The sequence below is a fragment of the Pseudomonas sp. MAG002Y genome, from assembly GCF_019400845.1.
Classification (GTDB): Bacteria; Pseudomonadota; Gammaproteobacteria; order Pseudomonadales; family Pseudomonadaceae; genus Chryseomonas; species Chryseomonas luteola.
Map to the genome: position 1 here is coordinate 1 of NZ_WOEJ01000027.1, position 43301 is coordinate 43301.

42 protein-coding genes and 2 tRNA genes are annotated in these 43301 nt (G+C 54.6%); 25 read left to right on the top strand and 19 right to left on the bottom strand.

Going from position 1 to position 43301, the window contains the following annotated elements:
• The 3 genes from GM154_RS24270 to GM154_RS24280 form a co-directional block, all read right to left on the bottom strand.
• Positions 1-76 (bottom strand) — tRNA-Glu (locus tag GM154_RS24270).
• A 43-nt stretch (positions 77-119) separates the two neighbouring features.
• A tRNA-Ala gene (locus GM154_RS24275) sits at positions 120-195 on the bottom strand.
• Positions 196-510: 315 nt separating this feature from the next.
• A complete protein-coding gene (locus tag GM154_RS24280) occupies positions 511-1632 on the bottom strand; it encodes a beta-ketoacyl-ACP synthase III (RefSeq protein ID WP_219653861.1) in 1122 nt (373 codons plus the stop codon).
• Positions 1633-1985: 353 nt separating this feature from the next.
• Between GM154_RS24280 and GM154_RS24285 the strand changes: the two genes are divergently transcribed.
• Complete coding sequence (locus GM154_RS24285) at positions 1986-3260, top strand: putative porin (RefSeq protein WP_219653864.1); 1275 nt, start codon at positions 1986-1988, stop codon at positions 3258-3260.
• A 61-nt stretch (positions 3261-3321) separates the two neighbouring features.
• Here the strand turns inward: GM154_RS24285 and GM154_RS24290 are convergent, their stop codons facing one another.
• The 3 genes from GM154_RS24290 to GM154_RS24300 all read right to left on the bottom strand — a co-directional run bounded on the left by GM154_RS24290 (position 3322) and on the right by GM154_RS24300 (position 5273).
• Positions 3322-3648, bottom strand: a complete 327-nt coding sequence (locus GM154_RS24290; protein WP_139208736.1) for a hypothetical protein — start codon at positions 3646-3648, stop codon at positions 3322-3324.
• A 120-nt stretch (positions 3649-3768) separates the two neighbouring features.
• Positions 3769-4761, bottom strand: coding sequence for a TRAP transporter substrate-binding protein (locus tag GM154_RS24295; protein ID WP_219653867.1), 993 nt, complete (start codon positions 4759-4761; stop codon positions 3769-3771).
• Positions 4762-5096: 335 nt separating this feature from the next.
• On the bottom strand, positions 5097-5273 hold the full coding sequence (locus GM154_RS24300; RefSeq protein WP_219653869.1) for a hypothetical protein: 177 nt from the start codon (positions 5271-5273) through the stop codon (positions 5097-5099).
• 140 nt (positions 5274-5413) lie between these two features.
• On the opposite strand from GM154_RS24300, the gene GM154_RS24305 reads away from it, so the two are divergent.
• Positions 5414-6193 carry a transporter substrate-binding domain-containing protein gene (locus tag GM154_RS24305; RefSeq protein WP_125888240.1) on the top strand — a complete coding sequence of 260 codons (780 nt, stop codon included), beginning with the start codon at positions 5414-5416 and terminating at the stop codon, positions 6191-6193.
• 202 nt (positions 6194-6395) lie between these two features.
• On the opposite strand, the gene GM154_RS25770 is transcribed toward GM154_RS24305, so the two are convergent.
• Complete coding sequence (locus tag GM154_RS25770; RefSeq protein ID WP_258020028.1) at positions 6396-6578, bottom strand: hypothetical protein; 183 nt, start codon at positions 6576-6578, stop codon at positions 6396-6398.
• A 173-nt stretch (positions 6579-6751) separates the two neighbouring features.
• Between GM154_RS25770 and GM154_RS24315 the strand changes: the two genes are divergently transcribed.
• Positions 6752-7582, top strand: a complete 831-nt coding sequence (locus tag GM154_RS24315) for an AraC family transcriptional regulator (RefSeq protein WP_074824444.1) — start codon at positions 6752-6754, stop codon at positions 7580-7582.
• 15 nt (positions 7583-7597) lie between these two features.
• Here the strand turns inward: GM154_RS24315 and GM154_RS24320 are convergent, their stop codons facing one another.
• The gene (locus GM154_RS24320) at positions 7598-8185 is read right to left on the bottom strand and encodes a LysE family translocator (RefSeq protein WP_074824448.1); all 588 of its coding nucleotides are present in this window, start codon (positions 8183-8185) and stop codon (positions 7598-7600) included.
• An 87-nt stretch (positions 8186-8272) separates the two neighbouring features.
• Positions 8273-9592 carry an NAD(P)/FAD-dependent oxidoreductase gene (locus GM154_RS24325; protein ID WP_074824451.1) on the bottom strand — a complete coding sequence of 440 codons (1320 nt, stop codon included), beginning with the start codon at positions 9590-9592 and terminating at the stop codon, positions 8273-8275.
• Positions 9593-9810: 218 nt separating this feature from the next.
• Here GM154_RS24325 and GM154_RS24330 point away from each other — a divergent pair, with 218 nt between their 5' ends.
• Positions 9811-10212: a DUF4878 domain-containing protein gene (locus tag GM154_RS24330; protein ID WP_074824454.1), complete on the top strand. Its 402-nt coding sequence runs from the start codon at positions 9811-9813 to the stop codon at positions 10210-10212.
• A gap of 50 nt (positions 10213-10262) precedes the next feature.
• Entirely contained in the window at positions 10263-10880 is a 618-nt protein-coding gene (locus tag GM154_RS24335; protein WP_258020029.1) for a YiiX/YebB-like N1pC/P60 family cysteine hydrolase, read from the top strand.
• A gap of 47 nt (positions 10881-10927) precedes the next feature.
• Here the strand turns inward: GM154_RS24335 and hrpA are convergent, their stop codons facing one another.
• Complete coding sequence (gene hrpA, locus GM154_RS24340) at positions 10928-14956, bottom strand: ATP-dependent RNA helicase HrpA (protein ID WP_219653883.1); 4029 nt, start codon at positions 14954-14956, stop codon at positions 10928-10930.
• Between the two features lie 159 nt (positions 14957-15115).
• Positions 15116-16801, bottom strand: a complete 1686-nt coding sequence (gene fadD1, locus GM154_RS24345; RefSeq protein WP_074824460.1) for a long-chain-fatty-acid--CoA ligase FadD1 — start codon at positions 16799-16801, stop codon at positions 15116-15118.
• Between the two features lie 325 nt (positions 16802-17126).
• On the opposite strand from fadD1, the gene GM154_RS24350 reads away from it, so the two are divergent.
• Positions 17127-17591, top strand: a complete 465-nt coding sequence (locus GM154_RS24350; protein WP_074824462.1) for a MaoC family dehydratase — start codon at positions 17127-17129, stop codon at positions 17589-17591.
• A 39-nt stretch (positions 17592-17630) separates the two neighbouring features.
• Here GM154_RS24350 and GM154_RS24355 read toward each other — a convergent pair whose 3' ends face one another.
• Positions 17631-18479, bottom strand: coding sequence for a glycine betaine ABC transporter substrate-binding protein (locus tag GM154_RS24355; RefSeq protein ID WP_074824465.1), 849 nt, complete (start codon positions 18477-18479; stop codon positions 17631-17633).
• A 185-nt stretch (positions 18480-18664) separates the two neighbouring features.
• Here GM154_RS24355 and GM154_RS24360 point away from each other — a divergent pair, with 185 nt between their 5' ends.
• The 4 genes from GM154_RS24360 to GM154_RS24375 all read left to right on the top strand — a co-directional run bounded on the left by GM154_RS24360 (position 18665) and on the right by GM154_RS24375 (position 22341).
• A complete protein-coding gene (locus tag GM154_RS24360; protein WP_010795121.1) occupies positions 18665-19153 on the top strand; it encodes a GNAT family N-acetyltransferase in 489 nt (162 codons plus the stop codon).
• Between the two features lie 88 nt (positions 19154-19241).
• A complete protein-coding gene (locus tag GM154_RS24365; protein WP_074824467.1) occupies positions 19242-20549 on the top strand; it encodes a serine/threonine protein kinase in 1308 nt (435 codons plus the stop codon).
• Positions 20542-21330, top strand: a complete 789-nt coding sequence (locus GM154_RS24370) for a VacJ family lipoprotein (protein ID WP_010795123.1) — start codon at positions 20542-20544, stop codon at positions 21328-21330. Before GM154_RS24365 ends, GM154_RS24370 begins: the two co-directional genes overlap by 8 nt.
• 159 nt (positions 21331-21489) lie before the next feature.
• Positions 21490-22341 carry a pirin family protein gene (locus tag GM154_RS24375; RefSeq protein WP_125888231.1) on the top strand — a complete coding sequence of 284 codons (852 nt, stop codon included), beginning with the start codon at positions 21490-21492 and terminating at the stop codon, positions 22339-22341.
• On the opposite strand, the gene GM154_RS24380 is transcribed toward GM154_RS24375, so the two are convergent.
• Together GM154_RS24380 and GM154_RS24385 are read right to left on the bottom strand one after the other, a co-directional pair.
• Positions 22335-23540, bottom strand: a complete 1206-nt coding sequence (locus tag GM154_RS24380) for a patatin-like phospholipase family protein (RefSeq protein WP_219653909.1) — start codon at positions 23538-23540, stop codon at positions 22335-22337. The two genes, GM154_RS24375 and GM154_RS24380, sit on opposite strands and share 7 nt — an antisense overlap.
• 40 nt (positions 23541-23580) lie before the next feature.
• The gene (locus GM154_RS24385) at positions 23581-24513 is read right to left on the bottom strand and encodes a lipid A biosynthesis lauroyl acyltransferase (protein WP_219653887.1); all 933 of its coding nucleotides are present in this window, start codon (positions 24511-24513) and stop codon (positions 23581-23583) included.
• Between the two features lie 123 nt (positions 24514-24636).
• On the opposite strand from GM154_RS24385, the gene minC reads away from it, so the two are divergent.
• The 7 genes from minC to lpcA all read left to right on the top strand — a co-directional run bounded on the left by minC (position 24637) and on the right by lpcA (position 29870).
• Entirely contained in the window at positions 24637-25398 is a 762-nt protein-coding gene (gene minC, locus GM154_RS24390; RefSeq protein ID WP_219653890.1) for a septum site-determining protein MinC, read from the top strand.
• 167 nt (positions 25399-25565) lie between these two features.
• Positions 25566-26381: a septum site-determining protein MinD gene (minD, locus tag GM154_RS24395; RefSeq protein ID WP_010795128.1), complete on the top strand. Its 816-nt coding sequence runs from the start codon at positions 25566-25568 to the stop codon at positions 26379-26381.
• Entirely contained in the window at positions 26378-26638 is a 261-nt protein-coding gene (gene minE / locus GM154_RS24400) for a cell division topological specificity factor MinE (protein ID WP_010795129.1), read from the top strand. Before minD ends, minE begins: the two co-directional genes overlap by 4 nt.
• A gap of 60 nt (positions 26639-26698) precedes the next feature.
• Positions 26699-27334, top strand: coding sequence for an RluA family pseudouridine synthase (locus GM154_RS24405; RefSeq protein WP_197871122.1), 636 nt, complete (start codon positions 26699-26701; stop codon positions 27332-27334).
• Between the two features lie 2 nt (positions 27335-27336).
• Positions 27337-27540 carry a hypothetical protein gene (locus GM154_RS25775; RefSeq protein ID WP_258020032.1) on the top strand — a complete coding sequence of 68 codons (204 nt, stop codon included), beginning with the start codon at positions 27337-27339 and terminating at the stop codon, positions 27538-27540.
• A gap of 437 nt (positions 27541-27977) precedes the next feature.
• Positions 27978-29264: a M18 family aminopeptidase gene (locus GM154_RS24415; protein ID WP_219653893.1), complete on the top strand. Its 1287-nt coding sequence runs from the start codon at positions 27978-27980 to the stop codon at positions 29262-29264.
• Between the two features lie 18 nt (positions 29265-29282).
• Positions 29283-29870, top strand: a complete 588-nt coding sequence (gene lpcA, locus GM154_RS24420) for a D-sedoheptulose 7-phosphate isomerase (RefSeq protein ID WP_010795132.1) — start codon at positions 29283-29285, stop codon at positions 29868-29870.
• A gap of 44 nt (positions 29871-29914) precedes the next feature.
• On the opposite strand, the gene GM154_RS24425 is transcribed toward lpcA, so the two are convergent.
• Positions 29915-30643, bottom strand: a complete 729-nt coding sequence (locus GM154_RS24425; RefSeq protein ID WP_037029642.1) for a UTRA domain-containing protein — start codon at positions 30641-30643, stop codon at positions 29915-29917.
• 239 nt (positions 30644-30882) lie between these two features.
• Between GM154_RS24425 and GM154_RS24430 the strand changes: the two genes are divergently transcribed.
• Genes GM154_RS24430 through GM154_RS24455 form a run of 6 tightly spaced genes read left to right on the top strand, consistent with a single transcriptional unit; the run spans position 30883 to position 35984 of the window.
• A complete protein-coding gene (locus tag GM154_RS24430) occupies positions 30883-31941 on the top strand; it encodes an ABC transporter substrate-binding protein (RefSeq protein ID WP_074824484.1) in 1059 nt (352 codons plus the stop codon).
• A 4-nt stretch (positions 31942-31945) separates the two neighbouring features.
• Positions 31946-32743, top strand: a complete 798-nt coding sequence (locus tag GM154_RS24435) for an alkaline phosphatase family protein (protein ID WP_219653896.1) — start codon at positions 31946-31948, stop codon at positions 32741-32743.
• Positions 32740-33570 (top strand): ABC transporter permease subunit, encoded by an 831-nt coding sequence (locus GM154_RS24440; protein WP_219653899.1) that lies wholly within the window; start codon positions 32740-32742, stop codon positions 33568-33570. Before GM154_RS24435 ends, GM154_RS24440 begins: the two co-directional genes overlap by 4 nt.
• Entirely contained in the window at positions 33557-34351 is a 795-nt protein-coding gene (locus GM154_RS24445) for an ABC transporter permease (RefSeq protein ID WP_197871112.1), read from the top strand. The genes GM154_RS24440 and GM154_RS24445 overlap by 14 nt, the downstream gene beginning before the upstream one ends.
• The gene (locus GM154_RS24450; RefSeq protein WP_197871110.1) at positions 34348-35337 is read left to right on the top strand and encodes an ABC transporter ATP-binding protein; all 990 of its coding nucleotides are present in this window, start codon (positions 34348-34350) and stop codon (positions 35335-35337) included. Before GM154_RS24445 ends, GM154_RS24450 begins: the two co-directional genes overlap by 4 nt.
• Positions 35334-35984 carry an HAD family phosphatase gene (locus GM154_RS24455; RefSeq protein ID WP_219653902.1) on the top strand — a complete coding sequence of 217 codons (651 nt, stop codon included), beginning with the start codon at positions 35334-35336 and terminating at the stop codon, positions 35982-35984. The genes GM154_RS24450 and GM154_RS24455 overlap by 4 nt, the downstream gene beginning before the upstream one ends.
• 41 nt (positions 35985-36025) lie before the next feature.
• Here GM154_RS24455 and GM154_RS24460 read toward each other — a convergent pair whose 3' ends face one another.
• Complete coding sequence (locus GM154_RS24460; RefSeq protein ID WP_019367160.1) at positions 36026-36988, bottom strand: NAD(P)H-quinone oxidoreductase; 963 nt, start codon at positions 36986-36988, stop codon at positions 36026-36028.
• A gap of 117 nt (positions 36989-37105) precedes the next feature.
• Here GM154_RS24460 and GM154_RS24465 point away from each other — a divergent pair, with 117 nt between their 5' ends.
• The gene (locus GM154_RS24465) at positions 37106-39196 is read left to right on the top strand and encodes a carboxy terminal-processing peptidase (protein WP_037029645.1); all 2091 of its coding nucleotides are present in this window, start codon (positions 37106-37108) and stop codon (positions 39194-39196) included.
• Between the two features lie 85 nt (positions 39197-39281).
• The gene (locus GM154_RS24470; RefSeq protein ID WP_219653903.1) at positions 39282-41033 is read left to right on the top strand and encodes a bifunctional diguanylate cyclase/phosphodiesterase; all 1752 of its coding nucleotides are present in this window, start codon (positions 39282-39284) and stop codon (positions 41031-41033) included.
• A 1-nt stretch (position 41034) separates the two neighbouring features.
• On the opposite strand, the gene GM154_RS24475 is transcribed toward GM154_RS24470, so the two are convergent.
• From GM154_RS24475 to GM154_RS24485, 3 genes are all read right to left on the bottom strand, one after another.
• On the bottom strand, positions 41035-41400 hold the full coding sequence (locus GM154_RS24475; RefSeq protein ID WP_019367163.1) for a hypothetical protein: 366 nt from the start codon (positions 41398-41400) through the stop codon (positions 41035-41037).
• 85 nt (positions 41401-41485) lie between these two features.
• Positions 41486-41947, bottom strand: a complete 462-nt coding sequence (locus tag GM154_RS24480) for a YkvA family protein (RefSeq protein ID WP_010795144.1) — start codon at positions 41945-41947, stop codon at positions 41486-41488.
• Between the two features lie 146 nt (positions 41948-42093).
• Complete coding sequence (locus GM154_RS24485; RefSeq protein WP_010795145.1) at positions 42094-42873, bottom strand: FKBP-type peptidyl-prolyl cis-trans isomerase; 780 nt, start codon at positions 42871-42873, stop codon at positions 42094-42096.
• Positions 42874-43301 lie beyond the last annotated feature (428 nt).

Consider the following 43301-nt stretch of genomic DNA (forward strand, 5'->3'; position numbering starts at 1 on the left):
TGGCGTCCCCTAGGGGACTCGAACCCCTGTTACCGCCGTGAAAGGGCGGTGTCCTAGGCCACTAGACGAAGGGGACGAAACCTTCGATTAAAACCAGCCATTGGCTGGTTCTGGGAATTTGGTGGAGCTAGACGGGATCGAACCGTCGACCTCTTGCATGCCATGCAAGCGCTCTCCCAGCTGAGCTATAGCCCCGTCGCTAAGACGGTGCGAATCTTAAGAGGCCCTGGTGTTTGTGTCAACGATATTTATGCATTCTTTTAAAATATTTTGCTGAATACACAAATACTTATGATCGAACCGGCTCTTTACGAAGCTCGCCCTGTCTATGCGTATATCCGTATAGATCGGACAGAAACGGCATTTCTTTAGCTCATAAAAAAGCCCCGACAAGCGGGGCAAAAAGAACTAATGAACTTGCGCTAGCCCGTCAGCAGCGCGCTGACAGTCAGGTGAGCTATTTACCTCAGCTGCATGACAGGCTGATGACGCCGCCTGCCGCGCTGATGCTCAGCGCTTGCTTAGCACCACGGAGCCAATGGAGTAACCAGCGCCGAAGGAGCTGAGTACTCCAAGGTCACCTGCCGTCAGGTCATCCTGATTCAGGTGAAGCGCAATCACCGAGCCTGCGGAGCTGGTATTGGCATAGGTATCCAGAATGACAGGCGCTTCATGCGGCTCAGCGTCACGCCCAAGCAGCTTTCGAACGATCAACTGATTCATATTCAGATTGGCCTGGTGTAACCAAAACCGCCGCACCTGCTCGACCGGAATGTTCAGTTCGGCCAGATGCTCGGCGATCAAATCGGCCACCATGGGGCATACTTCCTTGAATACCTTGCGCCCTTCCTGAACAAACAACTTATCTGGATTACTCATCCCCTCTTCCGCAGCGCGGTTGAGAAAACCAAAATTGTTACGGATATTGTTGGAGAACTGAGTCAGCAGCTTGGTCCCCAGAATATCGAACTGATGAGGAGACGCTGCCAGATCAGCCCGCTCGATGATCATGGCGGTAGCCGCATCGCCAAAAATGAAGTGACTATCTCGGTCTCTGAAATTCAAATGACCGGTACAGATTTCGGGATCCACCAGCAAAATCGCGCGTGCCTGCCCGAGTTGTACGCTATTGGCAGCTGCCTGCAGTCCAAACGTAGCCGATGAGCATGCCACGTTCATATCAAAACCAAATCCATTGATGCCAAGCGCCGCCTGCACTTCAATGGCGACCGCAGGATAAGGTCGTTGCAGGTTGGAGCAGGCTACGATAACCCCATCAATGTCTGCTGGCGTCTTCCCTGCTCGCTCCAAGGCTTCCCGCGCCGCGCTCACGCTCATCTCACACAGTACAGACCATTGATCATTACTGCGCTCAGGAATACGAGGCACCATGCGGGCAGGATCTAGAATCCCATCCTTGTCGATGACATAACGGCTCTTGATTCCTGACGCCTTTTCAATAAAGGCCGAGCTGGATTCCTGCTTGGCCTCTTGCTCGCCTCGTGCTATCGCGTCGGCATGTTCCGTATTGTACTGATGAACATAGGCATTGAAGGAAGCGACCAACTCGTCATTGGAGATGCTGTTCGGCGGGGTATACAGGCCGGTACCGCTAATGACTGCCTGATGCACGATCATTCCTCTGATTTTTATAAAATAAGCCACTATTGTGCCGCAAATCCAGGCCAAACCCTATTGGCTTATCAGGCTGCCTGGATAGATGTTTTTTGCTGACTTTCCGCCTCAGCGCCTATCTCCCTCACAAGTCGGCTTCCTCACCAGAGAGAACATGAAGAACGCTAACGATATTTAGTTTTTCATTTTTTCTTCATCGCTCTAAAACCAATCTGTAACCGACCCGTCATGAGCGGCGGTAATACTGGCGCCGCTTTCGAATCGACCTGAGTCGATCACTGGAGCGGCCCTGAAAGCCGACTCGTTCAGCGGTGACGCACGTCGCCCTTATAAAATACGGAGATTGAGATATGCGTCTTTTTTCAGTAGGAACAGCCTCAGGTCTTTGTGGCGGCCTTCTATTGGCTATGAGCATTCCTGCCCATGCGGCGGTTGACGCCAAGCTACTGGATATGTTGAGAGCCAACGGCTCGATTACTCCGGCTCAGTACACTGAATTGAAAGCCGATCTGGATAACGAGACGCGCGCAGAACAGGCGAAGATTGCTCAGCAGCAGAAACTATCCTCGTTTGAAGAAAAACTGGCCTGGGCAGCGAAAACCCAGATCAAAGGCGACGTACGCGTACGTCACGAGAATATCGATATCGATGGCGAACCGGACAATGGTCGTGATCGGGATCGTCAGCGAATCCGCGCTCGACTTGGTGTCTACAGCCAGATCAATCCTCAGGTCGATGCTGGTATTCGCGTAGCATCAGGCGGTGGCGATGATGCACGCTCCACAAACCAGGACATGACTAACTACTTCAACAAGAAGCAGATCTGGATGGACCTGGCGTATATCGACTTTCATCCCACAGCTGTCCCCAATCTGCACGTCATTGGTGGCAAGATGCTCCAGCCCTGGGTAAGCATGGGTGATGTCATCTGGGATGGTGACATCAACCCTGAAGGCTTGGCCGCAACCTACAAGTATCCCCTGGGTGGATCAACCGAGCTGTTTGGCAGCGCCGGCTACTACGTCCTGAAAGATAACGTTGATGGCGAAGGGTACGAGTTCAAGCATGATTTGCGCCTGTATGCCGGTCAGCTGGGTGCCCGCTTTGCGCCTACCGACAACCTGAAGGTAACTGTTGGTGGGAGTATCTACGGTTACGACAAGGACAAGGACAGCACGTGCGGCAACAGCACAACGACGCCCTGTGCCCTGCAAGCGAACGGCAACACGACCAACGAATTCAGCCTGTATGAAGGCTTTGGTCAAGTCGATATTGGTGGCTTGGCCATTCCATTGTCGCTATACGGCCAGTATGTTGTTAACAGCGAGGCCGACGATAACGACACCGCCTGGTTGGCAGGCCTGAAAACCAAAGCTTACGGTATTGGCTTCGATTACAACTATCGCGACGTTCAGCGTAACGCCGTAGTGGGTGCGTTTACTGACTCCGATTTTGCCAATGGCTATGTCGGCTCTCGTGGGCACAAGTTCAAGGTCAGCTACGATATCGACAAGAACTTTGGTCTTGGCGCGACCTACTACATGGCCAAGTCTGACTTTGCCAGCCGCACCAAGCGTGATGCTGACGTTGATACCTTGCAATTGGATCTTGAAGCCAAGTTCTAAGCCATCAGCTTCTGGCTTTTCGTAGCAAACAAGCGCCTGAAAATGGCGCTTGTTTTTTATATTACTGCGTGCGACATACCAGCTTGGCCTTGGTCGGCGTCTCGGCTGACTTGCCCGGCATACGCAGTATCGCCGACTTGCCCGGCTCAATTACAGGCTCTTCCTGTTCGCTATCCTTGGGCCCATGCGCCTGTAACCAGCATTTGACTGGCGTCTTTTCGTTATTGGTTAACGTGATGGCCTGAGGCGCATCATTAGGTAATTCCTGACTGGAAGACTCAGCTAGAATATTGAGATCCCCTACATCCTGGTCAAGCTCAAGGCCTTGAGCCAGGCACACTGCCGGCATTATCGAGGCAGCAAAAACGAACGAAATGATTTTACGCATAGTGTTTCCCCATAAGGACCTATACGTTTGGGCACCGAAGTGAGCGCACTGTTCATTTTTGAAGTCTCCCAACCCTGCCTGGCGCAAGGTTGGGAGATACAGCCAACTATGTGTCGGGTGTCACCGATTAACGAGCTGTGCCGCTCGAATGACATCGGCTCCAATCTCAGGCTCGTATTTCTTCACCAATGGCTGCATCGCCTCCCTCCATGCCTGCCGCTCGGATGGCGTCAACGTAACCAGCTTGCTGGTACCTGAGCCCAAAATGTTGTCACGATCCTTATTATTAATCGCCTCAGCTTCCTTATTAACAAACTGCGTCACTTCGTCAGAAATCTGCTCAAGCTGAGTGCGGACGCCAAAGGGCAGCGAGTTCCAGAACTTCGAGTTAGTGATCAGCATATACACCAGCACGCCATGATTGCTTTCAGTAATGTATGGCTGAACGGTGTTGAGCTTTTGGCTGTAAAGGTTAGACCAAGTGTTTTCCGTACCCTGTACCTGCCCACTCTGGAGAGCCTTGAAGGACTGGCTGAATGGCAGTTTCAGTGCCGATGCTCCGATCTGCTTGAACTGATCCTCCAGCAGAGTGGAAGCCTGAATTCGGAACGCCAGTCCGTGCGCGTCTGCTGGATTGCGCAGCTCGCGATTGGCAGAAAACTGCTTCATGCCGTTATTCCAGAACGCCAGCCCATAAATGCCCTGGCCGGCCATGGAGCCTAGAAGCTCACGACTTTTGTCCCGCTTCTCGAAGCGCTTGACGGCCTCAAGGTCATCGAACAGGAACGGCATATCAAAAATTTCGAGCTGCTTGGTGTACTGGTCGAATTTGGAGACCGAAGGCGCCAGCATCTGAACTTCGTTACGCTGCAGGGCGTCGAGCTCATCGGCATCGCCGTACAATGTTGAGTTCGGATAGACCTCGATTTTCACTTTGCCTGCCAGACGCTCCTGAACAAGCTTCTGGAATAGACGAGCACCCTTCCCTTTAGGCGTATCGTCCGTTACGACATGCGAAAATTTGATAACAATGGGCTCTTCGGCTACTGCCGGAGTGACATAAGCAACAGCGAGTGATGCCGCAAACAGTGTCGTAGCGACAAACTTGAACATAGTCTTCCCTTCTAACTCCGTGAAAGGGGCATGTTTCTTATTACGCAAGGATGGGTAATCGGCATAAAAGATCCAAAATCTGTTCACTGACATTTATTTTTCTTTTGTGACCGTTTTGGTCTTGTTTACCCGTGGCCTGTCGCGACAAAAAGCTCCCCAATGATTAAGCAGACCGTTCCGATCCCTAGTCGATAACCGTCTGCCAATCACGATGCAAAAAGCTGGCCTTATCGTAATGCCCCATGCATTTGATAGTGGCCCTTATAAGGAAAGAAACTGAAGCCTGTGCGAAACGTCCTCAACAGCTCGACTCGAAATGTTGAGGACGATGGGCTTTAGCGCTCTTCCTCACTCTCGTCCATTTGACTTTCATCGCCTACTGACCCGATGAAATCTTCATCCACGTCATAACTGCCACCAGGCACATTTTCTATCGAGGTGCCGTCTTCCTTTCCGGCTAAGTGAAAAGGCATGGCGCGTGTTTCGAATACATTTGACTCAATAAGATGCATGGTCATGTCCTCATAAGTATGTCTACCAACGGTGGACCTGCCTCATACCGGCCAGTTCGACACAGGAAACCCTTGTGAATCGGTTTGTCGCTCGGGTAGCGTGAGCGGTATCAAAAACGACAATAAAAAGGATCGTGACCATGAAGGCATTTGCGGTAGCAGGACTGCTTGTGGCGGCCACCAGCGTCTACGCAGCAGACAGCACCTCGCACCTTGATACGGTTATACAAAAAAAGACACTTCGCGTTTGCACCACAGGCGACTACAAGCCGTACACCTTTCTCCGTGACGACGGCGTATACGAAGGAATTGAGATCACGATGGCCGAGGCACTGGCCAAAAGCCTTGGCGCTGACGTCGAGTGGGTAAAAACCAGTTGGAAGACGTTAATGCCGGACTTTCTGGAGGGCCGCTGCGATATATCGGTAGGAGGCGTATCGATTTCCCTCGAGCGTCAGAAAAAAGCCTTTTTCAGTGACGCCATTACGGTGGATGGAAAGATCCCTCTCGTTCGCTGTGATGATGCCAAACGCTTTGAAACCATTGAGCAGATCAACCAGCCCTCGGTCCGCTTGATAGAGCCGCCAGGTGGTACCAACGAAGCGTTTGCTCACCGCGAGTTACCGCAAGCCCAGCTGAGCCTCTTCAAGGATAACGTCACGATTTTTGAAAAACTTGTCAGCAAAGAAGCCGACGTCATGATTACTGACGCCTCGGAGGCATTGTTTCAACAGAAACGCTACCCCTCCCTGTGCGCAGTTAATCCAGATAAGCCCATGCAGTACAGTGAAAAGGCTTTTCTGCTGCCTAGGGATGATGTCGCCTGGAAAGCCTATATCGATCAGTGGCTTCACCTCTACAAAGCAACTGGTGAATATCAGAAAACCGTAGATCATTGGCTGGCCAAGCCTGACGCCTAAAATATTGTGGAGCAGTACGCTATCGGCCGGCCTGCTCCACAGTCTCTGGAGACTTCAACCTCTTCCCATTTGCCTGAGCTTTTCCAGGCGAAAGGCAAGCACCTGCTCTAATGCACTGAGCTTTTTTAATAGTTGCGTTCGCAGGGCTGTATCCTGGGTATTGCTGATTTCCTCCTTCAAACGGGCACGCTGATTAAAGAGCTCAATCTCTTGTGGGGGGAATGCCCGCATTCTTCAGGACACGAAACGGCATTCGAAGCCCTTCAGGTGTTTGTAGCCATCCTTCATCGATTTTGGTTGGCTCGCCCTTGCCCTTCACCTGTTTCTGCCAGGCTGCCACCTCTCGCGCAATCCTGCGTTCGATTTCTTGCTCCAGTGTGCTCATAACGACTCCTGGATTAAACTGCCATACCTCTATAGAACGATTAGGCGCCTCCAATGCTTAATGCTCGGCAGTACAGCCGACAGAATAAAGTTCTTTAGTTGCTCTAACAGAACCTCATAGCATTACCAGAAGCGCTATAGTCATAAGCTACCGACTACCGCCTGAGGTCCCGCGTGAATTTTGCAGCCGCACAATGCCTAAATTCCCGATTCTGGCGCGACGACGCACTGCCGTTCATCGAGATTCGTACAGTCAATGATGGTCGTCAGGTAAGTCATGCCAAGCATACGCATGACACCTTCTCCATCGGGGCCATTACGGCGGGTCGAAGTCACTACCTCAATGCCCGAAGCCAAACCCAGATAAGCCAGGGCTCCGTTGTGATAGTGAATCCTGAGACGGTACATGCCTGTAATCCCGTCAAGGGCGAACACTGGGCCTATCAGATGTTTTATATCGATACGCAGTGGCTGGGCAGGCTACAGACGGAGTCGGGATATAGCACGCAGGACTCATTCGTGCCGTTTGATGTCATCCATACGCGCGTACCTGCCCTACACACAGGACTCGTCAGGCTGCATGAAATACTGACATCACCATGTAACGACAGGCTTTACAAGCACAGCGCAACCCTCGACTTTTTTCTCCAGCTGCAACGATCGCTTTCGACGCGCCCCGCTAAAGCTCCAGAAATACCCCATGTACACCTTAAGCGAGCCGCCGACTTTATCCGTGAGCACTGCGCTGAACCGCTGACCCTGGATGACATCGCCACCGCGGCGGAATTATCGGCGTCCTATCTCATCAGGGCGTTCAAGGATCACTATGGCTTGACGCCCCATGCCTACTTGATCAACCGACGTATCCAGCTCAGCCGCCAATGGCTTCGGCAAGGACACAGTCTTGCTGACGTGGCGATGGCAACCGGTTTCGCTGACCAGGCTCACTTCCAGCGCACTTTCAAACGGCACTTGGCTGCTACGCCTGGGCACTATCGCGGCTGACATTTGCCTTCCTCACTAATCTTGTAAAAGGTATAAGGCACTGGCGACCAGCAACCCTGCCATCATCCGATTCAGGAACTGAACACGACTTGGTCTTTGCACATAACGGCGCAGAAAACTACCGGTAAATGCCCAGCAGGCAACCGAGCCATAGCAAACCACGAAGTAGAGGATGGCAAACGTCCAGACCATGACCGTATTGCCATCGGCAACGAAAAGCCCCATACCTGCCAACGAGGCCAGCCAGGCTTTAGGGTTCAGCCATTGCATCAGCGCGCCGCGCATCATTGAGGGGCCAGAACCTTCCTCTTTTATATCCAGCACCCCATCATCCATTGCAAGCTGGTAGGCCATATAAAAAAGAAAGGCAACACCACTCCATTGAATGAGCTTGATCAGTTCCGGGATGCGGGCCAGCACTTCGTACAATCCCAGACCAATAAGCAAAAGAAGTGCTGTAAAGCCGGTCGTTGCTCCTGTGACGTGCCTAAGGCTCTTACGAAAGCCATAACAGGCTCCCGAACTTAGGGCTACAAGATTGACGGGACCAGGTGAAATAGAAGAAGCCAGGGCGAAGCCGGCCATGGAAAACAACACGTCCATTGATGTCTGCTCATGTATTCAAGGAACAGACACCATATTTCGCCAGCCTCATGTGGTATTGAATAAAATTACCCTTCTACTGAAGACTTAGTGAATCAATTCAGAGCCGGATATTTCATTGTTACTCCAGCCCCAAGTCTTATCTTGCTGGCCGTCCCAGTGATAAAGCGTCTCTTCTCGTCTAGTCGACAGTAGCCATCCTGTTCGAGCGCCTACCAAGGTAGTAACCGCATGCCTGCGTCCAAATACGTTGTGACGGGCTAAAAACAAGGCACTGTCACGCAACCAACCAAGGGCCTTGCTATGCGACTGAAACAGTGGAGTTAGAAAACGGCTGGCTTGCCGGTAATAACGTAAATGCTCACGGCGGGCGACACTGTAGCCCTCAAAGACAGTTGGCCAGTGGTCCCGGGAGGACACCGACATATCTACGGCATCGGCCAGCGCAGCGGCATCGACCAACGCCATGTTTGCACCCTGACCCAATTGAGGACTCATTGCATGTGCGCAATCACCGATAGCCAGTACTCGCCCATCACTCCAGCGTTGCATCCAGACATCTGCGTAAGCGGCAAATGCTAGTTGCTCTGATTGATTAATGTGTTGCAGGAAAGGCCTTGCGGTTTCGCCAGCCAATTTCACAACCTGCCTTTTCCAGCTATCCAGACCCGCCGCCTGCCATTGGGGATAATCGATGACGGGCAGACTCCAGAACAGGCTGCTCAGCTGGGCATCGCGTTTTTGATGCGTACAGCCTGTAGGCATGATTCCGAACATCTCAGAACAGTGTCTGTACCATTGGCGTAACTCTGTAGAGTCCGCGTGTGCTGGCGTCGAGACCATGCTCCACAACGCACCCCATGGGTAGGGTTTGACATGTTGTTTAACAGCCATCTGCCCACGTAATGCAGAACGTGTTCCGTCTGCCAGAATCAACGCAGCAAAATCGCCTAACAAGCTCTCGTTGCCCTGTGCGTCTCGATGAAAAAGCTGGACGTGACTTGGTGTTTGATGAAAACGGGTGATGTCACTGCTGGTTTCTATACTGACGCCTGCATATCGCGCAGCGTTCAGTAAGGAAGTCATCAGGACGCCGCGGTGAATACCCAATCCAAAACTACCTGGCCTCCAAGCATCATAACGGGTATCCAGAACGACGCGTTTGCCCTGCATGGATGTTCCGTAGAGGCGGTTGACTGGCGCACCTAGAGCAGTACATTCGGTCAGTACGCCCAACGTGTGTAGTACTGCCAACCCCGAAGGTTGCAATAGAATGCCTGCACCAACCGTCCGCAATTTAGGTACACGTTCGAACAGCCTGACCTGGTAACCCCTGCGGGCCAGGAAAGTAGCCGTAGCCAAACCTGCGGTACCTGCCCCAACGATCCCTATTGCCACCTTCTCCATAGCCATACTCCTGTTATTGGCTAAGGTACATTCTACGTCTCTCGAGCAGCGACGAGTGAGCAGGCTGGCAGCCTTGATTGTCCGCAAATCGCTTTTTATGTATCCACACATTGGTAGAGCACGGCTAAATCACGATTAGCTCTCACCTAATAGAGGTGTGATTAAGTAAAATCCGCCGCCCTAGATTTCCAGCTACTGATCTACGAAAAGGATTTCATATGTTTCTTATCAAGAAATGGTTCGCCCTGATTTTTGTTGCCTCCCTCCTGATCGCCTGCTCTGGTGCCAACACCCCGGAAAGCGTTGCGGAGCGCTTCATAAAAGCGGCTTACACCCAAGACCTTGATACCATGATGGATCTGATCGATGTACCCAAGGATGCGGATGCGAACGCAAAGGACTTTGTACGTGGCAAGTTTCAGATGCTGCTTACGGAAAGGGCTAAACAGGCCGAATCACTGGGTGGCGTCAAGAGTATAAAAGCCGAAAAAACAACCTATAACGATGACAAGACACGCGCCGATGTCAGCGTAACGGTTACTTTCAAAAAAGACGGCGAAACCCGTACTGAACACACTCATCTAATTCAGAGCGACGGCGACTGGAAGATCAAGATCTGATTGGACGAGGGCTTTGTCCACATCGGATAAAGCCTTTTGCTATTCGGCAGATGAACAGTTTGTATCGTTGGGCTCTAACAGCCCTGCTGTGCATGGGTCTGGCAATAACGTCCTACGAAGGCCGTCAGCCTCAGGCATTACCTACCCTACCTGGGCAGCGCCTGAGCCCGCCGTCACTGGCAGTTGGCGACTGGCTGTTTCGACTGGGAACATCAACAGACAGTCGAATCGTAGAACAGGTGAGTGGTAGCAGGTTTTCCCACGTAGGCATGGTTGTCGCCACAACACCTACGGTCCTGATCGTTCATGCCACAACAGACGATGATCCTGCACATCCAAACCAAGTCCTGCTTACGCCTTTAGATGAGTTTCTAAAGCCAGACATGGCAAGGCATTTCGCAGTAGCGCGGCCGACTTTTTTGAATCCTGAACAAAAGGAACGCATTGCGCAGTATCTGAAAAGTACTTTGGGACGAACCTTTGTGCTCGAACCGCGCGACAAGCCCCATCTTTATTGCACAACACTATTGGCTGAAGCGATTGCTACTCAACTACCCTCTTTCGCGCCCCGCTGGACAAGTCTGGATGTCCCAGTTTTCCGAGGTGACTATCTTTTTCCTCAGGCATTCGCGGATTATCCCGGACTTGAATGGATTTACCGCCAGTAACAGGCAGGCAGGGTTGAGCAGCTCAACCCTACTCTTACCGTAAGCCCTTACGCCTCTACGGACTGCCATTGCTTGCTGAGGCGCCTGTCGGAGACAGGCATCTGCGTACCCAGCTGTTGAGCAAACAGCGACACTCGATACTCCTCCAGCATCCATCGATACAAGACCAGATTCTCATCATGCTTGCCCTCTTGAGCATGCTTGATTGCCCTGGCCTTGTATTGCTCCCAGTAACCCGCTAATTCGCTCGTCCAGACCCGATCCCGCTGAACCTGAGACCCCACCTTGTCCAGACGCTGATCAACAGCCTTGAGATAGCGCGGATACTCCTTAAGCCATTGCAGAGGCGTTTCACGAACAAATCCGGGGTAAACCAGAGCACTGAGCTGTTGCTTGATATCGTTGAGCGCCATGGCCTGAGCCAGATCGATCTTGCCTTTGAATCGCTTTTGCAGGGCATGCCACTGCTTGAGAATCTCCAACACCAATCGTGCCGTACGCTCGGCATGCTCAGTCAGCCCGCCTCGCTTTTTCTCGGCCAGCGACGCCAAAGCAGCCCCCTCTCGAGGCAACGGCTGTTCACCGTCCAGAATGCAGCTATCAAGGCTGGCCAGAAGGATATCCTCAACCAGTGAGTCGATACGTCCCAAGTCTCGATAAAGCAATCCTAGCTCGGTCAGCCCAGGCAGCTTATTGCGCAGGAACTTGACCTGATCGCTCAGTTGCTGCAACAAAAGCCGCTGTAGTGCCCGGCGATGCTGGAACTCCGCTTCCGACTGGGTAGAGAACCGGCCCTCCTTGACTACACCGTTCTCCTCCATCAGCGCCGGATACACTGTCATGGAGAGACCTGCAATCTTTTGCTGGGCCTGCTGTGGGACGATTGCAAAAGCTTTAGCCTCAACAGGCTTTTGCTGTTCGGCCTTTTGCTGAGGAACGGCCAGAGCGGCCTGGCTGGCTTCGGCAAAACGGGCTGTCAGCTCTGTGAGGTCACGGCCTTCACCCAAGTACTTGCCGCTGGCATCGACAACCTCGATGTTCATTCGAAGATGTCTATCAAGCAGATTGGCAGCCTCCGGCCAGGCATCTTCAGGTATCCGCGCCCCGGTCATGCGTAACAGCTCACGCCCCAGGCTTTCGTATAGTGATCCTTGTCCAAAGGTGATCTTGCTCAATGCTGCCTTGACGAAATCCGGAACCGGAACAAAATTCTTGCGAATCGCCTTGGGCAGGTTGCGCACCAACGCAACGGCCTTGCCGTATAACAACCCTGGCACGAGCCATTCCAGTCGCTCCGGTGGCAATTGTGACAACAGGGGCGCCGGTACACGCAGGGTAACGCCATCGCGTGGCTGGGCGGGGTCAAACTCGTAAGTCAGCGGTAGCTGCAGATCGCCGATACGTAACGTATCTGGATACTGCGCTGCGGTAACTTCGCTGGCCTCACGGGCGAGCACATCCTCCTCGCGCATGATCAGCAGCTGCGGGTTCTTAGCGCTTTCCCGCTTGTACCAGCTGTCAAAGGTTGCTGTCTGGTAAATATCGGCAGGCAAACGAGCCGAGTAATACTCGAACAGTGTCTCTTCATCGGCAAGAATGTCACGCCGACGCGCTTTGGCCTCCAACTCATCAAGTCGCTCCAGCAGTTGGCGATTGGCGCTCAGGCACTTCGCGCGCGACTGGATCTCGCCTCTCACCAAGCCTTCGCGGATAAACAACTCACGAGAAACGGCAGGGTCGATAGGCCCATAATGCACGGGCCGTTTGGCTACAATGATCAGCCCATACAGCGTAATCTGCTCGTAGGCGATTACCTGTCCTCGACGCTTCTCCCAATGTGGTTCGAAGTAATTAGCCTTGGTGAGATGGCGCGCCAGCGGCTCGATCCAATCCGCGTCGATCTTGGCTACCATGCGTGCAAACAGTTTGGTCGTTTCAACCAGCTCGGCCGCCATTACCCAGTTTGGCTTCTTGCGGCCAATAACGCTGGATGGATGAATCCAGAAGCGTCGCTGGCGGGCCCCCTGAAAGTCGCCCTCTTCAGTCTTGTTACCAATTTGGCTTAAGAGACCTGACAGAATGGCCTTGTGCACCGAGGCATAACTTTTCGCCCGCTGTGCAGCCTCGGCCGCTTCGGCCTGCAGGGCAGCTTTGGTGTTGACTTTCTTGTCAGTCGAAGGCGAGCTTTCTTCGATTACAGGCGTCTGAACAACAGGCTGTGCGTCAGCAGGCTTACTCTTGAGCTTGAGCTCCCGGCAGATCAAGGTCAGCTGACGGTGCGCATCTCGCCATTCACGCAGGCGCAAGTAATTGAGAAAATTTCTGCGACACCAGCTACGAAGCGCATTCGAGCCAAGCGCCTGGCGCTGCTCCTCGAAGCCATGCCACAGCTTGATTAGCGCACCGAAGTCCGAGTCTGGATCTTTCCACTGGGCATGAGCCTGATCGGCAGCCTGCTGACGCTCCGCCGGGCGATCACGGGGATCCTGCACAGACAATGCACTGGCCACAATCAGAACATCGGAAAGACTACCCTGCTCTGCCGCCTCCAGCAGCATGCGGCCCAGGCGAGGATCGATTGGCAGGCGCGCCAATTGCCGTCCCAGTGCTGTCAATTGTCCCTGATTCGTTACCGCCGACAGCTCTTGAAGCAGCGTAAAACCATCCTTGATCGCTTTACCATCCGGTGGCTCGATAAAGGGAAAGTCCTCAATTCGACCGAGTCGCAGATGTAGCATCTGAAGAATGACCGCAGCCAGGTTGGTCCGCAGAATCTCAGGGTCTGTAAAGGCTGGACGTGAAAGAAAGTCCTCCTCGCTATACAAGCGAATGCAGATACCGGGCTCCACCCGTCCGCAACGCCCCTTGCGCTGATTGGCACTGGCTTGGGAGACCGCCTCGATAGGCAGTCGCTGAACCTTGGCCCGATAGCTGTAGCGGCTGATACGAGCCGTGCCGCTGTCAATGACGTAACGGATACCCGGCACAGTCAATGATGTTTCAGCCACGTTGGTCGCCAGGACTACACGCCGTCCGGGATGGGACTGGAAAATTTTCTGTTGTTCGGCTGGCGTAAGCCGCGCGTAAAGCGGCAGGATTTCCGTGTGCTTGAGGTTAGCCTTGCGCAGCACTTCCGCTGCATCTCGAATTTCACGCTCTCCTGGCAAGAACACCAATACATCACCAGGTCGCTTGTGCTCGCTGCGCTCGAAGGCTTCCAGCTCATCCAGTGCCGCCAGGATGCCCTGATCAACACTCAGATCATCTTCCAGGCGTTCGCCATCTTCATCCGTTTCTGCGGCCAAAGGACGATACCAGGTCTCAACCGGATAGGTCCGTCCCGACACTTCGACGATGGGGGCATCGCCGAAATGTTTGGAGAAGCGCTCAAGATCAATGGTCGCTGACGTGATGATCAGCTTGAGATCCGGGCGCCGCGGCAGCAGGGTCTTCAGAAAGCCCAGCAGAAAATCGATGTTCAGACTGCGCTCATGCGCCTCATCGACAATGATCGTGTCATAGCGCTCAAGGTAACGGTCATGCTGGGTTTCAGCCAAGAGAATGCCGTCAGTCATCAGCTTGATCAGGCTGCGCTCATTGGACTGATCCTCAAAGCGCACCTGATAACCTACCAGCTCCCCCAAGGGAGTACCGATTTCTTCAGCAACACGGCTGGCTACACTACGCGCCGCCAGGCGACGCGGCTGAGTATGGCCGATCAGGCCGTGTATACCTCGGCCGATCTCCAGACAGATCTTAGGCAACTGCGTGGTCTTGCCTGAGCCGGTTTCACCGGCGATCACGACTACTTGATGCTTTTCAAGCGCCGCCTTGATCTCTTCGCGCTTGGCGGCGATGGGCAGATTGTCGTCATAGCGCATGATCGGCACACTGGCACGACGCGCCTCCACTTTGGCGCAGGAAGCCTGAAAGCGCTCTGTCCACTGTGCAAGCCGGGCATCATCAGGCTTCTTGCGCAGGTCACCCAATTGGCGACGCAAGCGGTGCCGATCGGCAGTAAGGGCTTGGTCCAGACGCTTGGAAAGTTGTTCGAAAGACGATGTTTGCTCAGTCATTGAATGCTATATGGCAACCATTTCAAGTAGGAACCTGAAAGGCTGGCTCGGTTCGCCAGTTCAGGCACCTTATAAAGAGAGAGATGGGCATTGTCGCAGGTTTGCCCAAACGAAAACGACAAAGCCCCGAAAGTCGGGGCTCTGTGCAGGAAAAGCCGATCAGGCCTTGAGCTTTTTCAGCTCGGCATCACGCAATTCGCGGCGCAGAATCTTGCCGACATTTGTCGTAGGCAGACTGTCTCGGAACTCGACCTGCCTGGGTCGTTTATAGCCTGTCAAATTATCGTGCATGTGCTTGAGCACCTGCTCGGTCGTCAGGGAGGCACCAGGCTTAGGTACAACGAATACCTTGATCTGCTCGCCCGCCTTTTCATCCGGCACGCCAATCGCTGCACACTGCAGGACGCCTGGTAGCTGAGCCAGTACATCCTCCAGTTCGTTCGGATACACGTTGAATCCGGAAACCAGAATCATATCCTTTTTACGATCCACGATTCGGATATATCCGTCTGGATCGATTACTGCGATATCACCGGTACGCAGCCAACCTTCCGGACTCAATACCTCGGCAGTCGCCTCGGGGCGGTTCCAGTACCCCTTCATGACCTGAGGGCCCTGGACACAGAGCTCACCAGGCTGCCCGAACGGCTGGGCAACGCCATCCTCATCCACTACCTTACAGTCCGTAGAGGGTACCGGGATACCGATGGTGCCAATGCGTCGATGCTGGATAGGGTTTACACTGACGACAGGACTGGTCTCGGTCATGCCGTACCCTTCACAGACGCCACATCCGGTTACCTGCTCCCAGCGCTCGGCAACCGCGTGCTGCAAGGCCATACCGCCAGAAAGCGTTACCTTCAGAGCAGAAAAATCCAAGGCGCGGAACGCCTCATTATTACACAACGCCACAAATAGCGTATTGAGCCCGACGAACCCCGTGAACTTCCACTTGGACAGGTCCTTGATCATTGTAGGCAAGTCACGTGGATTAGTGATCAGCACGTTGTGGTTGCCCAGAAGCATCATCGCCATGCAATGAAAAGTGAACGCATAGATGTGATACAGCGGCAGCGGCGCGATTACAATCTCGCGGCCTTCTTTCATATTCGAGGCCATCAGAACCTGACACTGCAGCATATTGGCCAGCAGGTTCCGGTGCGTCAGCATGGCGCCTTTGGCAATACCTGTAGTACCTCCGGTGTATTGCAGCACAGCGACATCATCTCCGTGCGGCTGGCTTTCCTTGAGAGCACCCTGGCGCCCCTTGGCAAGTGCAGTCGTGAACTTCACAGCCTGAGGCAACCGGTAGGCCGGGACCATTTTCTTTACGTATTTGACTACGCTATTGACCACCAGGCGCTTGAGCGGAGGCAGCATGTCACCTACTTCCGTAATGATGACATGGCGAATCTGCGTATTGGGCAAGACCTGCTCGGCAAGGTGAGCCATGTTGGCCAGACACACCAGCGCCAGCGCACCGGCGTCCTTGAATTGGTGCTGCATCTCACGCGCGGTATACAGCGGGTTCGTATTGACGACGATCAGCCCCGCACGCATAGCACCAAAGACGGCAATCGGGTATTGCAGAACATTGGGAAGCTGTATGGCGATCCTGTCGCCCGGCCTGAGATCGGTATGATTCTGAAGATAAGCCGCAAACTGCCCAGACAGGCTATACAGCTCACGATACGTGAGGGTCTGCCCTAAATTACTGAAGGCAATCTTGTCGGCGAAACGCTCGCAGGACTCCCTGAGGACCGTCTGGACATTAGGATAACGATCAGGGTCGATCTCGGAAGCGATACCGTCCGGATATTTGTCCTTCCAGAAATTCGGGGTCATGGAAGCCCACTCCTAAGCGACAACGTGATCTTGTTGTGATTGTATCGCCTACTCATACGATGAAGGCGAGCCGAGATTATCAGCTTTGACAGGTCTCCACCAGCACCGAAAAGCGGACTCTTGGTAACGAAAATGACTAAAAAAAGATTTATGGTCACGATAGGTATTTAGACAAACTCATAATACTCCGTCATAACCTGCTGAAATAGCAGAGAACGTGCCGTATCGTCGTAACCTGGCGTCCTTGAATTTAACATTGGGCGCCGGTCCCATTAGCATCGGCCGCCCCTTACCGTAACAATAGAATACGAGATCTCTTTCAAGCATGACCGACAATATCCCATACGAAGCCTTGGAGGTAGGCCAGAAAGCCTCTGTCAGCCGTACCATCGAAGAGCGTGACCTGCTCTTATTTGCCGAGGTTTCCGGTGACCGAAATCCAGTACACCTGGACGCCGAGTATGCCGCCAAGAGTGTCTTTCGTGAGCAGATTGCCCATGGCATGTTGAGCGGTGCGCTGATCAGCGCTGCCATTGCCTGTGAACTGCCCGGGCCAGGTTCCATTTATCTAGGACAAACCTTGAGCTTTAACAAGCCGGTCAAGTTAGGCGACACGCTAAAGGTCGAGATCGAGGTGCTGGAAAAGCTGCCGAAAAATCGAGTGCGCCTGGCTACACGTGTCTTCAATCAGAACGATGAGCAAGTGGTTGATGGGGAAGCTGAGGTGCTCGCCCCCAAGAAAGCATTGAGCATCGAATTGAGTACGCTTCCGCCAGTAACCATTGGCTAAATGAAAAGCCCCGCAAACGCGGGGCTTTTACCTTATCGTCTAGAGCCAGCTCTTGACCCGGTCAGGATGGGCTTTCAACCAGTCTTTTGCAGCCTGCTCAGGCTTTTTTCCCTCCTCAATGGCCAGCATGACTTCATTGACCTCTCCCGGCTGCCAGGAGAATTTTTTCAGGAAATCCCATACCGGCTTGGCCTTTTTTTCCAGTCCTGGATTAGCCATGGTACGTACCTGCTCGGAGCCGCCATAAACGCCCTTGGGGTCATCCAGAAACTTGAGCTTCCACTTGGCAAACATCCAATGAGGAATCCAGCCCGTGACTGCAACCGGCTTCTGGTCTCGCTCCGCCCGTATCAGCTCGGCAATCATTCCACTGCCGGAGCTTGCCACCAGCTTGTAATCCAGATCATAGGCCTTGATCGCCTTCTCGGTCTTGATCATGACGCCCGCCCCGGCATCAATGCCTACGATGCGCCCACCAAAATCGCTTTTCTGGGCGGCCAGATCGGCAATACTGGAGGCTTTTACGTACTCAGGAACGATCAGGCCGATCTTGGCGTCCGGTGTGTTCACGTTCAGGTCGGCAACATCATTCTTCATCTTTTCATAATAGGAACCATGGGTCCCAGGCAACCATGCCGAGAGCATGGCGTCCAGCTTGCCCCGTGCAACGCCTTGCCACATGATCCCTGCTGCAACCGGCATCAGCTTGACTTCGTACCCCAGCTGCTGACGAATGACTTCGGCCGCCGTGAAGGTGGTCGCAACGCTGTCGGCCCATCCATCCACATAGCCAATAGTTACCGTTGGCTTGGCCGCCATAGCCAGATTGGCCATTGCCGACAGGAAGAGCACCATACCCAGGCCTACTACCTTTCGAAACATTCGCATCCTCTGTCCCCTTTTTGAAAACGGCATCACTGCGCCATCCTTATCTTCAAGGGCGACGAAAACGGGACTGCCCTGAGAGCGACCTGAGCAACCGCCATATGCGACACCCGCAATGAAATGGCACCTCTATTGCCTCCAGGAAATAGCCTCGGCATGCTTAGCGCTTTCGATGTCGAGGTTTTCACATGTCCCGCCTGAATATCCGCCCAGCTACTGACGCTGACGTTTCGCACATCCTGACGTTCATCAAAGAGCTGGCCGACTACGAGAAAATGCCTGAGCAGGTCATGGCGACTGAAGACAGCTTGCGCGCGACACTGTTTGGTGAGCGCCGTTACGCCGAGGTGCTTATTGGAGAAATAGACGGGACGCCTGCCGGCTTTGCCCTGTTCTTTCACAATTACTCAACATGGCTCGCCAAGCCAGGTATCTATCTGGAAGATCTCTATGTCAGCCCTGCCGCGCGTGGTGAAGGCCTCGGAAAGGCACTGCTTATCAGCCTGGCACGGCTGGCAGTAGAGCGTAATTGCGGGCGTCTGGAATGGTCCGTGCTGGACTGGAACGAGCCTGCGATCCAGTTCTATCGCAGCCTGGGCGCCATCTCAATGGATGAATGGACAGTCAATCGAGTAACAGGCGAAACCCTAACCAATCTGGCCGAACGCACAATTTGATAGAGAGCCAACAAGCACAGCGCACCTTATTATCAGGCTGTGGTCATAGGCTTATTCCAATAAGCAACCCTGCGAAAGGACTCTCCTTATGCTTAGCCCGTTGCGCATCACAGCTCTCCTGGGTGCGCTCTTGCTTGGTCTTTCCGGTCGTGGTGTCGCAGCTGATATTGACGCTGCCACCTATGGCTACCCATTGACCAACCCCTTCGAAGCCACTATCACCTCCACGCCGCTGGAATTGCAGCCACTGCTGCCTACTGATCTGGAAATCGACCAGAAAGACTACAGCATCAACTTGCGGCCTGAACGGGAGTACGAACTTCCGGATAACTTCTGGCCGGTCAAGAAGCTGCACTATCGTCTGGCGATGCAGGATCATCCGGCGCCGCTGATCTTCATCATTGCCGGAACCGGCGCCAACTACTCATCCAGCACACCGGAGTACCTCAAGCGCCTGTATTACAGCGCGGGTTACCATGTCGTTCAGCTTTCCTCACCCACCAGCTACGACTTTATGGCAGCGGCTTCCCGGCAGGCTACGCCCGGCTACACCCCTGGCGATGCAGAAGACCTCTATCGCGTCATGCAGGCCGTTCGCGCGCAGCACCCCAAACTGCCTGTAACCAAGTACTTTCTTACCGGTTACAGCCTGGGCGCACTGGATGCAGCGTTCGTCAGCAAGCTCGACGAGAGCCAGCGCAGCTTCAACTTCTCTCGTGTCTTGCTGCTCAATCCGCCGGTCAATCTGTTGACCTCGGTGCGCAACCTCGATCGACTGGTTCAGACCCAGGTCAATGGGATAACCAACAACCGGACGTTTTACGAGCTAGTCCTGGCAAAGTTGACCCGTTACTTCCAGCAGAAAGGCCATGTTGATCTCAATGAAGCCCTGCTTTTCGATTTTCAGCAGTCGCCCCAACGCTTGAGCAATGAAGAAATGGCGATGCTGATTGGTACATCGTTCCGCTTTTCAGCGGCAGACATTGCCTTTACATCCGATTTGATCAACCGTCGTGGCTTGATCACACCGCCCGACTACCCGATCGATCAGGGGACCAGCCTGTCGCGCTTCTTTGCTCGCGCCCTGCAATGCGATTTTGACTGCTACATGTATGACCAGCTCTTACCCTTCTGGGAACGGACGACCAAGGGCACCAGCCTGGCTGAACTGGCCAGGCAATCCAGCCTGACGGCATTGGAAGGCTATCTCAAGGAGAGCGACAAGATCGGCGTGATGCACAACGCAGATGACTTGATTCTTGGTCCTGGTGATATCGGCTTCCTACGTCGTACGTTCGGTAATCGCCTGACCCTTTACCCGCTGGGCGGGCATTGCGGCAATCTCAATTATCGCGTCAACGCCGACGCCATGCTGGAGTTCTTCGCCCGTGGCTAAATTCCTCTGCCTGCTTCCCTTACTGGCTAGCGCTTACGCTTTCGCCGATACGGATTCGTCAACTTTATCACCTTCACCCGTAGGCGCAGACGGGTTTACCAACCCCTTGTCCACGCTGAAATTCAACCCAGGCCTGGATCAGCGCGAGTTCGAGCGGGCGTCGCTCAATGCGCTGGATGTCTATGACCCACTGGAGTCCTGGAACCGCCGCGTCTACCACTTCAACTACCGCCTGGATGAATGGGTACTGTTACCTGTCGTCAATGGCTATCGTCGGGTCACGCCGGGCTTCGTGCGAAGTGGCGTTAGCAATTTCTTCAGCAACCTGGGTGACATCAGCAATCTGCTGAACAGCACGCTGCAACTCAAGGGTAAAAGGGCTCTGAATACCACGGGGCGTCTGCTGCTAAATACTACTATCGGCGTCTTTGGCCTGTGGGACCCCGCTACGCGCATGGGACTAGCCAAGCAATCCGAAGACTTTGGCCAGACGCTGGGTTTTTATGGTGTTCCCAGCGGCCCTTATCTGGTATTGCCGTTACTGGGTCCGTCCAATCTGCGTGATGCCAGCGGTTTTGCGGTAGATACCTTGGCCGAGAATCAGATCAACTATCTGAATGTAAATGAGGAAAGCGGCCGTCACCCGGAGATTCTACTGTTACGCGGTATCAACCTACGTTACATCACCAACTTCCGGTATGGGCAGCTCAACTCGCCGTTTGAGTACGAGAAGGTCCGTTACGTCTATACCGAAGCACGTAAGCTTCAAATAAAGGAATAAGAAAGAAGCCGGCCTCATGCCGGCTTCTTTCCAACCAAAAGCATCATATTATTAGATATGAAATACATATAATATGGATAAATAGATTAAAATAAATGAAGTATTATGATCTCATCTAGAGATCAGACACCTTGTCTGGCCGCTTGGAGAGCACGAATCATGTACCGCAACGTTCTTGAATTGCATACAGGCCAGCCCGCCTCTGATGGCGCGGGCGTACGCATGACGCGAGTATTTGCCGGCCAGGGCGTTGAGCGCTTCGATCCTTTTCTCATGCTGGACCAGTTTGATACAGCCAATGCAGATGACTATATCGGTGGTTTTCCAGCCCACCCTCACCGCGGCTTCGAGACCGTCACCTACATGCTCGAAGGTCGTATGCGCCACGAGGATCACCTGGGCAACCAAGGTCTTCTGAAGCCTGGTGGCCTGCAGTGGATGACGGCTGCTCGCGGTATCATTCACAGCGAAATGCCCGAGCAACAGGAAGGCCTGATGCGAGGCTTCCAGTTGTGGCTGAACCTGCCCGGCAAAACCAAAATGGGACCCGCCAGCTACCGTGACTATGAGCCTGCAGAAGTACCTCGCCTGACTACCTCACAGGGTGTTGAAGTTGTCGTGCTTGCCGGCCATTTTGATGACGGGGAACACCAGCAGCTGGGCGCCGTGCAGCGGCCGGATACGGACCCTTATTATTTCGACCTCATCATGCCGGCACAAAGCGCTATCAGTCCGCGCCTTCCCGAAGGGCATCGCGCCCTACTCTATGTGTATGAAGGACAGATTGAAGTCGAAGGCGATACCGTGGCGCCTGTAACGACCAATCGGCTGGTTCGCCTGAGCGATGAAGGGCAGCTGCGGATTCGATCCGCCCAAGGTGCTCGCGTGTTGTTGATTGCAGGCGCGCCGCTGAATGAGCCCATTGTTCAATATGGCCCCTTCGTGATGAATACACGTGAACAGATTGAACAAGCCTTGCGTGACTATCAGCGCGGCGAGTTCGGTCAGTGAGCAGCGGCCAGTTCCAGCCCTAGAAACTGAATGAGTTGATCACGCTGGGCCAAGGCATCCCGCCGCCCAAGTGCGATCAACTCAGAACAGTAACCTGCCTCGAACAGCAGGTAGCTCAATACGGCAGACCCGCTTTTCTTTGTTGCACCAGGCCCACGAAGAAACAAACGCAGGGACGCTGGCAGCTCATGTCGAAAGCGGCCCGCAATCTCAGCCAAGGGCTCGCTCGGTGCGATCACCAGCGTTTCAACCGGCTTTACACCAAGACGCTTCTGCTGCTCCGAGGGCGGAATCATTTGGCTCATCAAGTTGATACGCTCAAGCACCTCGGTGTCGCTTTCCAGACTATCGATAAACGTACTGTTCAGCAGATGCCCGCCAATCTGCGCCAGTGTAGGCGCCTTACCGGTTGCGGCAGAGGCGTCCTCCGAACGGGAGGCATCGGCGTGAGGGTTGTTGCTGACGCCCACGATCAATACCCGGTTAGCCCCCAGGTGCAATGCCGGACTGATAGGTGCCGCCTGACGCACCGAGCCATCGCCCAGGTATTCACGCCCCAGTTTGACTGCCGGGAAGATAAGCGGAATGGCCGAACTGGCCATTAGATGCTCGACATTCAGACGAGTCGGAAACCCAACCCGGCGATGACGCAGCCAGGGATCAATCGCACCGTGCCCCTGGTAAAAGGTCATCGAGTGGCCGGAGTCATACCCAAATGCAGTAATGGCTATGGCCCGCAGATGCCGGGCCTTAACTGCGGCTGTAATACCTGAAAAGTCCAGCTCCCGAGTTAGCAGTGCGCGTAACGGTGCATTATCCAGCAATGCCGCTGGCGTCTTGCCACGTATACCAAAGACATTCTGTCCAATGAAGTGACTGGCCTGCCGAATCACGCCGGGCCAGTCACTGCGGTAGACCTGATCAATATGAAAATTCTGCCAGACCTGGGTCAGGCGCTGACAGGCCAGTTGGAACTGCAGCGCACCACAGGCTAATACCGTTGCATTGATGGCACCCGCCGATGTTCCCACGATGACAGGAAAAGGATTGCGCGCACCCGCAGGCAGCAGCTCCGCAATGGCAGAAAGCACCCCTACCTGATACGCCGCCCGAGCGCCACCGCCAGACAGGATCAGCCCTGTAACAGGAACAGCCGAAGTAACGTCCAACACCCTTTCCTTGAGTCCGAGGTTAAACATATCGCCTTGAGCATAGCGTGTCATGGGTGTGCGACGGAACTCAGTCGCTTTTGGCGTACAGTTTGGGTTCGCCATCTGGCCGCGTCTTGAAGCGCCGGTGTGCCCATAAGTACTGCTCGGGCAGCTTACTGACTTCTTTTTCCACCCACTGGTTGATTCTTAGGCAGTCAGCCTCCTCCGTCTCACCCGGGAAGTCCTCCAGCGGCGGATGGATAATCAGGCGGTACCCTGACCCATCGGCCAGCCGCTCTTGAGTAAAGGGCATGACAAGTGCCCGGCCCAGGCGTGCAAATTTGGTGGTAGCAGTAACCGTAGCGGCCTGAATTCCGAATAACGGCACGAAGATACTTTGCTTGGCGCCATAGTCCTGATCAGGTGCGTACCAGATGGCGCGGCCGCCTCTGAGCACCTTCAACATGGCCCGTACATCTTCGCGCTCGATGGCAGTGGCATCCAGATTATGTCGCTCACGCCCCTTGCGCTGCACGTAATCGAACACTGCGTTTTTGTGTTCGCGGTACATTCCGTCGATGGTATGCCGCTGCCCAAGCAGCGCAGCGCCGATTTCGAGCGTCGTAAAATGCAACGCCATCAGGATGACCCCCTTGCCCTCTTGTTGGGCTCGCTGGAGGTGCTCGATTCCCTCGATATGAGCGAGCCGACTCAGGCGTGATCTGGGCCACCACCAGCTCATGGCCATCTCGATCAAGGCGATACCGTTCGATGCGAAATTTTCTCTGAGCACACGCTTACGTTCGGCCTCGCTCCATTGAGGAAAGCACAACTCGAGATTGCGCATCGCAATATGGCGTCGACTGGCAGAAACGTGCAGTATGACCCAGCCTATTGCACGACCCAGACGAAGCAGTACGCAATAGGGTAGCTGGACGATCAGCCAGAGTACGCCCAATCCCAGCCAGAGCAGCCAATAACGGGGATGAAGAAAAGCAGGTCGAAAACGAGGGCGTTCCATCAAACATCCTGGTAAACATTAAACGGTACATTCTACATTCCTGACCGTTAGCAAGCAGCCATGCTTGCGACATGCTTGTCATCTCGTTATAAGTCCTCGGCATCTGACGCACGCGGTCCCAACATGAGCCAGGTTGATCTTCTCGATAACGATTCCGTATTCCAGCTAAAGGGCAACATGCTTGCCGTTACCGTGCTGGAACTCTCCCGCAACGATCTTTCACGCCTCGACCGCCAATTGGCACAGAAGGTGGCACAGGCGCCCAATTTCTTTCACGACACCCCGCTCATTCTATCGCTCGACAAGCTCGAGGAAGACGATGAGGTGCTTGACCTGGGTGCCCTGCTCGATCTCTGTCGCCGCCATGGGCTGCGAACCCTGGCGCTCCGAGCCAGGCGGCCTTTGGACATCCGGGCTGCCAACGATTTCGATCTGCCGGTGCTTCCTCCGGCAAGCGGTGCAGGGCGCGAGCGTGCCCTTGAGCTGCGAGAGCGGGAACCGGCAAAAGCGGCAGAATCTGCGCCTGAACCGGAGAAACCTGCCGAACCTGCCGTGAACCCTACCAAAGTCATTACGGCACCCGTACGCGGCGGCATGCAGCTTTATGCACCCGGTGGTGACCTGGTGGTGTTATCCTCGGTCAGTCCGGGAGCTGAATTGCTTGCAGACGGCAATATTCATGTGTATGGGCCAATGCGAGGTCGTGCCCTTGCAGGTGTGAAGGGCGACACAAAAGCAAGAATTTTTTGCCAGCAACTTACCGCCGAACTGGTCTCGATTGCTGGACAATACAAAGTAGCGGAAGACTTGCGCAGACATCCCCAGTGGGGAAATCCTGTTCAGATCAGTCTGTCTGGAGATGTGTTGAACATCACACGTCTTTAACGGATACTGCCGCGAATTTTTTACGAAGCGGTAGCGTCATCGATACCGCTTTCAGACCCGAATGGCGTCTGGAGTCCAGCCGAGTATTGTGTAGTGTTCCGGCGGCCATTTTTTGGTACTCCAGCCGTTCATTCCGTGAGCTTATTTCGAATTTAGGGTGAATCAGCTTGGCCAAAGTACTCGTAGTCACCTCCGGTAAAGGCGGTGTCGGCAAAACAACCACAAGCGCGGCCATCGGCACTGGTCTGGCCCTGCGCGGGCATAAGACCGTTATCGTCGACTTCGACGTGGGGTTACGTAACCTTGATCTGATCATGGGGTGCGAGCGTCGTGTTGTGTATGACTTTGTAAACGTCATCAACAACGAAGCCACGCTCACCCAGGCGCTTATCAAAGACAAGCGTCTCGAGAATCTGTATGTGCTGGCAGCCAGCCAGACGCGTGACAAGGATGCCCTTACGCTGGAAGGTGTCGGCAAGGTAATCGAAGAACTTAAGGGTAACTTCGAATATATTGTCTGTGACTCCCCTGCCGGAATCGAGAAAGGCGCCCATCTGGCCATGTACTACGCCGATGAAGCCATTGTCGTGACCAACCCGGAAGTCTCTTCCGTACGTGACTCGGATCGTATGCTTGGCCTGCTCGCCAGCAAATCCAAGCGCGCCGAGAACGGCGAGGATGCGATCAAGGAGCACCTGCTTCTGACCCGCTACAACCCAGAGCGCGTCAACAAGGGTGAAATGTTGGGCGTAGAGGATGTGGAAGAGATTCTGGCTATCCGTCTACTCGGCGTCATTCCTGAGTCTCAGGCTGTCCTGAAGGCATCGAACCAGGGTATTCCGGTCATTCTCGACGAACAGAGCGACGCCGGCCAGGCTTACAGCGACGCGGTAGAGCGGCTGCTGGGCAAGGAAATGCCTCATCGCTTCCTCGATGTGAAGAAGAAAGGCTTCCTACAACGACTATTTGGGGGGAGTGAATGAGCCTCTTTGCTTTCTTTCGCGATCGGAGGAAGCAAAACAGCGCTTCCATCGCCAAAGAGCGGCTGCAGATCATCGTCGCTCACGAACGCGGACGTCACTCCCAGCCTGACTACCTGCCTCAGCTGCAGAAAGATCTGCTGGAAGTCATCCGCAAATATGTACCGATCGAGCAGGACCAGATCCAGGTGGAATTGGAAAACCAGGGTAGCTGCTCGATTCTGGAACTGAACATCACTCTGCCAGACCGGGATCGTTGATCCCTGGCTGGTCATTCATCGGCGGCTCATGCCGCCGATGGGCTCTTTTCTGAACGTGACATGCCTCTCTCAAATATCCGTTTCATCCACCAGGACGATGCGTTACTGGTAGTAGACAAGCCGACCCTGCTGCTCTCGGTTCCCGGTCGAGCCGAAGATAACAGGGATTGCCTGGTAACCCGCCTCCAGGAGAACGGCTACCCCGAGGCACGTATCGTGCACCGTTTGGACTGGGAAACCTCCGGGATCATGGTGCTTGCGCGCGATGTAGATAGCCACCGTGAGCTCTCTCGCCAGTTCCATGACCGCGAGACTGAAAAGGCCTATACCGCGCTTTGCTGGGGTGAGCCTGAGGCCGACAGCGGCCGCATCGAATTACCACTGCGGTATGATCCACCGACCAAGCCACGGCATGTCGTCGATCACGAGTTGGGGCGCCACGCGCTGACTTTCTGGCGCGTCCTGGAACGTTGCGGTCATTACAGCCGGGTCGAGTTGACGCCTATTACGGGACGCTCCCACCAGCTCCGTGTGCACATGTTGTCCATTGGTCATCCGCTATTAGGTGATCGGCTTTATGCTCATGAAGACGCCTTGAATGCGCATCCCCGGTTGTGCCTGCATGCCAGCCTTCTGGCACTGACCCATCCCAAAACAGGTGAGCGCATGCGCTTTGAAAGCGCAGCACCATTTTAAAAATGTCCAAATGGAGCGGCTATTACGATGCCGTAGGTGACGAGCCGGCCCGCTCTACACTACTGCGTGCGCTGGACCATTGGAACGGTCCCACTGGAGCAGCGCTTGATCTTGGCTGTGGTACAGCTTGTGACACGCTCGAGCTCCTAGCGCGCGGCTGGGATGTCATTGCCGTTGATGCACAGGCAGAGGCGCTGAGCGCCTGAGCATTCGTGTCTCGGAAGGCCAGCATCAGCGCCTTACCCTGCCGCAAATGCGCTTCGAGACACTGGAGCTGCCCAAATGTCAGTTGATCAATGCGAGTTTCTCGCTTCCCTTTTGCGAGCCCTCGTCCTTCACCTTATGGCACTCAATTTCCACGGCGTTACGGCCAAACGGGCTGTTCGCCGGTCAATTGTTCGGACCGAGAGACAGTTGGGCTGCCTGAGGCATCACAGTGCTAGGCAGAGCCTCTGTTCTGGCGCTGCCCTCGGATTGGACATTGATTCATTTTGACGAAACTGAGGGGGGGGGCGGGAAAACGGCAAAGGGAGCCAACAAGCATTGGCACCTTTTCGACCTTGTGGCGCGTTAATCGACTAACTGAGTTAGCCCCCTAACAGCATAAATGGATAGACTAGGGGCATATCGTAAGGAGTACCGCATGCGCGACACACTCAATCAAGGTTTGATCGACTTTCTCGCTTCGTCCCCTACCCCTTTTCATGCTACCGCCACGATGAGTCGCCGCCTTGAGCAGGCCGGCTTCCAGCGGCTGGATGAGCGGGATACCTGGCATCTTCGTCCGGGTGGACGTTACTACGTTACACGTAATGACTCCTCATTGATCGCATTTCGCCTGGGTGATGATCCGCTACGCAACGGCCTGCGGATGGTTGGTGCTCATACCGATAGCCCCTGCCTGCGCGTAAAGCCCAACCCAGAGCTCTACAAGCAAGGGTTTTGGCAACTGGGTGTGGAAGTTTACGGCGGTATGCTGATGGCGCCCTGGTTCGATCGGGATCTGTCCCTGGCAGGTCGTGTCACCTTTCGCCAGACCGGCACTCAGCATAGCCGCCTGATCGACTTCAAACGTCCGATCGCTATCATTCCGAATCTGGCTATTCATTTGAATCGTGAGGCCAATCAAGGCTGGCCCATTAATGCCCAGAACGAGCTTCCCCCCATTGTGGCGCAGGTACCGGCCAGTGAGCGACGCGATTTCCGTGCGCTGCTGACCGAGCAACTGGAGCGGGAGCATGGCATCCTGGCCGAGTCGGTACTGGACTTCGAACTATCGTTCTATGACGTGCAGAAAGCCGCTGTGGTGGGTCTGGATGAAGACTTCATTGCTGGCGCCCGCCTGGATAACCTGCTGTCCTGTTATGCCGGTCTGGAAGCGCTGCTGTCGGCAGATGGCAATGAAAGCTACGTACTGGTATGCACAGACCACGAAGAGGTGGGCTCGAGCTCTCACTGTGGCGCGGACGGCCCGTTCCTTGAGCAAGTCATGCGCCGTGCCCTGCCGGAAGGTGAGGACTTTACCCGGATCATCGCCCGTTCACTGTTGATCTCGGCCGACAATGCTCATGGTGTACACCCGAACTATGCCGAGAAGCATGATGGCAATCATGGCCCTAAACTCAATGCCGGGCCGGTCATCAAGATCAATAACAATCAGCGCTACGCGACCAACAGCGAAACCGGTGGATTTTTCCGTCATCTCTGCCTGGAAAATGAAATACCGGTTCAAAGCTTTGTGACCCGCAGCGATATGGGTTGTGGCTCGACTATCGGCCCGATTACTGCCAGCCAACTGGGCGTTCGCACAGTCGATATCGGCCTGCCGACGTTTGCCATGCATTCGATCCGCGAACTCGCTGGCAGCCATGACCTGAATTATCTGGTGAAAGTCCTTAAAGCCTTCTATTCCAGCCATGTACTGCCATAAGGCAGAGGGAACCGCACGATGATCACGCATATCCGCAACAGTCTGCTTGAAGCCAAGACAGCACTGGACAACTTTTTGGCTGACGAACAGGCGCTACGGAATATCGAGCGTGCGGCAGAACTGCTGGTTGAAAGCTTCGAGCACAAGGGCAAGGCCTTCTCCTGCGGTAACGGCGGCTCCATGTGTGACGCCATGCATTTCGCTGAAGAGCTGACCGGCCGTTACCGCAAAAACCGCCCGGGCATTGCTGCCGTCTCCATAAGCGACGCCAGCCACATCAGCTGTGTGGCAAATGACTTTGGCTACGACTACATCTTTTCTCGCTATATCGAGTCCCATGGGCGCGAAGGAGATGTCTTGCTGGCCATCAGCACCAGCGGCAAGAGTCCCAATGTGCTCAAGGCCGCTGAGGCAGCAAAAGCGTTGGGTATCAAGGTCATTGCACTAACCGGCAAACCAGGCTCCCTGCTCGAAACCATGGCCGATGTCTGCATCTGTGCGCCTGGCGGCCACTATGCCGATCGTATCCAGGAGCTGCATATCAAGGTCATCCATATCCTTATGGAGCTGATCGAGCGTAAGTTGAACCCGGAAAACTACGCCTGACTTAACCATTCGGAGGCGGTGCCAACCATGGCGCCGCACTCACTTTACTCTGGCACGTCTACGCTGACATGAATGGCGTCGTGCCGCCAGTATTCCAGATCGCAATCGATCAGACGCCCCTGCTGATCGCGGTTGATACGTGTGATATGCAGCGCCGGGCTTCCCATGCTGACCTTAAGTGCCTGCGCAGCGTCCGCATGCAACGCTGTAGGCCGCATTTCGAAACGAACACGCCCATACCGGATACCGTATTCGCTGGCATAGAGGTCGGTTAGCGAATGGGTCAGGTCAAATTGCAGGATATTGGGAAAATAGATCGGGTTGAGATAGTGCTCTACATAGAGCACCAGACGGCCGTCGATACGCCTGGCTCGCCGTATCTGATAGACGCCTGTACGCTCGGGAAGCTCGAGAAGCCCACACACCGTTGCATTAGCAGATACCAACCGAGCCGAGAGGACTTCGGTAGCCGGAACACGGCCCTGCCCTGCCACCATGGCATGAAAATGCGAGCGTACTAGCGGGTTATAGGCCACTCTGGGGGGCGAAACAAACCAGCCACGTCGCTCTTCCCGATAAATCAGCCCCTGCGACTCCAACTGCCCAAGCGCTTCACGCAACGTAATCCGGGTCGTTGAAAACGACTCGCTCAAACGTCGTTCTGCAGGCAGCTTGGTGGAGGGCGCAAGCGCACCACACATAATCTGCTCCTCCAATGAGCGGCAGATGGCTGTGACGGTTTTTGGTGCGTCATCGTGCGGGCTTGCTCTCATTTGGACTAGTCCAGCCGGTAAAGCTCAGGGATGCATGAGCCAGAAAGAAATAGTGGCAGCTTAGATTATCTAGATGACCGCCCCGTTAAGCTGCGAGTTAGCTCATGATTCGTCGTTAGGGCAACCCTCTGCATAGATGCCATCAAGGTGGAAATCAAATCGTCATCCTTAGGCGGTAGATTGGCTTGCGTCTTGCTGACCTAGACCAGCCAATCGACCACGCCTCGAAGGAGCGCTCAATGAAACGCTTGCTTGCTTCACTGTTGGGTAGCGCACTTGCGCTGAATGGCACCCTGGCCCTGGCCGCCACGGATATGAACACACTCGAGCAGGCTGCCCGCCAGGAAGGCCAGGTTGATAGCGTAGGCATGCCTGATACCTGGGCCAACTGGAAGGACACTTGGGCCGATCTGCAGAAAAAGTACGGCCTCAAGCACATGGATACAGACATGAGCTCAGCCCAGGAAATAGCCAAATTCGCAGCCGAGGGTGAAAACGCCACCGCCGATATGGGTGACGTGGGCGCCTCGTTTGGCCCAATTGCCGTTGAGAAAGGCGTGACCCAACCATACAAGCCCACCACCTGGGAGCAGATTCCCGGTTGGGCCAAGGACAAGGACGGTCACTGGATGCTGGCGTATACCGGCACCATCGCGTTTATCGTCAACAAGCAGCTGGTAGCTGATGTTCCCCATAGCTGGGCTGACCTGCTGCAGGGCAAATACAAGGTTGCCATTGGTGATGTAAGCGCTGCCTCACAGGCAGTGAGTGGGGTCCTGGCGGCTACCTACGCTAACGGCGGTGACGAAAAAAACATCAAGCCCGGCCTGGAATACTTTGGCAAGCTGGCGCAGCAGGGCCGTTTGTCCATGACCAACCCGGTCGTCTCGACCCTGGAGAAAGGCGAAGTCGAAGTGGGTATCGTTTGGGACTTCAACGGATTGAACTATCGCGATCAGATCGATACTTCACGCTTTGAAGTGCTCATCCCCTCAGACGGCTCGATTACGTCCGGCTACACCACGATTCTGAACAAGTATGCCAAGCATCCGAATGCAGCCAAGCTGGCACGTGAATACATTCTTTCCGATGCTGGCCAGATCAACTTGGCTCGCGGTTATGCCCGCCCCATCCGTGCTGACCATATCCAGCTACCCGAGGATGTAAAAGCCAAACTGTTACCAAGCGAGCAATATGCCAGTGCCAAGCCCATCGCGGATGCCAAGGCCTGGGAAGAAACAGCCAAGCGTCTGCCACGTCTCTGGCAGGAAAACGTGATCATGCAGATGAAGCAGTGATCCAATGAAGACGATCCTAGTTGTGCTGGACGGTCTGGCCTATGGAGTCGCCCGTGACTGCATGGGCTACCTCCAAGGTATCTATCAGGCAGGGCGCGGACGGCTCTATACCATGCAGTATGAATTGCCGTCGCTTTCCCGCCCGCTCTACGAGTGCATTCTCACAGGGGTACGCCCCGTCGACAGCGGCATTACGCACAATCAGATCGTCCGGCTTTCGAGCCAGCGCAGCGTGTTTCATTATGCGCGCGAGGCCTACCTCACGACGGCGGCTGCGGCCTATCACTGGATCAGCGAACTTTATAACCGTTCGCCCTTTGATGCCGCACGGGACCGTCATATCTGTGCCCCGGACCTGCCTATCCAGTACGGCCATTTCTATTACGCCGATCACTATCCAGACTCTCACCTCTTCGACGACGCCGAAAGCTTGAGACAACGTCATTCCCCTGATTTTCTGCTGGCTCACTCGATGAATATCGATGATGCCGGCCACAAATACGGACTTTCCAGCAGCCAGTATCGAAACGCCGCACGTGTGGCAGATATATGCCTGTCCGGCCATTTACCGGTATGGCTGGAGGCGGGCTATCAGGTGATGGTGACAGCCGATCATGGCATGAATGATGACCGCAGCCATGGGGGGCTGCTGCCTGAAGAGCGTGAAGTCCCGTTATTCGTGTTCGGGACAGGCTTCAGCCTGAAAGAGGCAAGCCCTGTACAAACTGACCTATGCGGTACGCTTTGTGAGCTTTTAGGTGTCGCCCATGACAAGCCGGTTTGTCGGGAACTCCTGGCATGAAAGGCAAATGGCTCGCCACATTGTGCCTTCTGCCCTTTCTAGTTTTCTTTTGTGCATTTCAGATAGCCCCATTGATCTGGATCGCTATCAACAGCCTCAAGCATCTGGATGGCTGGGGCCTGGGTAACTTCACCGAAATCCTTGAATCACCCTTCTATCGCCAGGCTATACGCTTTTCACTGGAGATTTCGGTCTGGTCCAGCCTGTTAGGCCTGCTAATCGCCATTCTGGGCAGTTACTCGCTACGCCAGGTCGACTCGAAGCTAAGAGATTTCGTGACAGCCTTTGCCAACATGACGAGTAATTTTGCCGGTGTTCCCCTGGCGTTCGCCTTCATCATCCTGCTTGGCTTCAATGGATGCCTGACCCTGCTGCTCAAGCAGACCGGGCTGATTGAGAACTTTAACCTGTACTCCAAAAGCGGATTGATCCTGATCTATACCTACTTCCAGATTCCGCTAGGCGTTCTATTGCTCTACCCTGCCTTTGATGCCCTGCGCGAAGACTGGCGTGAAGCTGCCTCACTGCTTGGCGCCAATACCTGGCATTTCTGGCGTCATATCGGGCTGCCGGTGCTGACTCCGGCGCTGCTAGGTACATTCATCATTCTACTGGCCAATGCGCTGGGGGCCTACGCAACCGTATATGCCCTGACGACGGGCAATTTCAATGTGGTCCCGGTCCGTATAGCGGCATTGGTCTCTGGCGACATCTTTCTGGATCCGAACCTCGCAAGCGCCCTTGCCATGCTGCTGGTGATGCTCATGGCCGTGATTACCCTCGCTCACCAATGGCTGCTACGCCGGAGCTACCATGTCAAACGCTAACCGGTCGGTTTCACTCTACCATCGCCTGGTCGTCTGGCTGCTCTTTCTGATTCTTCTACTGCCGCTCGCTGCTACCCTGCTGTATTCATTGGCAACACAATGGTCCGCCACGCTTCTTCCCAGCGGGCTGACCTTGAAATGGTACGTAGCGCTCTGGAGCGACTCACGCTTTCTCATCGCCTTCGGGCATTCATTGATCGTCTGCGTGGGCGCGCTGCTACTGGCCGTCTTCCTCGTACTTCCTCTCATGTTCGTCATCGCTTACCATTTTCCCAGGCTCGATGCACTCATGAACGTGCTGATCCTGCTGCCGTTCGCCGTGCCGCCTGTGGTGTCTTCCGTAGGATTGCTGCAACTCTATGCTGGCGGCCCCTTGCCGTTGATAGGCACACCATGGATTCTGATCGGCTGTTATTTCACCATCGCCCTGCCGTTCATGTACCGAGCCATCAGCAATAATCTGCAGGCACTGAATATTCATGACCTGATGGATGCGGCTCACCTGCTGGGCGCCAGCACCTTCCGGGCGGCCCTCCTGGTGGTACTGCCCAACCTGCGCAAGGGTCTTATGGTGGCGCTGTTTCTGTCATTTTCGTTTCTGATTGGCGAATTCGTTTTTGCCAACATTCTTGTTGGAGCGCGTTACGAAACCTTGCAGGTCTATCTGTACAACATGCGCAATGGCAGCGGCCATTTCACGAGCGCACTAGTCATCTCGTACTTTCTGGTCGTCCTGACCGTAACGTGGGCCGCCAGTGGTTTGAGCCGGGATAAATCATGAGCTTTCTAAGCGTTGAACATCTGCACAAGAGCTACGGCTCGAACATGATCTTTCAGGACATCGATTTCTCTGCAGAACAAGGTGAGCTGGTTACGCTTTTAGGACCTTCCGGCTGCGGCAAATCCACCTTGCTACGCTGCCTGGCAGGCTTAACCTCGGTAAACGGTGGACGCATCCTGCTCGACGGTCAGGATATTGCGACCCTGCCGCCGCAAAAGCGCGGCATTGCCATGGTGTTTCAGAGCTATGCGCTGTTTCCTAACATGACGGTCGCGCAAAATGTAGCGTTCGGCCTGAAGATGCAAAAAGTGGATCGCCAAACTTTACACCTGCGCACCGCCGAAGTGATCGAACTGGTAGAACTCAAGGGGTTCGAAGACCGCTACCCTCATCAGCTGTCGGGAGGGCAATGTCAGCGTGTCGCCCTGGCGCGATCACTGGTCACTCGTCCACGTCTGCTGCTACTCGACGAGCCGCTATCGGCACTGGATGCGCGCATCCGCAAGCATCTACGAGAACAGATACGCAGCCTTCAGCAAGCGCTCAACCTGACTACCCTGTTTGTCACGCATGATCAGGAAGAAGCCTTGACAATGTCCGACCGCATCGTGTTGATGCAAGCGGGCCGCATCGTACAAAGTGGCGATGCGGAAACCCTCTATACTGCGCCAGCCACGCTGTTTGCAGCAGGCTTCATGGGTAACTACAACATTCTAGATCCTGCTCAGGCTTCTACCCTGTTAGGGCGAAACTTCACTCAACAGGTGGCGATCCGCCCTGAATCAATCAGGATCAACGCATCGGAAGGCCCCAGTGCCGAGATTGTCGGACATACGCTGCTAGGCAATGTCATTCGCTATCGCGTGCAGACATTGGGGATCGAATTACTGGTAGATGTCCTCAATCAGGATGCCTCTGCCTTGCACCCGTGCGGCTCACGCGTCACATTGGGGATCGATTCATCAGCCGCAAGAGAAGTCGCATGACCCTCGCTATTTTCGACCTTGACGAAACCCTGATCGACGGTGACTGCTCCAGCTTGTGGTGCCAGCGAATGGCCCAACTCGGCTGGGTTGACGAGTCCTTCATCCAGCGTGATGCCGCCCTGATGAAGGCATACGCCGAAGGCGCCCTGGCCATGGAAGAATACATGGCATTCGCCCTGGAGCCGCTCATAGGTCGAGCGCCTGAGGAGCTGGAGCCGGAGATCGACGCCTATGTCGAAGATGTGATCGAGCCTCTGATCTTCAGCGATGCCTGCCGCTGCATTGCGGAACATCGCGCCAGAGGCGACCGGATTGTATTGATTTCGGCGTCCGGTGCTCATTTGGTCGAACCGATTGCCGGTAGGCTGGGGATCAGCGAAATACTGGCCATCGACCTGGAACTGGCCCATGGGGTCTACACTGGCCGTACTCAAGGTGTTCTGACCTATCGAGAAGGCAAGCTGACGCGCCTTCTCGAGCTGATAGATCATCAGGAGGTCGAGCTTGCAGATGCCAGTTTCTACTCTGACTCACGTAACGATCTACCCTTGCTAGAACGCGTTGGGCATCCGCACGCCGTGAATCCCGATCCCTATCTGCGCGAGCAGGCCAGCCAGCGGGGTTGGCCAATCCTTGAGTGGAAATAGCCAAACAAAGGCTGGCCATGCCGGCATGGCCAGCCTCGACATCAGATTAGGCTGTCATCGAGGATCATCACGACCTTACCGTTCACCTTGTTGCTCGACAGTGCCGCAAACGCCGCCTCGGCATCCTTGGCAGCAAATTTCCGCTCCAGGTTCGGCTTGAGCTTGCCTTCTGTAAACAACGGCCAGACTCGTGCAGCCAGCTCTGCCATCAATCGGGCTTTGAACGCCGTATCGCGGTTACGCAGCGTAGAACCGATCAGGCTAATGCGCTTGCTCAACACCTTTGCCAGATCGAACTGCGCCTCTCGACCACTCATCAGGCCAATCAGTACCCACCGCCCGTCACGGCGCAGCACATCCAGATTAAGTTCGGCGTAGCTTGCGCCTACCGGATCAAGGATCACGTCGAATGGCCCGAAGTCACGCAGTCCTTCCAGCCCCTGGTGCCGATCAACGCCCCCTTCGGCACCCAGCGAAATGCAATAGTCCAGCCGCTCGGCCGAACCTACGCTGACCCAGCAAGGATTACCAAAAGCCTTACAGAGTTGAATGGCGGCAGAACCTACGCCGCTGGCCCCTGCGTGCAAGAGTACTTTCTCGCCAGGTCGCAAGGCTGCCAATTCGAAAAGATTGCACCAGGCCGTTGCCCAGACCTCAGGTAGCGCTGCTGCCTCAGCCATCGACAGCCCTTCGGGAACCGGAATCGCATGCTGAGCATTCACCACGACTTCGCTGGCCATACCACCACCGGCCAGCAGAGCACAGACACGATCCCCGACGTTCCAATTGGCTCCCTCACCAACTTCGACCACAACACCGGAACACTCCAGACCCAGGGTTTGCGGCGCTCCAGGCGGTGGCGGATAGTTACCGGCCAATTGAAGAAGATCGGCGCGATTAAGCCCGGCCGCGGCGACCTGGATGCGAATTTCACCTGCGGAAAGAGCAGGACTTGTCAGCTGTTGCCACTCAAGCTGACCTTCAATACCTTGCAATGCGTTCACGGTGCCTCCATAGTGAGCTAGCTTTTGACCTTTAACAGCGTACTTGACTGTTGCGGGGAACCGGAACGGTCAAGTACGGCCTATAGCGTTATTACCCGTACTCTAGTCGAATCAAGCATGAAGCAGCTTCTCCCCCGTACCGCCCTCCTGTTCATCCTCGGTGTCAGCGCTCTTCCGCTGGCAGCCAAAACAGCGAGCCCAAACGTCTGGGACGGTCTCAAACCAGACCGCGATCAAGTCGTGGCAAGTCTCAATGTGGTAGAGCTGCTCAAGCGCCATCACTACAGCAAGCCGCCGCTTAACGATGAACGCTCGATAAAGATCTATGACAGCTATCTCAAGATGCTTGATCCCAATCGACTGTATTTCAACGCAGCCGATATCGCCGAATTTGACGCGTGGCGGACTCGCTTCGACGATCTGCTCAAGCAGGGCGACCTGAATCCAGGCTTCACGATCTACAAGCGTTACCTGGACCGTGTGAAGGAACGCCTCGACTACACACTGGGCCTGCTGGACAAAGGCATTCCCCAGCTGAATTTTGCGGCAGACGAAACGTTTGACGTCAACCGCGAAAAGGCGCCCTGGCCGACCAATACTGCCGCACTGGATGATCTGTGGCACAAGAAGCTCAAGGATGAAGTGCTGCGTCTGAAACTGGGTGGCAAGGACGATGCTGCCATCAAGGAGCAGCTGCAGAAGCGCTATCGTAATCAGTTGGCGCGCCTGAAACAGACTCGCAGCGAAGACATCTTCCAGGCTTACATCAACGCCTTCGCCCAAACATACGATCCGCACACGCAGTACCTCTCGCCTGAAAGCGCAGAGAACTTCGACATCAACATGAGCCTTTCCCTTGAAGGCATCGGTGCGGTACTGCAAAGTGATAACGATTACGTACAGATCGTTCGTCTGGTACCAGCCGGTCCCGCCGACAAGAGCAAGCAGCTCGCACCCGCTGACAAGATCGTGGGTGTAGCGCAAGGCAAAGACGGCGAAATGGTCGACGTCGTCGGCTGGCGTCTGGACGAGGTCGTCAAGAAGATCCGCGGCGCCAAGGGCTCCGTAGTGCGCCTGGAGGTTATCCCTTCGAGCAATCCGCCGAACGATCAGACCACAAAGGTCGTCTCGATTACACGTGAAGCGGTAAAGCTTGAAGAACAGGCAGCCCAGAAACACATCATTGACGTGCCTCACAACGGCAAGACCTACAAGCTGGGTGTAGTCGATGTGCCCGCTTTCTACTTGGACTTCAAGGCGTATCGCGCCGGCGACCCAAATTACAAGAGCACTACCCGTGACGTGCGCAAGCTGATCGGTGAGCTGAAAAACGAGAAAGTCGACGGTATTGTCATCGACCTACGCAACAATGGTGGAGGCTCCCTGCAGGAAGCAACCGAACTGACTGGGCTCTTCATCGATCAAGGCCCAACGGTGTTGGTGCGTAACAGCGACGGCAAGGTAGACGTGTTGGCTGACGATGAAGGCGATGCTTTCTACACAGGTCCCATGACCGTGCTGGTCAACCGCCTCTCGGCCTCGGCTTCGGAAATCTTTGCGGGTGCCATGCAGGATTATCACCGTGCCTTGATCGTGGGCGGACAGACCTTCGGCAAAGGCACTGTTCAAACCATACAGCCTTTAAATCACGGTGAACTGAAGCTGACCCTGGCCAAGTTTTATCGCGTTTCAGGACAAAGTACCCAGCATCAGGGCGTTATCCCGGATATCAGCTATCCGGATATCGTAGATAACAAGGAGATCGGCGAAAGTGCGCTACCCAACTCCATGCCATGGGATACGATCCGTCCGGTTCTTGAGGTAGAGAACAATCCGTTCAAGCCGTATCTGCCTGAGCTGATCAACCGTCACGATACCCGCACCAAGACCAACCCGGACTTTGTCTTTGCTCGTGAACGCCTTCAGTTTGCACAGGATGTCATGAAGGATACGACGGTCAGCCTGAACGAGCAGAAGCGTCGCGCCGAGCAGGACGCCCTCGACAAGCGCCAGCTGGCAATCGAGAACGAGCGTCGGGTAGCTAAAGGTGAGGAGCCCCTCAAGGAATTGAAAAAAGTTGATGACGACGCTATTGCTGCCGCCAACAACGACGAAAAGACCAAACCTCAAGACGATGCCTACCTGATGGAGAGTGGTCAGATCCTGCTCGACTATCTGGACTTGAGTCACGGCGGTCCGTCTCACTGATTGCCGTCATCAAATAGTCATCGAACTGTCGTGAAATGAACAAGGCCAGCTTATCGCTGGCTTTGTTTATTCAGGACCAAGATAGATGACCGTCAACGAACAGTTGAGCGCGCTTGAGCAGATACTGGCTCGAAGTGATATACACAGCCTTTTCCAACCTATCGTTTCCTTGAGCGAACGCCGCATCATTGGCTATGAAGCACTTAGCCGTGGGCCTTCCAACAGTCCTCTGCACTCCCCGCTTCCCCTGTTCGCCATTGCTCGTACGGCACAGCGTCTGTCCGAGCTGGAAATGGCGTGTCGCACCCAGGCATGCACCGGTTTCCGTGATCTAGGCCTTGAAGGTAAGCTCTTCCTTAACATTTCCCCCGAATCACTTCTTGAGAACAGTCACGAGCAGGGCCGCACCCTGAAACTGCTACAGCGTCTGGGTATCCCTGCTAACCGAATCGTCATCGAGCTGACCGAACAGGCCCCAACCGACGATCTGGGCCTGCTTGATACCGCCTTGCACTACTATCGCGCAATGGGCTTTTCGATTGCTCTGGATGACCTGGGGGCCGGCTATTCCAGCCTGCGCCTGTGGTCCGAGCTGCGCCCGGACTACGTGAAGATCGATCGTCATTTCATCGATGGTATCCATCGTGATGGCGTCAAACGGGAGTTTGTAGGCTCCATCCTTCAAATGGCCAAGGCGTCCAACGCCGTGGTGGTTGCTGAAGGCATTGAGCTGCATGAGGAACTGGTCGTGCTGGCCGAAATGGGCATTGATCTAGTTCAGGGCTACCTTCTGAGTCGTCCTGAAGCAAATCCCCCGCGGGAAGCACGCGAGATCATGCCTCGCCTGGAGACACGCCCCAAAAGCCTTACAGAGGGCGGTACAGGCCTGACATCCATGTTACTTGAGCGGCCTGCCATCCAGGAGCAGACGTTGATACCTGCCGTCATGCAGCTTTTCCACGACAAACCCAGCTTTAACTCCCTGGCCGTGCTTGATGAACACGGTGCGCCTGTCGGCATCGTCCACCATTATGCCCTTGCAGAAGCCCTGCGTAAGCCCTTTGCGCCGGACCTGTTTGGTCGCAAGCCCATTACGCGACTTATGCATCTGGATTTTCTATGTGTGGAGAAGAGCCAATCTCCTCTTCACGTCAGCCGACTACTCACCCAGCGCGCCAAGCAGCGGGTAGAAGAAGACTTCATTATTGTTGATCAAGGCCAATATGTCGGCATGGGTCGTGTGGTTGATCTTCTCCAACTGATTACTGAGCAGAAGATTCAGGAAGCACGGCATGCCAATCCTCTGACAGGCCTGCCCGGCAGCGTGCCGATTCATCATTGTCTAAGCCAGTTACTGGAGCGCAACCAAAACGCCACCCTGTGTCACCTTGATATCGACAGCTTTACGCCCTTCAATGAGATTTATGGATATGCCAAGGGAGACGAAGTACTGCTGTGCCTGGCACAGGCCTTGGCAGAAAGCATGGATCGCACCCAGGACTTCATCGGTCACTACGGCGATGACAACTTTATAATCGTCCTGCGCTCCATGGACTGGCGAGCACGGCTGACTCGACTCATGGAGACTTTCCAGAGTCGCTGCCGTCGCTTTTACGCACCGGAGCACCTGGATGCAGGCTGCCTGATAGCAGAAGATCATGAAGGCTACCGACGCGAGTATCCGCTGCTCTCTCTATCTCTTGGAGTTGTAAGGGTTACGGCAGAAAGTCGAACGTCACGCGATGCCCGCCAACTGCTTAAACTGGCGGAAAGCGCCAAAGCCCAGGCCAAAACCATTCCCGGCTATAGCTTGCACCTGATGGCCGAAATGGCCTGAGTTACCTATCTGAGGAAAAGTTGTACTCGAATACGCGCGTGACTTCAGATGCATGCCAGGCAGCCGCCTCTATACCATCTACCTCGCCGTTGAAGCGCCCGACTCGCTGGGCGCATTCAAAGAAACCAGGACGCGGCAGCCGGCTTGCACCCTGGCTGACCACCAATGCGCTGCGCAACGGCACACCCTCACGGGCATCCAGCGCTATCAGGTGTTCAAGGGCAGCAGTCAGTGTCGCCATGGCGGGCGTCGGTAACTGTAGACGCTCAATCAGCGAGCGATAGGTTACCAAGTGCCGCTGGCAACGAGCTTCTTCCAACTCGGCCAGCAACGCCTGCCAATGGGTACGACTGATCTGTAACGCCACAATACAAACCTGAATTCAACGAAAGGTTACTATAACAGCACAGCTTATCCTGTTCCGATGTGCAAGCACCTCTCGCCACCCAGGCTCATGCCCGCTCAACCACTATAACGCCCTCAGCAGGTTTCTCATTGGGAAGCGGCGGAGCCGATAGCGACTTTTGCACCGCTACGGGCTGGGCATCTCTCCAGGCGCGAAAGGCATCAAGCTCGCTCTGCCAGGTTTTGCTTACCCACGCCAGCACTGCCAGATCATCAATGAAGCCAAAGGTAAGCATCCAGTCAGGGATCAGATCAACAGGCGAAAGGAAATAAGCAAGTGCTGCGACTACCGACAAGAGTGCCTGCCGACTGATACCCCGATATTCTCCACGCCACCAGGCCAGTAGCAGGGAATGGAAGAGTCCCAAGGTATCCTTGGCGGCACCCAACCGAAAATCTCGCTTGGCCAGCTTACGCCCGACGGCCAATAGCAGTGCCGGTAAGCGCCCCCGAACAAGAAAACGTTGGGCAAGCCTCAAATAACGATCAAATCCAACGGGTGGCTTCATGAGATCTCCCCGCCTCGCAAAGGCAGTCTGATAGAGCGTTTGGCGAATAGGTAAATAATTACCTAGATTAGAGCATCGTCCTCACAAACAGGTTTCCTAAAACAAAAAAGCCCCGTATGAACGGGGCTTTTTAATAGAGCGGCGTGTTACTTCTTGGAAGTATCCTGCTCTTGTGCAGCGTCCGACTCGTCGGATGGCTCTTGCGTCAGGCCATTGTCGCCCTGAGCGCTTGGATCCTTGATACCTAGCAACTCTAGGTCAAAGACAAGAACGGAGTTGGCAGGAATGGCAGGGCTTGGGCTCTGCGCGCCGTAGGCCAGCTCGCTGGGGATGTACAGCTTGTACTTCTCACCTACGTGCATGAGTTGAAGCGCTTCAACCCAACCCGGAATTACGCCACTCACCGGCAAATCAATCGGGCTGCCACGCTTGATGGAGCTGTCGAATACAGTACCGTCAACAAGACGGCCTTCGTAGTGAACTGTCACTACATCATTCGGCTTGGGCTGCGGACCATCCGCCTTCTTGACCACTTCATACTGCAAACCGGAAGCTGTTGTGACAACACCCTCGCGCTTGCCATTTTTTTCCAGGAAATCCTTGCCTGCTTTGGCATTGTCTTCGCTGAGCTTGGTCATGCGCTCTTCTGCACGCTTCTGCAGATCGGCAAACGCATCTCTTAGCTGATCATCGGTAAGCTTCTGCTCTTTCTTGCCCACAGCATCTTCAATACCCAAAGCCACTGCTTTTGAATCCAGGTCATCGATGCCTTCCTGAGCAAGGCTTTTACCCATGTTCAAGCCGATGCCGTAGGACGCTTTCTGAGCTGGAGTTTCAAGATTAACCTTGGATTGTGATTGTGAGTCGCAGCCGCTGAGAACCAGGCCAACGAGGGCCACTGCTGCTGCCAACCGGTGCTGTTTCATGCTGTTTCCTTGTCCGTGCGCGAAGCGCGTTCGATAAAACCGCGAGCTTATCAGGGCCTAACTGCCACTGGCTACGGCATGATAAGAATAGTTAGTAGCTTATAAGTTCAGCGCTGAATAGTGACTAAATACAAAGCAGTCTGTGTCCGTGACGTATCAAACAACCCTGAACATACGGACTAGACATCTTTAAAAAGAAACTAACTGCACAAAAAACTTCCAGCAAAGAATGCTTAATAGAAGCGGAAAATAGCAGCCAGAAAGGTAATAAACCTGTAGAAACGAAAAAAGCGGCGCAAGGCCGCTTTTTTCGTAATTTATCGGGAGTTCAGTGGGCCCGATAAACTTAATATGGCGCAGCGGACGGGACTCGAACCCGCGACCCCCGGCGTGACAGGCCGGTATTCTAACCGACTGAACTACCGCTG

Coding starts and splice junctions, on each gene's coding strand:
- GM154_RS24305 (WP_125888240.1), top strand. CDS start 5,414: ATGAAGGCATTTGCGGTAGCAGGACTGCTTGTGGCGGCCACCAGCGTC.
- GM154_RS24295 (WP_219653867.1), bottom strand. CDS start 4,761: ATGTTCAAGTTTGTCGCTACGACACTGTTTGCGGCATCACTCGCTGTT.
- GM154_RS24445 (WP_197871112.1), top strand. CDS start 33,557: ATGTCAAACGCTAACCGGTCGGTTTCACTCTACCATCGCCTGGTCGTC.
- GM154_RS24430 (WP_074824484.1), top strand. CDS start 30,883: ATGAAACGCTTGCTTGCTTCACTGTTGGGTAGCGCACTTGCGCTGAAT.
- GM154_RS24300 (WP_219653869.1), bottom strand. CDS start 5,273: ATGCATCTTATTGAGTCAAATGTATTCGAAACACGCGCCATGCCTTTT.
- GM154_RS24385 (WP_219653887.1), bottom strand. CDS start 24,513: ATGGAACGCCCTCGTTTTCGACCTGCTTTTCTTCATCCCCGTTATTGG.
- minC (WP_219653890.1), top strand. CDS start 24,637: ATGAGCCAGGTTGATCTTCTCGATAACGATTCCGTATTCCAGCTAAAG.
- GM154_RS24425 (WP_037029642.1), bottom strand. CDS start 30,643: ATGAGAGCAAGCCCGCACGATGACGCACCAAAAACCGTCACAGCCATC.
- GM154_RS24380 (WP_219653909.1), bottom strand. CDS start 23,540: ATGTTTAACCTCGGACTCAAGGAAAGGGTGTTGGACGTTACTTCGGCT.
- GM154_RS24375 (WP_125888231.1), top strand. CDS start 21,490: ATGTACCGCAACGTTCTTGAATTGCATACAGGCCAGCCCGCCTCTGAT.
- GM154_RS24405 (WP_197871122.1), top strand. CDS start 26,699: ATGCCTCTCTCAAATATCCGTTTCATCCACCAGGACGATGCGTTACTG.
- GM154_RS24355 (WP_074824465.1), bottom strand. CDS start 18,479: ATGCGAATGTTTCGAAAGGTAGTAGGCCTGGGTATGGTGCTCTTCCTG.
- lpcA (WP_010795132.1), top strand. CDS start 29,283: ATGATCACGCATATCCGCAACAGTCTGCTTGAAGCCAAGACAGCACTG.
- GM154_RS24415 (WP_219653893.1), top strand. CDS start 27,978: ATGCGCGACACACTCAATCAAGGTTTGATCGACTTTCTCGCTTCGTCC.
- GM154_RS25775 (WP_258020032.1), top strand. CDS start 27,337: ATGTCCAAATGGAGCGGCTATTACGATGCCGTAGGTGACGAGCCGGCC.
- GM154_RS24335 (WP_258020029.1), top strand. CDS start 10,263: ATGAACAGTTTGTATCGTTGGGCTCTAACAGCCCTGCTGTGCATGGGT.
- GM154_RS24325 (WP_074824451.1), bottom strand. CDS start 9,592: ATGGAGAAGGTGGCAATAGGGATCGTTGGGGCAGGTACCGCAGGTTTG.
- GM154_RS24450 (WP_197871110.1), top strand. CDS start 34,348: ATGAGCTTTCTAAGCGTTGAACATCTGCACAAGAGCTACGGCTCGAAC.
- GM154_RS24330 (WP_074824454.1), top strand. CDS start 9,811: ATGTTTCTTATCAAGAAATGGTTCGCCCTGATTTTTGTTGCCTCCCTC.
- minE (WP_010795129.1), top strand. CDS start 26,378: ATGAGCCTCTTTGCTTTCTTTCGCGATCGGAGGAAGCAAAACAGCGCT.
- GM154_RS24320 (WP_074824448.1), bottom strand. CDS start 8,185: ATGGACGTGTTGTTTTCCATGGCCGGCTTCGCCCTGGCTTCTTCTATT.
- GM154_RS24360 (WP_010795121.1), top strand. CDS start 18,665: ATGTCCCGCCTGAATATCCGCCCAGCTACTGACGCTGACGTTTCGCAC.
- GM154_RS24440 (WP_219653899.1), top strand. CDS start 32,740: ATGAAAGGCAAATGGCTCGCCACATTGTGCCTTCTGCCCTTTCTAGTT.
- GM154_RS25770 (WP_258020028.1), bottom strand. CDS start 6,578: ATGAGCACACTGGAGCAAGAAATCGAACGCAGGATTGCGCGAGAGGTG.
- GM154_RS24285 (WP_219653864.1), top strand. CDS start 1,986: ATGCGTCTTTTTTCAGTAGGAACAGCCTCAGGTCTTTGTGGCGGCCTT.
- GM154_RS24290 (WP_139208736.1), bottom strand. CDS start 3,648: ATGCGTAAAATCATTTCGTTCGTTTTTGCTGCCTCGATAATGCCGGCA.
- GM154_RS24435 (WP_219653896.1), top strand. CDS start 31,946: ATGAAGACGATCCTAGTTGTGCTGGACGGTCTGGCCTATGGAGTCGCC.
- GM154_RS24350 (WP_074824462.1), top strand. CDS start 17,127: ATGACCGACAATATCCCATACGAAGCCTTGGAGGTAGGCCAGAAAGCC.
- hrpA (WP_219653883.1), bottom strand. CDS start 14,956: ATGACTGAGCAAACATCGTCTTTCGAACAACTTTCCAAGCGTCTGGAC.
- GM154_RS24365 (WP_074824467.1), top strand. CDS start 19,242: ATGCTTAGCCCGTTGCGCATCACAGCTCTCCTGGGTGCGCTCTTGCTT.
- GM154_RS24470 (WP_219653903.1), top strand. CDS start 39,282: ATGACCGTCAACGAACAGTTGAGCGCGCTTGAGCAGATACTGGCTCGA.
- fadD1 (WP_074824460.1), bottom strand. CDS start 16,801: ATGACCCCGAATTTCTGGAAGGACAAATATCCGGACGGTATCGCTTCC.
- GM154_RS24485 (WP_010795145.1), bottom strand. CDS start 42,873: ATGAAACAGCACCGGTTGGCAGCAGCAGTGGCCCTCGTTGGCCTGGTT.
- GM154_RS24465 (WP_037029645.1), top strand. CDS start 37,106: ATGAAGCAGCTTCTCCCCCGTACCGCCCTCCTGTTCATCCTCGGTGTC.
- GM154_RS24480 (WP_010795144.1), bottom strand. CDS start 41,947: ATGAAGCCACCCGTTGGATTTGATCGTTATTTGAGGCTTGCCCAACGT.
- GM154_RS24455 (WP_219653902.1), top strand. CDS start 35,334: ATGACCCTCGCTATTTTCGACCTTGACGAAACCCTGATCGACGGTGAC.